The organism is Paraburkholderia sp. RL18-085-BIA-A (assembly GCF_046027075.1).
GTDB lineage: Bacteria > Pseudomonadota > Gammaproteobacteria > Burkholderiales > Burkholderiaceae > Paraburkholderia.
The window spans coordinates 56,160-97,690 of record NZ_JARESU010000030.1 but is presented as its reverse complement, the minus strand read 5'-3'; the positions used below and the strand labels follow the sequence as shown (position 1 = coordinate 97,690).

At 63.8% G+C, this 41,531-nt stretch carries 44 protein-coding genes and 2 pseudogenes (1 of these 46 only partly in view); 27 read left to right on the top strand and 19 right to left on the bottom strand.

The features are described from left to right. Positions 1-53: 53 nt before the first annotated feature. On the bottom strand, positions 54-1,034 hold the full coding sequence (gene egtD / locus P0D89_RS21640) for an L-histidine N(alpha)-methyltransferase (RefSeq protein WP_408358655.1): 981 nt from the start codon (positions 1,032-1,034) through the stop codon (positions 54-56). A gap of 53 nt (positions 1,035-1,087) precedes the next feature. On the opposite strand from egtD, the gene P0D89_RS21635 reads away from it, so the two are divergent. Next, positions 1,088-1,333, top strand: a complete 246-nt coding sequence (locus tag P0D89_RS21635) for a hypothetical protein (protein ID WP_408358654.1) — start codon at positions 1,088-1,090, stop codon at positions 1,331-1,333. A 262-nt stretch (positions 1,334-1,595) separates the two neighbouring features. After that, positions 1,596-2,492 carry an EamA family transporter RarD gene (gene rarD, locus P0D89_RS21630; protein WP_408358653.1) on the top strand — a complete coding sequence of 299 codons (897 nt, stop codon included), beginning with the start codon at positions 1,596-1,598 and terminating at the stop codon, positions 2,490-2,492. A 14-nt stretch (positions 2,493-2,506) separates the two neighbouring features. Here the strand turns inward: rarD and P0D89_RS21625 are convergent, their stop codons facing one another. After that, entirely contained in the window at positions 2,507-3,046 is a 540-nt protein-coding gene (locus P0D89_RS21625) for an Mpo1 family 2-hydroxy fatty acid dioxygenase (protein WP_408358652.1), read from the bottom strand. 91 nt (positions 3,047-3,137) lie between these two features. Between P0D89_RS21625 and P0D89_RS21620 the strand changes: the two genes are divergently transcribed. Further along, positions 3,138-3,863, top strand: a complete 726-nt coding sequence (locus P0D89_RS21620; protein WP_408358651.1) for a Crp/Fnr family transcriptional regulator — start codon at positions 3,138-3,140, stop codon at positions 3,861-3,863. 56 nt (positions 3,864-3,919) lie between these two features. Here P0D89_RS21620 and P0D89_RS21615 read toward each other — a convergent pair whose 3' ends face one another. From P0D89_RS21615 to P0D89_RS21585, 7 genes are all read right to left on the bottom strand, one after another. Next, on the bottom strand, positions 3,920-4,804 hold the full coding sequence (locus tag P0D89_RS21615; protein ID WP_408358650.1) for a 4-hydroxy-tetrahydrodipicolinate synthase family protein: 885 nt from the start codon (positions 4,802-4,804) through the stop codon (positions 3,920-3,922). 2 nt (positions 4,805-4,806) lie between these two features. Next, complete coding sequence (locus tag P0D89_RS21610) at positions 4,807-5,160, bottom strand: hypothetical protein (protein WP_408358649.1); 354 nt, start codon at positions 5,158-5,160, stop codon at positions 4,807-4,809. A 253-nt stretch (positions 5,161-5,413) separates the two neighbouring features. Then, positions 5,414-7,273, bottom strand: coding sequence for a dihydroxy-acid dehydratase (gene ilvD, locus P0D89_RS21605; protein ID WP_408358648.1), 1,860 nt, complete (start codon positions 7,271-7,273; stop codon positions 5,414-5,416). A 311-nt stretch (positions 7,274-7,584) separates the two neighbouring features. Next, positions 7,585-7,962, bottom strand: coding sequence for a hypothetical protein (locus P0D89_RS21600; protein WP_408358647.1), 378 nt, complete (start codon positions 7,960-7,962; stop codon positions 7,585-7,587). Between the two features lie 290 nt (positions 7,963-8,252). Beyond that, on the bottom strand, positions 8,253-8,513 hold the full coding sequence (locus tag P0D89_RS21595) for a hypothetical protein (RefSeq protein WP_408358646.1): 261 nt from the start codon (positions 8,511-8,513) through the stop codon (positions 8,253-8,255). Continuing rightward, entirely contained in the window at positions 8,506-9,255 is a 750-nt protein-coding gene (locus tag P0D89_RS21590) for a DNA/RNA non-specific endonuclease (protein WP_408358645.1), read from the bottom strand. The genes P0D89_RS21595 and P0D89_RS21590 overlap by 8 nt, the downstream gene beginning before the upstream one ends. Before the next feature lie 373 nt (positions 9,256-9,628). After that, the gene (locus tag P0D89_RS21585) at positions 9,629-9,988 is read right to left on the bottom strand and encodes a DUF3564 domain-containing protein (RefSeq protein ID WP_408358644.1); all 360 of its coding nucleotides are present in this window, start codon (positions 9,986-9,988) and stop codon (positions 9,629-9,631) included. Between the two features lie 163 nt (positions 9,989-10,151). Here P0D89_RS21585 and P0D89_RS21580 point away from each other — a divergent pair, with 163 nt between their 5' ends. Next, positions 10,152-10,826, top strand: coding sequence for a DUF4410 domain-containing protein (locus P0D89_RS21580; RefSeq protein ID WP_408358643.1), 675 nt, complete (start codon positions 10,152-10,154; stop codon positions 10,824-10,826). 104 nt (positions 10,827-10,930) lie between these two features. Here the strand turns inward: P0D89_RS21580 and P0D89_RS21575 are convergent, their stop codons facing one another. Together P0D89_RS21575 and P0D89_RS21570 are read right to left on the bottom strand one after the other, a co-directional pair. Continuing rightward, positions 10,931-12,619 carry an acid phosphatase gene (locus P0D89_RS21575; RefSeq protein ID WP_408358642.1) on the bottom strand — a complete coding sequence of 563 codons (1,689 nt, stop codon included), beginning with the start codon at positions 12,617-12,619 and terminating at the stop codon, positions 10,931-10,933. 101 nt (positions 12,620-12,720) lie between these two features. Further along, positions 12,721-13,008, bottom strand: a complete 288-nt coding sequence (locus P0D89_RS21570) for a hypothetical protein (protein WP_408358641.1) — start codon at positions 13,006-13,008, stop codon at positions 12,721-12,723. A gap of 343 nt (positions 13,009-13,351) precedes the next feature. On the opposite strand from P0D89_RS21570, the gene P0D89_RS21565 reads away from it, so the two are divergent. After that, positions 13,352-14,332, top strand: coding sequence for an IclR family transcriptional regulator (locus P0D89_RS21565; RefSeq protein WP_408358640.1), 981 nt, complete (start codon positions 13,352-13,354; stop codon positions 14,330-14,332). 109 nt (positions 14,333-14,441) lie between these two features. Here the strand turns inward: P0D89_RS21565 and P0D89_RS21560 are convergent, their stop codons facing one another. Continuing rightward, entirely contained in the window at positions 14,442-15,515 is a 1,074-nt protein-coding gene (locus P0D89_RS21560; protein WP_408358639.1) for a porin, read from the bottom strand. Positions 15,516-15,954: 439 nt separating this feature from the next. On the opposite strand from P0D89_RS21560, the gene P0D89_RS21555 reads away from it, so the two are divergent. From P0D89_RS21555 to P0D89_RS21490, 14 genes are read left to right on the top strand one after another with little or no spacing between them, the layout of a single operon-like run. Further along, positions 15,955-16,269, top strand: a complete 315-nt coding sequence (locus P0D89_RS21555; protein WP_408358638.1) for a non-heme iron oxygenase ferredoxin subunit — start codon at positions 15,955-15,957, stop codon at positions 16,267-16,269. A gap of 1 nt (position 16,270) precedes the next feature. Continuing rightward, on the top strand, positions 16,271-16,582 hold the full coding sequence (locus tag P0D89_RS21550; RefSeq protein ID WP_408358637.1) for a recombinase-like helix-turn-helix domain-containing protein: 312 nt from the start codon (positions 16,271-16,273) through the stop codon (positions 16,580-16,582). Between the two features lie 49 nt (positions 16,583-16,631). Further along, positions 16,632-17,717 (top strand): aromatic ring-hydroxylating dioxygenase subunit alpha, encoded by a 1,086-nt coding sequence (locus tag P0D89_RS21545; protein ID WP_408358636.1) that lies wholly within the window; start codon positions 16,632-16,634, stop codon positions 17,715-17,717. Next, complete coding sequence (locus P0D89_RS21540; RefSeq protein WP_408358635.1) at positions 17,710-18,477, top strand: SDR family oxidoreductase; 768 nt, start codon at positions 17,710-17,712, stop codon at positions 18,475-18,477. The genes P0D89_RS21545 and P0D89_RS21540 overlap by 8 nt, the downstream gene beginning before the upstream one ends. 26 nt (positions 18,478-18,503) lie before the next feature. After that, the gene (locus P0D89_RS21535) at positions 18,504-19,031 is read left to right on the top strand and encodes a cupin domain-containing protein (RefSeq protein WP_408358634.1); all 528 of its coding nucleotides are present in this window, start codon (positions 18,504-18,506) and stop codon (positions 19,029-19,031) included. Between the two features lie 46 nt (positions 19,032-19,077). Beyond that, positions 19,078-19,968, top strand: coding sequence for an alpha/beta fold hydrolase (locus tag P0D89_RS21530; protein WP_408358633.1), 891 nt, complete (start codon positions 19,078-19,080; stop codon positions 19,966-19,968). Continuing rightward, on the top strand, positions 19,969-20,853 hold the full coding sequence (locus P0D89_RS21525) for an IclR family transcriptional regulator (RefSeq protein ID WP_408358632.1): 885 nt from the start codon (positions 19,969-19,971) through the stop codon (positions 20,851-20,853). After that, the gene (locus P0D89_RS21520; RefSeq protein ID WP_408358631.1) at positions 20,853-21,662 is read left to right on the top strand and encodes an SDR family oxidoreductase; all 810 of its coding nucleotides are present in this window, start codon (positions 20,853-20,855) and stop codon (positions 21,660-21,662) included. Before P0D89_RS21525 ends, P0D89_RS21520 begins: the two co-directional genes overlap by 1 nt. After that, positions 21,655-23,313, top strand: a complete 1,659-nt coding sequence (locus tag P0D89_RS21515; RefSeq protein WP_408358630.1) for a thiamine pyrophosphate-binding protein — start codon at positions 21,655-21,657, stop codon at positions 23,311-23,313. Before P0D89_RS21520 ends, P0D89_RS21515 begins: the two co-directional genes overlap by 8 nt. Continuing rightward, positions 23,306-24,136, top strand: a complete 831-nt coding sequence (locus tag P0D89_RS21510; RefSeq protein ID WP_408358629.1) for an aspartate dehydrogenase — start codon at positions 23,306-23,308, stop codon at positions 24,134-24,136. Before P0D89_RS21515 ends, P0D89_RS21510 begins: the two co-directional genes overlap by 8 nt. A 32-nt stretch (positions 24,137-24,168) precedes the next feature. Continuing rightward, the gene (locus tag P0D89_RS21505; RefSeq protein ID WP_408358711.1) at positions 24,169-25,689 is read left to right on the top strand and encodes an aldehyde dehydrogenase; all 1,521 of its coding nucleotides are present in this window, start codon (positions 24,169-24,171) and stop codon (positions 25,687-25,689) included. 26 nt (positions 25,690-25,715) lie between these two features. After that, complete coding sequence (locus P0D89_RS21500) at positions 25,716-26,681, top strand: VOC family protein (RefSeq protein WP_408358628.1); 966 nt, start codon at positions 25,716-25,718, stop codon at positions 26,679-26,681. Beyond that, the gene (locus tag P0D89_RS21495) at positions 26,674-27,939 is read left to right on the top strand and encodes an NAD(P)/FAD-dependent oxidoreductase (protein WP_408358627.1); all 1,266 of its coding nucleotides are present in this window, start codon (positions 26,674-26,676) and stop codon (positions 27,937-27,939) included. The genes P0D89_RS21500 and P0D89_RS21495 overlap by 8 nt, the downstream gene beginning before the upstream one ends. A 25-nt stretch (positions 27,940-27,964) precedes the next feature. Then, the gene (locus P0D89_RS21490) at positions 27,965-29,368 is read left to right on the top strand and encodes an MFS transporter (protein WP_408358626.1); all 1,404 of its coding nucleotides are present in this window, start codon (positions 27,965-27,967) and stop codon (positions 29,366-29,368) included. 111 nt (positions 29,369-29,479) lie between these two features. On the opposite strand, the gene P0D89_RS21485 is transcribed toward P0D89_RS21490, so the two are convergent. The 4 genes and pseudogenes from P0D89_RS21485 to P0D89_RS21470 all read right to left on the bottom strand — a co-directional run. Then, on the bottom strand, positions 29,480-29,941 hold the full coding sequence (locus P0D89_RS21485; protein ID WP_408377171.1) for a GNAT family N-acetyltransferase: 462 nt from the start codon (positions 29,939-29,941) through the stop codon (positions 29,480-29,482). A 255-nt stretch (positions 29,942-30,196) separates the two neighbouring features. Continuing rightward, positions 30,197-30,400 carry a DUF3562 domain-containing protein gene (locus P0D89_RS21480; protein WP_408358624.1) on the bottom strand — a complete coding sequence of 68 codons (204 nt, stop codon included), beginning with the start codon at positions 30,398-30,400 and terminating at the stop codon, positions 30,197-30,199. Positions 30,401-30,574: 174 nt separating this feature from the next. Next, positions 30,575-31,642, bottom strand: a complete 1,068-nt coding sequence (locus tag P0D89_RS21475) for a DMT family transporter (protein ID WP_408358623.1) — start codon at positions 31,640-31,642, stop codon at positions 30,575-30,577. A gap of 81 nt (positions 31,643-31,723) precedes the next feature. Further along, positions 31,724-32,100: pseudogene (locus tag P0D89_RS21470) on the bottom strand (LysR substrate-binding domain-containing protein); the annotation flags it as partial. On the opposite strand from P0D89_RS21470, the pseudogene P0D89_RS21465 reads away from it, so the two are divergent. The 7 genes and pseudogenes from P0D89_RS21465 to P0D89_RS21435 form a co-directional block, all read left to right on the top strand. Next, positions 32,096-32,313, top strand: a pseudogene (locus P0D89_RS21465) (SAM-dependent methyltransferase); the annotation flags it as partial. The pseudogenes P0D89_RS21470 and P0D89_RS21465 overlap by 5 nt on opposite strands. A gap of 261 nt (positions 32,314-32,574) precedes the next feature. Further along, positions 32,575-33,381 (top strand): class I SAM-dependent methyltransferase, encoded by an 807-nt coding sequence (locus P0D89_RS21460; RefSeq protein ID WP_408358622.1) that lies wholly within the window; start codon positions 32,575-32,577, stop codon positions 33,379-33,381. Between the two features lie 246 nt (positions 33,382-33,627). Next, entirely contained in the window at positions 33,628-34,227 is a 600-nt protein-coding gene (locus P0D89_RS21455; protein ID WP_408358621.1) for a cytochrome b, read from the top strand. Positions 34,228-34,285: 58 nt separating this feature from the next. Further along, complete coding sequence (locus P0D89_RS21450) at positions 34,286-35,737, top strand: glycosyltransferase family 2 protein (RefSeq protein WP_408358620.1); 1,452 nt, start codon at positions 34,286-34,288, stop codon at positions 35,735-35,737. 191 nt (positions 35,738-35,928) lie between these two features. Next, positions 35,929-37,188, top strand: a complete 1,260-nt coding sequence (locus P0D89_RS21445; RefSeq protein ID WP_408358619.1) for a Rieske 2Fe-2S domain-containing protein — start codon at positions 35,929-35,931, stop codon at positions 37,186-37,188. A gap of 171 nt (positions 37,189-37,359) precedes the next feature. After that, positions 37,360-38,373 carry an alpha/beta hydrolase gene (locus P0D89_RS21440; protein WP_408358618.1) on the top strand — a complete coding sequence of 338 codons (1,014 nt, stop codon included), beginning with the start codon at positions 37,360-37,362 and terminating at the stop codon, positions 38,371-38,373. Between the two features lie 363 nt (positions 38,374-38,736). Then, the gene (locus tag P0D89_RS21435) at positions 38,737-39,153 is read left to right on the top strand and encodes a rubredoxin (RefSeq protein ID WP_408358709.1); all 417 of its coding nucleotides are present in this window, start codon (positions 38,737-38,739) and stop codon (positions 39,151-39,153) included. A 66-nt stretch (positions 39,154-39,219) separates the two neighbouring features. Here P0D89_RS21435 and P0D89_RS21430 read toward each other — a convergent pair whose 3' ends face one another. Beyond that, positions 39,220-40,074 (bottom strand): oxidoreductase, encoded by an 855-nt coding sequence (locus tag P0D89_RS21430; RefSeq protein ID WP_408358617.1) that lies wholly within the window; start codon positions 40,072-40,074, stop codon positions 39,220-39,222. Positions 40,075-40,310: 236 nt separating this feature from the next. Next, entirely contained in the window at positions 40,311-40,451 is a 141-nt protein-coding gene (locus P0D89_RS21425) for a hypothetical protein (RefSeq protein ID WP_408377169.1), read from the bottom strand. A gap of 205 nt (positions 40,452-40,656) precedes the next feature. On the opposite strand from P0D89_RS21425, the gene P0D89_RS21420 reads away from it, so the two are divergent. Then, the gene (locus P0D89_RS21420; protein ID WP_408358616.1) at positions 40,657-41,112 is read left to right on the top strand and encodes a hypothetical protein; all 456 of its coding nucleotides are present in this window, start codon (positions 40,657-40,659) and stop codon (positions 41,110-41,112) included. A 75-nt stretch (positions 41,113-41,187) separates the two neighbouring features. Here the strand turns inward: P0D89_RS21420 and P0D89_RS21415 are convergent, their stop codons facing one another. Then, on the bottom strand, positions 41,188-41,531 hold the 3' portion of the coding sequence (locus P0D89_RS21415; RefSeq protein ID WP_408358615.1) for a LysR substrate-binding domain-containing protein. The gene runs 577 nt beyond the window's last position; only the last 344 of its 921 coding nucleotides appear in the window; its start codon lies beyond the right edge, outside the window — the gene reads right to left on this strand; it ends in the stop codon at positions 41,188-41,190.

Here is a 41,531-nt window from a genome sequence, read left to right as displayed (position 1 = left end):
TACGATGGCGCGCCGCCTTTGTCGTTGGTGCGCGTGATGGGCCTATTGCGGGCCTATTGCGCCAGCAGCAGGCTCTCCGCAAAGCCCCATTCTTCTTCGATCCACTGATGGCTGCAGACGAAGCCCGCGCCGCCAGCGACCGCCGGCATTTCCTCCGCGCGATATTTGTGGCTGCTCTCGGTCCAGATCGTTTCGCCTTGCTTGAGCGATACCGTCAACTGCGCCGCGCCGATGTGCGCCGTGACATCGCGCCTCGCTCGCAGATGCATTTCGATACTGCGCGCGTCCGGGTTGAAGCGCGCGACGTGCTCGAACGCGTCGAGCGGAAAATCGCCGTCCAGTTCGCGATTGATGCGCGCGAGCAGATTCAGGTTGAACGAGGCAGTCACGCCGATCGAATCGTCGTAGGCGGCCACCAGCACCGGCGTCGGCTTGATGAGGTCGGTGCCGAGCAGCAGCGCGTCGCCGGGCGCGAGCATGTTGCGGATATCGCGCAGAAAGCGCGTCGCCGCGAGTCTGCCGAAATTGCCGATCGTACTGCCAAGGAACAGTACGAGTAACCGTTCATCCGCCGAGCGCTGCTTGCTCACTTCGGCGAGACCGGCCAGATAATCGCGCTCATAACCGACGATCGAAATCCTCTCGATGTCGCCCAACTCGCGCCTGCACAATTGCAATGCGCTGCGCGAAATTTCAATCGGGCAGTAAGAAGTGGGGCGTTTTTTACACAGTGCTTCAAGAATGCGCCGCGTTTTACGGCCGCTGCCGCTGCCGAGTTCGGCGACGGTCACGTCATGCGGAAGGTGCTCGACGATGTCCGCCGCATGCTTCGCGAGCAGGCGTTCCTCCGCGCGCGTCACGCCGTATTCGGGCAGTACGGTAATCACTTCAAAGAGGGCGGAGCCCACTTCGTCGTACAGATACTTCGACGGCAACTCTTTCTGCGGTGTGTGGACGAGTCCGGCACGCACATCGGCGGCGAAGGCGGAGCGAAGATCGGGTGACGCGTCGTGCGAGAGGGCTGGCTGGGTCATGCTGGCTCCAGTAGTCACATTCGGATGAGCGGGATTGCTTGGCGGGCGGCGGCATGCGCGGTGAAACGCTGGTGATGCATGCCGTGGGAGAGAAGGCTGGCTGGTCCGTTGGACTACCTGTGCCGGCCCGGCTCGGTGCTGCTGCGAAAGCTGTTGCGGACTACGTTGCAAACAGCGTGCAAGACTTCTTTAGCAAGATTCGCGCTTGCGTCGCCAGAAGCGACGCTATCGAGGCGTTGTCGATTGAAACAGCGAAGACAGCGCGGGCTCGACTGGCGCGCGTGAAAGTTATGTTCTAGTGCATCGGCGCGCGATGCGCACGGACAAATTGTAGCGAGGCGACGGAAAGTCCGCAGACGCCCGCAACGGACAACCCGTCTAGAATGCTGGCTTGCCGTGCCGTTTGAAAATGAAAACGCAGCGCTTGTCTGATTCGCACTGCCCGCTTGTGAGATCACTTCCAATGACAATAATCAACGCCGCGCGAGCCAATGCTGCGCTGCAAACCACGGTGCCGATGCTCGCGTTGAACGCCGGAACATCTCTGCAACAGGCCGCGCAATGAACCAGTACGACCCCAGGCGCGGGATTGCGTTGTCCATCGGCGCGTCGGCGATGTTTGCTTTACTGTCCGCCTACGCAACGTTGCTCGCGCCGTTGAGCGGGCTCGATATCTTTGCGTGGCGCATCGTATGGACCGTGCCGGGCGCGCTGCTGCTCGTCACGTTGCGCAAGCGCCTGCCGATTCTGCGCCGGCTTGTTTACCGGATGGTGACCGAGCCGAAGCTCGGCGTGGCGATGATCGCGAGCGCGGCTTTGCTCGGCGTGCAACTGTGGGTGTTTCTCTGGGCGCCGCTGCATGGCCGGATGCTCGAAGTGTCGCTCGGCTATTTCCTGCTGCCGCTGGCGATGGTGCTGGTGGGCCGCTTCTACTATCACGAACGCCTCGACGGATTGCAGTGGCTCGCGGTGGTTTGCGCGGCGGCGGGCGTCGGCCACGAACTGTGGATGACCGGTGCGTTTTCGTGGCCGACGTTGCTCGTCGCACTCGGCTATCCACCGTACTTCGCGTTGCGCCGCAAGATCAATGAAGATTCGCTCGCGATGTTCACGATGGAAATGGCGCTACTGTTGCCAGTGGCATTCGTGTTCATCCTCATCGGCGGGTCGCTGGCGATGATCGCCGGCCGCGTCGACATGTGGTGCTTGCTGTTGCCGGGCCTCGGCGCATTGAGCACGATTGCGCTGGCGTCGTATCTGAAGGCGAGCCGTTTGTTGCCGGTCGCGCTGTTCGGCATTCTCGGTTATGTCGAACCGGTGTTGCTCGTGCTGGTGTCGATCACATTGCTCGGCGAAACACTGAGCGCCGCGCAATTGGCGACTTATATCCCGATCTGGATTGCGGTCGCGTTGACGGCCTTGCATAGCGTTCGCCTGGTTCGGCTGGCGCCGAACTGAGTGGCGCCCGGCAATCAGCGATGCGCCGTCGCACGGTCCGCGTTGATACGCGTCGGCCCGACCTGCGCGTCGATCGCTTCGCGCAGATCGGGCCGCCACCCGACGCCGAACAACGCTTCCGCGAGCACGAACAGCGGTCCGATCAAGAGGCCGATCACGTCGTCGACGAAGGCCGGTTTGCGGTGCTCGTACGCCACGTGACCGATGAACTGGAACCCCCAGCCGATCACGAACAGACCGATGCCGGTGGCGAGCCAGGCAATCGTGGATTGGGCGGCGAGCCACTCGCCGAACGCGACGCACGCTGCCGACACGCACGCCATCATCACGCCGAGCGGCACATCGAGCACGAGGTAGTAGACAGTTGCCACGGTGAACAACAGCCACGCCGCCGACAACGTCAACGGCAGTGCGCCCAGCGTGAAAGCGGGACGGCTCAGCAACACGGCCAGCGCGAGCACGATCAGCGGAATGCCGATGAAGTGCGTGGCGATATTGCGCCGGTCGCGATGGTAAGCCGCGTATTGCGTCAGTTGTTGCGTCAGCGTTCTCATGGATGCCGTTCCTCCGTCGAAGTCAGCATAATCGCGGGCAGCGGAATTTCAAACCATCGGGTAGCCGACATTCGCGTACGGATGCGGTCCTATGACTGTGAGATTTTCATCGAATGAGCTTGCCGCGCGGCTTGAACGCAGTGCGTGGTTCCGCTCGGCGCCGGGCGCGCTGCAAGTGCAGTTGGTTGAAGCGGGGCGCGTCGAGCGTCTTGCCGCCGGGCAACGGCTCTTTTCGCGCGGCGATGCCGACGACGGCCTTTATTGCGTGCTCGACGGTCTGATGAGAATCGGCGCGGCCAGTTCGGCGGGCAAGGAGGCGCTGCTCGCCGTCATCGAACCGGTGAACTGGTTCGGCGAGATCGCGCTGTTCGACAACCGTCCGCGAACCCACGACGCGTATGCCGAGCGCGATGCCGAGCTGTTTCACGTGCCGCGCGCCGCGCTGGCCGCATTGCTCGAACGCATGCCGGCGTGGTGGCATGTGTTCGGTTTGCTCCTCACGCAGAAGCTGCGCCTTGCGTTCGATGCCATCGAGGAAGCCGCGCTGCTGCCTGCCGCGCAGCGCGTCGCGCGCCGGTTGTTGCTGATGGCGGGCGGCTACGGCGAACTCGGCACATTTCGGCGCGTCCTCAAAGTGCCGCAGGAAGATCTGGCGATGATGCTCGCGTTGTCCAGGCAGACGATCAACCAGGTGTTGAAGCAGTTCGAAACGCAAGGTGCGTTGAAGCTGGGCTACGCCGAGATCGAAATTGCCGATGTGCGCAAGCTCGGCGCGCTGGCGGATCTGGAGATTGGGCCGCTGCCGTCGCCAGACTGAGGGGCTTTCTCAAGATCACGCTTCGCGGCGCAAACCTGCTGCCGAACGGCAACGCGCTAAGTCATCGTGCTGGCGAATTCGGCGCGCAAATCCTGCAACCTGTCGCGCGCGATGCTCAGCCGCCCGACGAGTTGCGCCGACGCGCGCGTAATCGGCATGCGCGTTTCGTCGCTGAGCGAATGATCGAAAGCCAGCATCGCCTTGATCGCGGACGGATTCGGCGCGGCAAACAGCAGGCGCAATACCGGCAAGAGGCTCGCGAACAGATGCCGCGCATCCATGTCGTGGCCGCTCAGGACCGACTCCCTCAACGTGATCAGCAGATCCGCGCACACATGTGCGCTCGCCAGAATGCCGCCTGTGCCGCCGTGCTCCAGACACGCGTCGAAGGCTTCGTCGGTGCCGCATAGCAGGTTGATCGGCAGGCCGCTCAGCCGCGCGAAGTGCGCCTTCACGCACTCCTTGATCGCGACGATGTTCTCGCATTCGACAAGCCGCGCGACTGTGTCCGGCTCGATCGTCACGCCGGTTCGATGCGGCACGTTGTATAGAACGATAGGGCGCTCGGTGGCATGCGCGGCCTGCTCGAAATGCCATTGCACACCGGCCTGATCGGGACACACGTACGACGGCGCCGAGACCAGATAGCCCGCGCAGTCCCAGCGTTCATAGCGTTGCATCTCGTGCAGTACGTCGTGCGTATTCGATCCGCCGACACCGATCAGCATCGGCAGGCGCGAGCCGATCACCTCGCTCAATGCGTGCAGAACGCTGATGCGCTCGGCTTGCGAGAGCAACGCGGCTTCGCCCGTCGTGCTCAGCGCGACGAAACCGCTGATCTCCGTATGCAGGTAGTAATCCGCGAGGCCCTGCAATGCGTCGATATCGACTTCGCCATTGCGCAGCGGTGTGACGATTGGCAACCAGATACCCGAGAACATGATCAGCGCGCCTTCGCGACGCTGGCGCGGCGCTTCAACGGTCCGATCATCGCGGCGGGGACGGTCGAGATCAGCGTATGCAGCGTGAAGTCGAGGTCCTCGGACGCAATGTCGAGTTGCACGGAAACCGCTTTCCGCGACGCGTGCGTACTGACGACATACACGCCAAGCGGCGAGTGAAGCAGTGCGCGTAATTGCGTACCGGCGTGATCGTGCAACGGGTGGGGCAGCGTGACCTGCAGCAGCGCGCGTGCGGACGGAAAGGGAATGACGTTGTTGTGTTGGACCGGCGACGGCTTAGACGACTGCTTGAGCGATTGCGTGGCGAAGTCGTCGATTGATTGCGTGAGTGCCATGTGATGTGGCGTTCGTTGACGCCATGGTTGATCAGGACAGTTGCAGATTAGACTTCCGCTCGTAAACGCCGCGCAAAAATTGATGCGTTCGCTGAAAAAATCACGCGGGCGCAATGTGCATGTATCTGCTTGAACGCTGGCTCGTGCGCTTCGCGAAGAAAGTCGCCAGCAAAGTCGCAAGGAACGCGCGCATAAAAAAGCCGCTCCGAGGAGCGGCTTTGGAGAGCGGACGGGCCCGCGGCCCGCCTCAGCATCAATCGTCCAGCAGCGACAGGTCGCGCACCGCGCCCTTGTCAGCCGACATGACCAGCTTCGCATACGCCTTGAGAGCAGCGGACACCTTGCGCGGACGCTGCTTGGCGGGCTTCCATCCCTTGGCGTTCTGCTCCTCGCGGCGGCGCGCGAGTTCCTCATCGGACAGCAGCACGTCGATCGTGCGGTTCGGAATGTCGATGCGGATCTTGTCGCCGTCGCGCACGAGGCCGATGGCGCCGCCGGCTGCCGCCTCAGGCGAGCAGTGGCCGATGGACAGGCCCGAGGTGCCGCCGGAGAAGCGTCCATCCGTCAGCAGCGCGCACGCTTTGCCGAGACCCTTTGACTTGATGTAGCTCGTGGGGTAGAGCATTTCCTGCATACCGGGGCCGCCCTTCGGGCCTTCGTAGCGAACGATCACGATGTCGCCGGCCTTGACCTTGTCCGCGAGGATGTTCTCGACCGCTTCGTCCTGCGATTCGGTGACGTGAGCCGTGCCCTCGAACACGAGGATGCTTTCGTCCACGCCGGCGGTCTTCACGACGCAGCCGTCGAGCGCGATGTTGCCGGTCAGCACGGCGAGGCCGCCTTCTTTGGAGAACGCATGTTCGTAGGAGCGGATGCAGCCCTCGGCGCGATCCAGGTCCAGGCTAGGCCAGCGCGCGTTCTGGCTGAACGCCACCTGCGTGGGAACGCCGCCGGGGCCGGCCATATAGAAGGTCTTGACGGCTTCGTCCTGGGTGCGGGTGATGTCCCACTGATCCAGCGCGTCCTTCAGCGTGGCGGCGTGCACGGTGGGCACGTTCGTGTGCAGCTTGCCGGCGCGATCCAGCTCGCCGAGGATCGCCATGATGCCGCCCGCGCGGTGCACGTCTTCGATGTGATACTTGTTGGTGTTGGGCGCCACCTTGCACAGCTGCGGCACGATGCGCGAGAGGCGATCGATGTCGGTCATCGTGAAGTCGATTTCCGCTTCGCGCGCGATTGCCAGCAGGTGCAGAATCGTGTTGGTCGAGCCGCCCATCGCGATGTCCAGCGTCATCGCGTTTTCGAACGCCTTGAAACCCACCGCGCGCGGCAGGATCGACGCCTGCTCCTGCTCGTAGTACTGGCGGGCCAGTTCGACGATGCGGCGGCCAGCGCGCTTGAAGAGCTGCTCGCGGTCCGCGTGCGTGGCCACCACCGTGCCGTTGCCGGGCAGCGAGAGGCCCAGTGCCTCGGTGAGGCAGTTCATCGAGTTGGCCGTGAACATGCCCGAGCACGAGCCGCATGTCGGGCAGGCGGAGCGCTCCACTTCGGCGACGTCGGCGTCGGAATAGGCTGAGTCGGCGGCAATCACCATGGCGTCCACCAGGTCGAGCTTCTTGAACTCGAGCGTCTTGGTGGCGGGATTGGCGAGACGCGTCTTGCCGGCTTCCATCGGGCCGCCGGACACGAAGATCACGGGGATGTTGAGCCGCATCGCGGCCATCAGCATGCCGGGGGTGATCTTGTCGCAGTTGGAGATGCACACCATCGCGTCGGCGCAGTGCGCATTGACCATGTATTCCACCGAGTCCGCGATGATGTCGCGGCTCGGCAGCGAATACAGCATGCCGTCGTGGCCCATCGCGATGCCGTCATCGACCGCGATGGTGTTGAATTCCTTGGCGACGCCGCCGGCAGCCTCGATCTCGCGTGCGACGAGCTGACCCAGATCCTTCAGGTGCACATGGCCGGGCACGAACTGGGTGAACGAATTGACCACCGCAATGATCGGCTTGGAAAAGTCTTCGTCTTTCATGCCGGTGGCGCGCCACAGCGAGCGCGCCCCCGCCATGTTGCGGCCGGCGGTGGAGGTTTTGGAACGGTATGCGGGCATTGTGGTTGGTAATGAAATATCGCAGAAAGGAAGCGGGCCACGGGAATAAAGGCCCTTCGAGCGCCCGTGCGAACAACCTTTTGAGCCGCGCTCTGGGCAAGCCGGGGATTATCCCATACCCCTCGGGCCCGTGCTGCGGACGGGCTCCGCGCAGCGCTGTCAGCCATGCATTCATTCAGAAGCGCCACTTTCTCCCCAGTTGGACGAAGAACGAAAAAAGGCGAGTCATGCGACTCGCCTCCCTGAACGGCACGGTTCGGCTTCGATTATCTAACCATGCGTGGCCGCTGCATGCCGAAACCGATCACGTGTTATTGCGTCTTTGTCGTGTCGGTTTGTGCGCCGTCGGCTTTTGCCGGGGCATTGCTGGCCTCTTTCGCGCTCTCCGTTTTAGCCTTCGTGGTGCCTGTTTCGGATGCGGTCTTCTTCACGGCTTTGTGTGCTTTGGCGGTGTGCGCGGCGGACGTCTTTTTCACATGCGCCTTCGTCGTCTTGGCCGGAGTCTTCGTGGCGGCTGCGCCTTCGTCCGTCGCGCCGGTTTGCACGGCGGTGCTCGCCTTCAGATTCGCTTGCCCTTCGCTCTGCATTTGCGCGGGCTGTGCGGGTTGCGCCGCGGACGGTGCGGCCGTTTGAGCAAATGCGGTCGACACGAGCAAAGCGGAAGCGAGAGCGGCGAAAAGCGTCTTCATGGTGTGACTCCTGGTTGAACCGGTGGATTCTTGTGTCGCGACTGAATTTTTTCAGCGCTGCCGGTTTAACGTGGATCGGAGGACAGGAGTTGACGCTGCTCTGGTGACAAAACGTAACTGCCGAAACATATCGATGTACTGAATCAACGTGACGCGTCGAGGTATGCGCGAGGGGAGTGCGTTCGCGTTGAAATGAAGCGATGTGCGCGGGTGGTGAAGGTGAGACAGAAGATGAAAAGCGAAGGCGAGAAGCTCTCCCGCCTTCGCATCACATGCGTTTGACTAGAGCATCACTGAAACGGATTCTGCACGACGCCGGGTTTCGCATCCGGCTCGTCTTTCACCTTCGCGGGCAGATTCGATTGCGCCTGCAAGCTGGCGACGATCGCATCCACCGCCTCTTTCAGCGCAAGCGCCGCCTTCAGTCCGCGCTGATCCTGCGTCAGTTCCAATGTGCCGTTCAACACCACACGCGTGGTGCCGTTGCTCACCGTGAGCGCGTCGCCCTGAATGTTGAGCACGTCGTCATCGTTCGAATAGGGTTTAAACACCTTTCAGTCCTCCCGGTCGCTGGTCCTTGAGGTTTTCCGGAATGCCCGGAAAACGGATGCCTGATGCTGCTTCGAGTTCGTGAATCGTCCTGATGTCGTAACGATTGGTCGAGACATTGTCCACCACCACTGCGAACGCCAACTGCCGCGACGGCACGTAGACGGCCTTGAACAACTGCGTCGGCACGAACACACGCGTCGGCCCGATGGTCTGCAACTGCTGGCCGTTGAAGATCGGCCCGGTGACCACGTAGGTGTCGTCGTAGGACAGCGCGATCTTGCGCACCGACGTTTCGATGCGCGACCACAGCCGTTGGTTGTTGTCGCGATTCTGCGGCACGATGTTGGCGAGCGAGAACGATTGTGCCATCGCCTGCTGATTCCAGCGGTTGCCCGCCGGACTCATATGGCCGCGATCGAAGCCGCTGCGCTTGTAGTCCGCGAGTGTTGCGCCTTCGCCTTCGGGCAGGCGCGGGTCTTCGAAAAACTTGTTGGTGCGCACCATGTCTTTGGCGGCTTCGATATGGTCGCGCGTCAGATGTTCGGCGGACCATAGCGGCCCGTGCGTGATGCCCGAATGCAGAACCGCGAAATCGCTATAGCAAAGCATGCGCGCTTTCGGCGCCATCTTCTGATTGCTCAGAACGGGCCATTGCGCATTGGGGGTGAACTGGGTACACGAGGGCGCCGCGCTCGCGTGCGCGGCAACGGCGAATAACAGGCAGGCAAGCCACTTCTTCATGTGTCGGTCGTTCGAAGGATGGGGGCGCAAGTATAGCGTCGCGAGCCTGTATCGAGCGACCTGAAATGCAGGGCGGATACAAGGAAGAAAGCAAAGCAGGCGAATGACCCGTCGCAATGAAAACGACACGGGCGTGCGGCGAAGGCAAGCACGCAAAAAGAAAGCGCGCAAAAAAACGGGCCGCTTTGCAGCGACCCTAATGCGTGGACTTTTGACTCTACTCACGCATGCTTAAGATTGGCTTAAATGCGTGCAATGCAGAATCAAAATGTGCGGCGTACCGCACGAACGAATTTGCTCACTCGAGCGAACGCGTTCTCGCGGATGGAATTTTCGACCGATTAAAAACCGGCTGCGGAAATAAAGCTGAAACCTAATTACCGAATACGCTGTTTTCGGCGCGTACCGTTTGACGGTCGACGGCTTGCAGGCGCCAGAAGCCGTTAGCCTGCGCATGCGTCGGCAGGGCGGTCCAGGCGGCCGCGCCTTGTGCCGCGCTCACGCGTTGTTTGCGGTCGACGTGCAAGCCGCGCAGCGTGCACAGCGGCGCATCCGCGCTGGGCGCGCAGAGCGTGGTCACGCCGTCCTCGTCGTGCAATTCGCCCCACGGGGGCAGATCGATCCCTTGATGTGCCTCTCTCGACCACCGGTGCTGCTCGGTGTCGAGCCACAGCACAGCGTAATCGTGGCTAACGGTGGGATCGGAACCGTTGATCAGGATGGTCAGTCGCATAGCAGTCCCGTACAAATTGCGAAGTCAATGCTTTATCAGTCTATGCCGCAACGCGCTTTATGCAAGACAAAAGCTGACGGCTATCCTGCGTGAAAAAGGCGCACATCCGACTCGCCCGCCTGTACGATAGCCGTCGTCACTTCGACGTTCGCGGAGGTGTGCGATGTTGCGTCGGTTCCTGCTCTTCACGGTGTTGGCGATCTGCCTGAGCGCGACGGCGCCGTTAGGTTTCGCGGCGGATAGCGTGCCGTTCGCCGCACCGGCGCCGGTCGTCTATGTAGCCGATTTCGATCTGGACGTGGCCAACGTGACGCCGGACAGCGGCCCGGGGCAACACGTGCGTCGGTTGCGCGGTTTGCTGCCGAGCGGACCTGGACCGATGGGGCAGGACAAGAATCCGCAGGAGCATGCGCAGCACATCGTGAACGAGATGGCGGACGCGCTGACGGAAGACTTGAGGAAAGGCGGCGTCGACGCGCGCCGTATCACGCCGGGGCAGCCATTGCCGGTCGTCGGTTGGCAAGTGCGCGGCGTGTTTCTGAGCGTCGACGAGGGCAATCGCCTGCGGCGCGCGATCGTCGGCCTTGGCGCCGGTCAGAACGACATTCAGGTGGCGGTGTCGTGCGACAACCTGAGCGCCGCCGATTTGCCGCCGCTCTACCAGACGATCGAAGAAGCCGGCGGCAAGACCATGCCGGGCGCGGCGATCAAGCTGAATCCTTATGTGATCGCGGCGAAGTTCGTGATGGCGGGCGGCGACGAGAAGAAGACGATCAACAAGACCGCGCAGGACATCTCGGATGCGGTGATCGCCAAGCTGCATGCCGCAGCGCAGTAGGCCGCGGTGTCGCGAACGGCGCTTGCGAGGGCGTCACAGCCGGCGGACCGATCCATCGGGATACACCGGCCGCCAGCGCGCACCAACCTAGCCGATCTGAACGCTCAGGCGAGATCCAGCGGTGCCGTCAAATCCCCTGGCGGCGCGAGGCCATTGCTCGCAAACGCGCGATCCCGCGCGACCACGCCGTCGAGCGGCGCCAATCCATGCACGCGGCTGATGAAGCGAAGAATCGAGTTGGTGTCGTACACCGTGTGATCGACATACCCCTTCTTCGCTAGCGGCGAAATCACCAGCGCCGGAATTCGCGACCCCGGACCCCAGCGATCGCCCTTGGGCGGCGCAACTGGATCCCACCAGCCGCCGTTTTCATCGACCGTGACGATCACGACGGTATTCGCCCACTGCGGGCCGCGCTGAATATGCTCGACCAGGGTGGCAATGTGACGGTCGCCCGATTCGACGTCTGCGTAACCCGCGTGCATGTTCAGATCGCCTTGCGGCTTGTAGAACGTGACGGCGGGCAACCTGCCCGCATCGATATCCGCGATCAGACGGTTCGACGACGCGTCGTTGCCGAGCCCCGCATCGCGCAGATGCCTGCGCCGCGCGGCCGTGCCCGGCGCGTAGTTCGCGAAGTAGTTGAACGGCTGGTGGTGATACTGGAAGTCGGGCACCGCGCCGGTGTCCTGATGCTCCAGCGCGTATTGCCACGCGCCGCTGTACCACGCCCAGTCGACACCCTTGTCGGTCAGCCGGTCGCCGATCGTCGCGTAATGCTGCGGCGTCAGCACGCGCGGATTGGACAGATCGGCGAAGGCCGGATCACCGCCCTCGGCCGGGCGCACGTTGCTCGGCTGATAGGGCGGCGCCATCGTGTTGACCGCGTAGCCGTCGGCGGTGAACAGGCCGTCGTTGACGAATTTCGGCGGACCGTCGAGCGCGGACGCAGGCGAATCCGCCGCCTGCTTCAGGCGGGTGCCGGCCGGATCGTCGCCTTCCACCACTGAAACCAGCTTCTTCACCGGACTGTTGTGGACGTCCGGATAGAACGGCGCCTGCGCGGAGATCAGAAAGATGTGGTTCAGCCACGAGCCGCCGAAAGCCGCCATGAAGAAGTTGTCGCACAGCGTGTACTGCTGCGCGAGATTCCACAGACGCAGCGAATCGGCGGAGTTGCGGTAATGGCCCATCACGAGGCCGCCGGAATCGCCCCACGCCGCGAACTGGTTGTTGCGTCCGGCGTTGATCTGCATCTGGTTCTGATAGAAGCGATGCACCAGGTCGCGCGTGATCACGCCGGTCGGCAGCGGCGCGCCGTGCGCGTCGGCGATCCGGAAAGGGCGGTTGTGCAGATGGTCGAGATCGTTCTGGCCGATCATGTAGCGCCGGCCGTCGACTTCCTGCGCTTGCGGCACGAGCCCGCCCCAGATGGCCGGCAAGCGCGGTAGCGGCGTCTTGCCGTCGCGGTCGAGTTGCAGGTAGCGCTCGGCGCTCACGGCGTCGAGCGGATGCTGGACGCCCGGGAAGTTGCCGTACAGATTCGCGAAGCTGCGATTCTCGGCGTAGATCACCACGATGTGTTTGACCTGATCGTGCAGCGCGGCGTCGAGCCGCAAGTCGGCGGCGCTGCGCGGCGGCGCGTTGCTCGCCGCGCTCTGTTCGGTCTTGCAGCCGGTCAACGCGAGGCCGAGGCCGACCGCCGCGAGACCGGTCAGGACACGGCGGCGTTCGGGATCGTCGGGAGCGTTGTGGTCGTCGTTGGGCGGGAGGCTGGAATCGTGGTCGGTCATCGGCAGGTTCCGAAGTTTGCGTAGCGGGCGCGTGAGTGCGGCACGGAGGTGGCGCGCCCGTCACCGGTTGCGGATTCGAAGAGGCCGGCGGGCCTCGCGGGTTAAGGCAGCCGACGCTTCACGCGCCAACTGTTGTGCGTTGCGTCGACGGCGAGCAGTAGCCAGTGCCGCGCATCCACGGGATGACGCTTTTGTGTCGCATAACCGTCGACGGTCAATTCGAGTTCGTCATGCGCGCGCAGATTGCAGGTGGCACGCGCACCGGAGCCGTCCGCGAATTCGACGACCGCGGCGGCTCCGCGGGCCGGCTCGGGCAGATGCGCGATGCGTACCGCGCAGCCCGGATAAAGATGCGAGTCGGCAACCTTGATCTGAATGGAATCGGACATGGCGTGGCCTCCATACGCTTGGGCGCAGCGAGAACGCGGCCGAGACGCTGGGGCCGCGCAAATGGACCGGATCAAAGCATAGCACCGCGCGTCCTGGTGGCAGCGCAGCAAAAGTGAGGTTGGCCGCGCATTGCGCGCGGCGCGCCGCAACGCGAGCGATTACGACTCCTGTTTCGATTGGGTGTGCGCCGGTTTCGGGAGTCTCACTGCTGCATATGAGGCGCGCATTTTTTGTCGGTCGGCGCGTCCTTGCAGGCACCGGGCGGCGCGATGAGTGAGCGCCGTACGCTTCGCGCTATCATGCTGATCTGACCATGACGAACAGCAGAAAACGGCAGCCAAGATGGCAAAAGAAGAGCAGACAGGAGCGGGACGCAAGCCCACGAGGCCGCGCGGGGCGGGCGTTTCAGCTTCACGCGACGAAACGGCGTCGCCCGGGGCGGACAGCGCCCAAGCCACCGCTTCCACCGATTCCACCGACGAAGAGAGCGTCGGCGGATCGACTTATCTGGTGCCGGGCCTCGAACGCGGCCTGCGCATCCTCGCTGAATTCAGCGCGCGCGAGCCGGTGCTCGGCGCGCCCGAATTGTCGAAGCGGATCGGCATTCCGCGCACCACCACCTTCCGCCTGTTGCAGACGCTCGAAGCGCTCGGCTTTCTCGAACGCGTCAACGGCGACCGCTATTTCCGCCTGAGCGTCGCGGTGCTGCGGCTTGGCTTCGAATACCTGAGTTCGCTCGAACTGACCGATGTCGGCACGCCGATTCTCGAACGCCTGCGCGACGTCACCGGCCTGAGCACGCATCTGCTAATCCGCGATCAGCGCGACGTGGTGTTCGTCGCCAAAGCGCAAACCCGCGAACCGATGTTCAGTTCCGTGAAGGTGCACGTCGGCACGCGTTTGCCCGCCCACGCAACGGTGCATGGCCAGGTGCTGATGGGCGATTTGAGCTTCGAGGAATTGCGCCAGTTGTATCCCGAGCCGCAACTCGAACGGTTCACTGAACGCACGCCAACCACCGTCGAAGAATTGTATGGAAGAGTGCGCGAAAGCGCGGCGCTCGGCTATGCGCTGAGCGAGGCGTCGTTCGAGCGTGGTATTTCGGTAGTGAGCGCGCCGGTGCGCGAGCAAAGCGGCAAGATCGCGGCCGCGTTGACCGTGACAATTCCGCGTTCGGATATCGGCGAAGCCGAGGAACGCGAGCCGCTCATCATCGCCGTTTGCCAGGCAGCGCTTGAACTGTCCGAGCGACTCAGCTACCGGCCGCGGCCGGATGATGCGACCGCCGCCCAGGCGCGTCGCAAGCCGGTCGCAGCAAGCTGATCCGGCCTTTGGCGTAAGTGTTGTTGCATTACGTTGTTTCGCGAGTCCGGCTGCGTGCGCAGCCGGGCTCGTTTGCCTTATACCGTCATCAGCTGAAAGCCTCCGAAGCTCAGAACGAGTGATGGATGCCAGTCAGCACGATCGTCTGATTCCGGCCACTCGACACACCCGCGGTAAAGAACGCAGCGTTCGTGTCCGAACCCGCGCGCTGATACAGCGCATTCACATACAACTGCGTCGACTTCGACAGCGCATAGATATCGCCGATCATGAACTGAGTCCAGCGATGTCCTGCCAGCGTCGTGGTCGCGGCGCCGCCGGCCACCGTGTTGAACGGCGTGAACTGATAATTCGCGCCCGCGTCGTAGCTCTGGAACGTGTCCGAGTGTCCCGCCGACTCCAGCTTCACGCGGGTGTACAGCGCGTGCACCAGCAGCTTGCCAAACTGGTACGACGCGCCCGCGCCCATGTTCTGCACCTTGTCCGCGACATAAGTCGCGGCGGGCACGCCCTGGAACGTGGTGATGCCGGTGGTGACGATCGACGGCGTGCGGTCGTGCTCGTCCGAATACGCCGCGCCGGCCTTGAACGGGCCATTCGCATAACTAAGGGCAAAGCTCAGCGTTCTGCCGGTCGCGAAGTTGGTCGTGTTGCCCAGGCCCATCATCGCGCCGAACGAGAAGCCGCCAAAACTCGCGGAACGGAATTTCGCCGAGTTGTCGAACGGCACCACGCTGGTGTCGGCCAGCGAGTCGATGTTGCCCGGGTGGAACGCATACCAGCTGGCGGCCTGATATGCGGTGCTCAACGGACCCAGCACGTCGAAGCTGAACGGCGTCTGATGGCCGAACGTGAGCGTGCCGATCTTGTCCGAACCAAGGCCGACGAACGCCTGACGATTGAACAGCACGCCTGGTTTAGCGAACGCTCCGGTGTTCGTATAAAAGCCGTTCTCAAGCTGGAAAACCGCCTTCAGGCCGCCGCCCAGATCTTCCACGCCCTTCAGGCCCCAGCGGTCGGGCTGCATGTTGCCCTGCTCCTGAATCCACCTGGAACTGCCGCCGACGTTGCTGATATACGCGACACCGGCATCCAGGCTGCCGTAGAGCGTCACACTGCTCTGCGCCCAGGCGCCCGTCGTTGCGCAGATTGCCGTCAAGCCGGCCGCAATGATGTGCTTCACCGTTGGTTCTCCTGATCACACGACAATCGGCGCGGGCCGAATTCGTCGTCGCTGATCCTTGCTATGGGGTTTGAATGCAGCTTGGGTCAAGGCACCGAAGCTGTTCTATTTATGTTCCACCTATGGTCGTCTGTATCGCCTATGGAAAAGTATAGTGAGTCTGAAAGTAGTCAAAATAAATTTTCGGGCCCCGTACAAACCCGCAGAGCCCTGCTCGAATTGGTCGTGGATTTTTCGGTAAATCCAGTGCTGACAAGGCTTCACGCCATACCCCCCACGCCCGCCGGATCACGCAGTGATGTGTTGCAGAAGCCACAGTCGGTGTTTTCCCCTACCACCTCAGATTTTTATTTTTTCTCGCTGAGGCCGCTCCTATAATTATCCATACACGAACTGTTGTTCCTTACATGGAACAAAGAGCTTCAGGAGAAGGCGAGAAATGACTGATCAATGGCGCTGCGCCGGCCATGCCGGCGACCTGTCCGAAGACGCGCCGCTCGAGTTCAAACTCGACGGCGCCGAAATCGGCATCTACAAGGTGGGCGATGCGCTGTACGCGCTGGAAAACGTCTGCCCCCACGCATACGCGTTGCTGACGCAAGGCTTCATCGACGGCGACACCGTCGAGTGCCCATTGCACGAGGCCGTGTTCCATATCCCGACGGGCAAATGCCTGAAAGAGCCCGGCGGCCGCGACCTGAAGATGTATTCCGTACGTCTTGCAGGCGAAGAAATCCAGATCAAGGTGGCATGACATGCGAGAGGTAGCCGTGAACTTCAATCCCTTCCTGAAGCCGTGGCTCGCGCCGCAGCCGAACAACGTCGCCGGCAAGGGCGTGATCGAGAAGCCGGGTGAGACCAGCAACTTCATCTGGCAAACGCGCAAGGCCGAGCCGACCCAATACGAAAACGACTTCGGCGACGCGCTCGAACAGGTTTTCGAAGCCGGCGCGACCGAGTTGCAGGACGTGGTCGACGGTTTGAACCGCGTCGGCTTCCGCACCCCGGAAGGCAATGCGTGGGACGCCGAGCGTCTCGCCACCGAATTCCGTCTGCTCGCCGAATAAGCGCGCTTTCCCGAACACGTTTCATCGCATCCGCATCCGGAGTCTCTTCATGACGTCCCCCACTACAACTCAAGGCGCAGCCGATCCGATCCAGTCGTACCTGAACAAAGGCCTGTGCAACTACTGGTATCCCGTCGCGCCGAGCTGGCAAGTCGGCGACGCGCCGGTCGGCATCACGCGCCTGGGCGACCAGATCGTGCTGTGGCGCGACAAGGAAGGCAAAGTCCGCGCGCTCGAAGACCGCTGTCCGCATCGCGGCGCGCGTCTGTCGCTCGGCTGGAACCTCGGCGGCAGCGTCGCGTGCTGGTATCACGGCATTGAAGTCGACGGCAGCGGCACCGTGCAGCGCGTGCCCGCCGTATCGGCATGCCCGTTGGAAGGCCAGAAGTGCGTGAAGTCGTATCCGGTCGAAGAACACGCCGGCGCGATCTTTCTGTGGTTCGGCGACGACGCGCATCAGGAACCCACGCCGCTCACGCTGCCGGAAGAACTGGTCGGCGAGGAGTACGCGAGTTTCCTGTGCATGTCGCACTGGAAGTGCAATTACCAGTACGCGATCGACAACGTGATGGACCCGATGCACGGCGCGTATCTGCACGCGACGTCGCACTCGATGGCCGAAGGCGACAAGCAGGCCGACATGCGCGTGCGTAAGACCGAAACCGGTCTGATGTTCGAAAAGGTCGGCCAGCGCGACGTGAACTTCGACTGGGTGGAACTCGGCGAAACCGGCTGCCTGTGGATGCGCCTCGCGATTCCGTACCAGAAGAAGTTCGGCCCGGGCGGCAGCTTCGGGATCATCGGCTTTGCCGTGCCGGTCGACGAAGACAATTGCCAGGTCTACTTCTGGCGTACCCGCAAGGTGCAAGGCTGGCAGCGCGACGCATGGCGCTTCCTGTATCGCAACCGTCTGGAAGGTCTGCATTGGGCCGTGCTCGAACAGGATCGCTACGTGCTCGAAAGCATGGCGCCGAACGCGCGCGAGCACGAATTCCTCTATCAGCACGACGTCGGTATGACGCGTGTGCGCCGCATGCTGCGCCAGCGCGCGCAACAGCATTTCGCCGATCTCGACGCGCATCGCGCGCAATCGGCGGCAGCCGCGACGCAAGCAGCAGGCCACAGCCATGCATAACCACGCACACGCAGCGCTCAACGGTCGGCGTGTCCTCGTGACGGGCGGCGCGCGCGGTCTCGGCGCGGCGTTTGTCCGGGCGCTGGTGCAAGCCGGCGCGCAAGTGGTGTTCGGCGACGTGCTGCATGACGAAGGCGCGGTGCTCGCGGCATCGCTGCGCGAGCATGGCCACGCGGCGACCTACCTGCCGCTCGATCTCGCCAATCCCGTCAGCATCGAACAGTTCGCGCAGCAAGGCGCCGCGCAACTCGGCGGCATAGATGCGCTGATCAACAACGCGGCGATCACCAACTCCGGCGGCAAGTTCGCCGACGAGCTGTCGGTCGATACGTGGGACGCCGTGATGAACGTCAACGTTCGCGGCACCTGGCTGATGAGCACCGCCGCGCTGCCGTATCTGCGCGAGTCGGGCCGCGGCGCCATCGTCAACATCGCGTCGGACACGGCGATGTGGGGTGCGCCGAAGCTGCTTGCGTATGTCGCGAGCAAGGGCGCGGTGATCTCGATGACGCGCTCGCTGGCGCGCGAATTCGGAGCCCATCAGGTGACCGTCAACGCGATCGCGCCGGGTCTGACCGAAGTCGAGGCGACCGCCTACGTGCCCGCCGAGCGTCATCAGTATTACCTGCAAGGCCGCGCGCTGACGCGCGCGCAAGTGCCCGACGACGTCACCGGGCCGGTGCTGTTCCTGTTGTCCGATGCCGCGCGCTTCGTGACCGGCCAATTGCTGCCGGTGAACGGCGGCTTCGTGATGAATTGATCTTGTCGAATCGAAAGGAGAAAGAGATGGCGGACGCCGATATCGAACGTAAATCGTGGGACCAACCCGCGGACGCGAGCTTCGCGCAATGGCTGGACGGCCGCGTCGCGCGTCTGGAAACGCGTCGCTATGACTGGGACGCGCTGAAGTTCCAGGCCGACTACGACCCGAAGTACCGCCGCGCGCAAATGCGCTACGTCGGCACGGGCGGAACGGGCGTCGCGAAGGACTCGAACACGGTGCCCGCAGGCGGCTTCACGTTTTCGACGATGGTGATCCCGGCCGGCAACATCGGCCCGAGCCATATTCATATGGATGTCGAAGAAATTTTCTTCGTGCTGCGCGGCAAGATGAAAGTGGTCTGCGAGAAAGACGGTCAGACGTGGGAAGCCGTGCTCGGTGAACGCGACTTGATCTCGGTGCCGCCGGGCGTGTACCGCACGGAAGTGAACATCGGCGAAGAAGACGCGCTGATGTGCGTGATGCTCGGTTCGCCAAAGCCGATTACGCCGACGTATCCGCCGGATTCGCCGCTCGCCAGGCTCAAGCGCTAAATCGCTCAAGCGCCGTTCCAGCTTCAAAACACTCGCGAAGGAAATCATGTCTGCAGTCCCGTCCGCTACCGCCGATCAGCCCACCACGTTCGAAGCACGCCTTGCGCGCTTTCCGGCGCAGCAGGTCGCATTGGCATCGCAGCGCGTGCTGAGCTATCGCGAAGCCGGCAGCGCCGACAGCGACGCGCTGCCGCTCGTGCTGCTGCACGGTATCGGTTCGGGCGCAGCATCGTGGGTGCAGCAGTTCGACGTGCTCGGCGCGAGCCGCCGCGTGCTGGCGTGGGATGCGCCCGGTTATGGCGCGTCCACGCCGGTCGCGGCGGGCTCGCCCGTAGCAGGCGATTACGCAACCGTATTGAAGGACTGGCTCGACGCGCTCGGCATCGAACGCTGCGTGCTGGTCGGGCACTCGCTCGGCGCGATCATCGCCGGCGCGTTTGCGACCGCCTATCAGCGCCGCGTGGCCGGTCTGCTGCTGCTGTCGCCTGCGGGCGGCTACGGTGCGGCATCGGCTGAGGTGCGCGAGACGAAACGCGACCAACGCCTCGCCATGCTGAAAGAACTCGGCGCGCAAGGTCTCGCCGAAAAGCGCAGCGCCAATATGCTGTCCGCCCACGCAAGCGACGAAGCCCGCGTATGGGTACGCTGGAACATGTCGCGCGTGATCCAGCACGGCTACGCGCAAGCGACGCATCTGCTTGCGAACGCCGATCTCGCCGCCGACCTCGCGCGCTATACAGGCCGCGTGAACGTCGTGGTCGGCGCCGACGACACCATTACCCCGCCCGCCGCCTGCGAGCGTCTCGCGCAGGCCGCGCGCACTCCATTGCAGGTCGTGCCGCACGCGGGCCACGCCGGCTATATCGAAGCACCCGCCGCGTACACCGCGATCATCGACACGTTCCGCCGCGCGAGCGGCGGACAACGGAGCCAATGAATGACGCCCGACATCACCAACGCCGAGCGCGACGCGGACGACGACCGCACCGACACCAGCAGCGATTCCGGCTACCGGGTGCCGGGTCTGGAACGCGGTCTCAGGATTCTGACCGAGTTCTCGCCGCGCGAGCCGGTTCTCGGTGCCCCGGAATTATCCCGGCGCCTGAAGATTCCCCGCACGACGGTGTTCCGTCTGCTGCAAACGCTCGAATCGCTCGGCTTTCTGGAGCGTGCCGACAAGGACCGCAACTATCGCCTCGGCGTCGCGGTGCTGCGGCTCGGTTTCGAATATCTGAGCTCGCTCGAATTGACCGACCTCGGTCTGCCGATCATCGAAGCGCTGCGCAACGACACCGGTCTGACGAGCCACATCGTGATTCGCGACGGACGCGACGTGGTGTTCGTCGCCAAGGCGCAAAGCCATGCGCCGATTTTCAGTTCAGTGAAGGTCAACGTCGGCACCCGTCTGCCCGCTCATGCGACGACGCACGGCCAGGTGCTGATGGGCGACATGACGCTCGACGATCTGAAGAAGCTCTATCCCGAGCCGGAACTCGAACGCTTCACGAAGCAGACGCCCGCCACCGTCGAAGACCTGTACGAACGGATTCGCGACGACGCGCGGCGCGGTTTCGCAATCAGCGAGTCGTCGTTCGAGCGCGGCATTTCAGTGGTCAGCGCGCCGGTGCGCAACGACGCGGGCCGCATCGTCGCCGTCATCACGACGACGATTCCGCGTCACGAGATTGACGCATCGCTGCTCGACAGTGGCTTGATCGACAAGGTCCGCCGCGCGGCCGACGAACTCTCGCAGCGGCTCAACTATCGGCCGAAAAGTGGCCCGAACGCGGGCAGCAAATTCATGAAGGCATTGGGGCTCTGATGATTCAAATCGACTTGACCGGGCAGGTAGCAGTGGTGACGGGTGGTTCGTCCGGCATCGGCCTTGCGACCGCCGAACTGTTTTTGCGGGCCGGCGCCTCGGTCGCGATCTGCGGCCGTAACACCGAGCGACTCGCGCAAGCGCAAGCCGCGCTGAACGCGCAGTTTCCCGACGCGCAACTGCTGGCGCAAAGCTGCGACGTGCTCGACACCGACGACGTCAATGCGTTTGCGAAGGCGGTGCAGGAGCGCTTCGGCCGCACCGACATGCTGGTGAACAACGCGGGCCAAGGTCGTGTATCGACCTTCGCCGACACCACCGATGACGCATGGCGCGAAGAACTCGACCTCAAGTACTTCAGCGTGATCCGCCCGACCCGCGCGTTTCTGCCGATGCTGCGCGACGCGGCCGGCGCCGGCAACAACGCGGCGGTGGTTTGCGTGAACTCGCTGCTCGCGCTGCAACCCGAGCCGCACATGGTGGCGACGTCGTCGGCGCGCGCCGGCGTGCTGAGCCTCATCAAGTCGCTCGCGGTCGAACTTGCACCGCAGCGCATCCGTGTCAATTCGATCCTGATCGGTATCGTCGAATCGGGTCAGTGGCGCCGCCGTTTCGCGACCCAGGCGAAGCCGGGCCAGAGCTGGGAAGACTGGACCGCCGAACTGGCGCGCACGAAAAACATTCCGCTAGGCCGCTTCGGTCGCCCCGAAGAAGCCGCTCAAGCACTCTTTTACCTGGCTACGACGCTGTCGTCCTATACGACGGGCAGTCACATCGATGTTTCTGGAGGCGTTGCACGACATGTCTAACAAAACCACCGTTGGCGAACTGATCGCCGCTTTCCTCGAGCAATGCGGCGTTCAAACCGCGTTCGGCGTGATCTCCATTCACAACATGCCGATCCTCGACGCGATCCACAACCGCGGCAAGATTCGCTACGTCGGCGCGCGCGGTGAAGCCGGCGCGGTGAACATGGCCGACGGCCTCGCGCGCGTCTCCGGCGGTCTCGGCGTGGCGTTCACCAGCACGGGCACCGCGGCGGGCAACGCGGCGGGAGCGATGGTCGAAGCGCTGACCGCGGGCACCGCGCTGCTGCACGTCACCGGCCAGATCGAAACCGAATACCTGGACCAGGACCTCGCGTACATCCACGAAGCGCCGGATCAGTTGTCGATGCTGTCGTCGATCTCGAAGGCCGCGTATCGCGTGCGCTCGGTCGAAACTGCGCTGTCGACGATCCGCGAAGCCGTGCGCGTCGCGCGAACCGCGCCGAGCGGCCCGGTCAGCGTCGAGATTCCGATCGACATTCAGGCGGCCGAAGTCGAATGGCCGGCAGACCTCGCCGCGCCGCACGTCACGACGCTCACGCATTGCAGCCAGCGCGTCGCCCAACTCGCGGAGCAACTGGTCAACGCGAAGCGCCCGCTGCTGTGGCTGGGCGGCGGCACGCGTCATGCGGCCAAGGCGGTCGAGCGCCTCGTGGCGCTGGGCTTCGGCGTCGTGACCAGCGTGCAGGGCCGCGGCGTGCTGCCGGAAGATCATCCGGCGACGCTCGGCGCGTTCAACGTGCATGCGGCAGTCGAGAGCTTCTACAAGACCTGCGATGCGCTGGTGGTGGTCGGTTCGCGTCTGCGTGGCAATGAAACGCTGAAGTACAAGCTCGCGCTGCCGCAACCGCTGTATCGCATCGACGCCGACGCGCTCGCCGACAACCGCGGCTACCGCAACGAGATGTTCATTCACGGCGATGCATCGGCCGTTCTCGAAGAACTGGCGACGCTGCTCGAAGGCCGCCTGAAGGTCGATCCGAAGTTCGCGCAGGATCTGGCCGCCGCGCGCGAAAGCGCGGCCGGCGACGTGGGCAAGGGCCTTGGCCCATACAAGCGCCTTGTCGACGCGTTGCAAGCGGCAGTGGGCCGCGACTACAACTGGGTGCGCGACGTCACGATCTCGAACAGCACGTGGGGCAACCGCTTGCTGAAGATCTTCTCACCGCGCTCGGGCGTGCATGCGCTCGGCGGCGGCATCGGCCAGGGCATGCAGATGGCGATCGGCGCGGCGCTCGCGGGCAATGCCGCGAAGACCGTGTGCCTGGTCGGCGACGGCGGCCTGATGGTCAATGTCGGCGAACTCGCGACGGCCGTGCAGGAAAACGCCAACGTGATGATCGTGCTGATGAACGACCAGTGCTACGGCGTGATCCGCAACATTCAGGACGCGCACTACGGCGGCCGCCGCTGCTACGTCGATCTGCATCAGCCGGACTTCGCGCAGTTCTGCGAGAGCCTGAAGCTCACGCACTACCGCATCAAATCGCTCGACCACGCCGACGCGATCATTCGCGAAGGCATCGCGAAGAGCGGTCCGGTGCTGGTCGAAGTGGACATGCTGTCGGTCGGCGCGTTCGCGACTGCGTTCGCGGGCCCGCCGATCAAGGAACAGGAGCCGGAACATGCATGAGGCCGGCTACGCGGGGCATCACGCACCCGTCGACGTCGCGATGATCGGCTTCGGCGCGATCGGCCAGGCGGTGTACCGCTCAGTCGCCGCCGATCCGACGGTGCGCGTGTCGCACGTGATCGTGCCGGCGCGGCATATGGCGTCGGTGCGTGAAGTGGTGGGCGCGTCGGTGGATGTAGTGACCTCGGTCTCCGCGTTGAGCAGCCAGCCGCATTTCGCGCTGGAATGCGCGGGCCACAGCGCGCTGGTCGATCACGTGGTGCCGCTGCTGAAAGCCGGCACGGATTGCGCGGTGGCGTCGATCGGTGCGTTGTCCGATGTGATGCTGCTCGACGCGTTGTCCGCCGCCGCCGACGAGGGCGACGCGACGCTGACACTGCTGTCCGGCGCGATCGGCGGAGTGGACGCGCTCGCCGCGGCCAAGCTCGGCGGTCTCGACGAAGTGCTGTACACGGGCCGCAAGCCGCCGACCGGCTGGCTCGGCACGCCGGCTGAACAGATCTGCGATCTGCATGCGCTGAACGAAGAGCGGGTGATCTTCGAAGGCAGCGCACGCGAAGCGGCGCGGCTCTATCCGAAGAACGCGAATGTTGCCGCGACGATTGCGCTGGCCGGTCTCGGTCTGGACCACACCACGGTGCGCCTGATCGCCGACCCGAACGTGACGCGCAACGTCCACCGGATCGTCGCGCGCGGCGCATTCGGCGAGATGTCGCTGGAAATGTGCGGCAAGCCGCTGCCGGACAACCCCAAGACGTCCGCATTGACCGCGTATAGCGCGATTCGCGCGCTGCGCAATCGCGCGGCCCGTTGCGTGATTTAAGACTTTAGCTGAAGCAAACCGGAATGACCGACATGACTCACTTCGATACCAGCCTCGTGCCCACCGGCGATATTTTCATCGGCGGCGAATGGCGGCAAGGACGTGGCAACCCGTACAAAAGCCTGTATCCGGCGGATCAGTCGGTCAACATGGAAATCTCGACGGCCAATGCCGACGACGCCCGCGAAGCCGTGGAAGCCGCGGACCTCGCATGGCGCCGCGCGGACTGGTCGGGTCTGAAGCCGCATCAACGCGCGCTGATCCTGTACCGCATCGCCGATCTGATGATGGCGCGCCACGAAGCGCTCGCGCAATTGCAGCGCCGCGACAACGGCAAGCCGATCGGCGAAACGCGCGTGCTGGTGGCGAGCGCCGCGAACACGTTCCGCTATTTCGCGGCCTGCCTCGAAACGCTCGACGAAGAAGTCACGCCGTCGCGCGGCGACTATCTGACCATGAGCGTGTACGAGCCGATCGGCGTGATTGCGGCGATCACGCCGTGGAATTCGCCGATCGCTTCCGACGCGCAGAAGCTCGCACCGGCACTCGCGGGCGGCAACGCCGTGGTGTTAAAGCCTGCTGAAGTCACGCCGCTGGTTTCGCTGGCGCTCGCGCGCATCTGCGAAGAAGCCGGTGTGCCGAAGGGCGTCATCAGCGTGTTGCCCGGCAAGGGCTCGGTGATCGGCGACGTGCTGGTGCGTCATCCGCTCGTGAAGAAAGTGTCGTTCACCGGCGGCACCGAAGTGGGCCGCGGCATCGCGCGCATCGCGGCGGACAAGCTGATGCCGGTATCGCTCGAACTCGGCGGCAAGTCGCCGACTATCGTGTTCGACGACGCCGATCTCGATCACGCGGTCAACGGCGTGCTGTACGGCATTTTCAGTTCGTCGGGCGAGGCGTGCATCGCGGGTTCGCGTCTGTTCGTGCAGCGCTCGATTTACGACGTGTTCATGAAGCGTCTGACCGAAGGCGCGCGCAAGCTGCGTGTCGGCGATCCGTCGCGCGAGCAAACGCAGATGGGTCCGCTGATCACGGCGGCGCATCGCGAAACTGTCGAGCGCTATGTCGCGCTGGGTCTCGAAGAGGGCGGGCGCCTGCTGTGCGGCGGCGAGCGTCCGGTCGGCGATGGCCGCGAAGCCGGCACCTACTTCCAGCCGACGATTCTCGAAGGCCTGACCAACGACGCGCGCATCTGCCAGGAAGAAATCTTCGGGCCGGTGCTGGTGGCCATGCCGTTCGACGACGAAGCGGCGCTGCTGAAAGAAGCGAACAATAGTGTGTTCGGCCTCGCCGCCGGCATCTGGACGCGCGACTACAAGCGTGCTTACCGGATCGCCCGTGCGCTCGAAGCCGGCACCATCTGGATCAACACCTACAAGCTGTTCTCGATCTCGACGCCGTTCAGCGGCTGGAAAGAGAGCGGCATGGGACGCGAGAAAGGGCGCCTCGGCATCCGCGAATACATGCAACAGAAGAGCCTCTACTGGGGCTTGAACGACGCGCCGCTGGCGTGGGCTAACGCGCCCCTGGCTGACGCGCCCCGGGCTAACTGATACGCAAGATACGCAAGAGGCACCGTATGACGATTCTCGGCATTGAACAGATTATTTACGGCGTGACGGATCTCGCCACCTGCCGTCGCTTTTTCGCGGACTGGGGCTTGAAAGAGATCGCGCACGACGAGACGCACACGCGCTTCGAAACGCTGAACGGCTGCACGATTCTCGCCGTCGACGCGAACGACCCGTCGCTGCCGCCCGCGTTCGAAGAAGGCCCGACGCTGCGCGAAGTGACATGGGGCGTCGCGACGAAAGCCGAACTCGACGAACTGCGCGGCCGCTTCGCCGGTCAGCCGGGCCATTTCGAAACCGACGACGCGCTCGGCTGCATCGATCCGAACGGTATGGCGATTCGTGTCGAAGTGACCCGCAAGCGTGCGCTCGACGTGCACGGTTCGCCGTCGAATGTGTGGGGCCAGACGTTGCGTGTCGATCAGCCGTCGCCGATCTATGAACACGCCGAGCCGGTCGAAGTGGGGCACGTGGTGTTCTTCACGAACAAACTTGTTGAACAGGAAAAGTTCTACCAGGAACTGCTCGGCTTCGAAATGTCCGACCGTTATCCGGGCCGTGGCGCGTTCATGCGCCGCGCACCGCACGGCGGCCATCACGACATCTTCCTGCTGGCCTTGCCCAACGGCAAGCGCGGCCTGAATCACGTCGCGTTCACCGTGCGCGACATTCACGAAGTGTTCGGCGGCGGCATGCATATCAGCCGTTGCGGCTGGGATACGCAACTCGGGCCGGGACGTCATCCGGTGTCGTCGGCGTACTTCTGGTACTTCCAGAATCCGGCCGGCGGCCTGATCGAGTACTACGCCGATGAAGACCAGCTCACACCCGAATGGCAGCCGCGCGATTTCGAGCCGGGTCCGACCGTGTTCGCCGAATGGGCGATCGACGGAGGGATCGACGGCAATACGCGGCGCCAGAAAAACGCGAAGGCGCCGGAAGGCAAATTCATGACGGAGCGCAAAAATGACTGATGTTGCTACTGCAAAGGCGCAAGCCGCGCATGCCGGACTCGAAGCGCCGCGCACGATCGTCGTGATCGGTGGCGGCCAGGCGGCCGGCTGGGTCGTGAAGACGCTGCGCAAGGAAGGCTTCGCCGGCCGTCTCGTGATGATCGCCGACGAAGTCCACTTGCCCTACGAGCGTCCGCCGCTGTCGAAGGCCGTGCTGGCCGGCGAAGCGGATATCGACACCGTGCGCCTCGTGAAGCCCGAGGATTTCGACGCCCTGAACGTCGAAGCGTGGCAACCGGAATGCGCGAGTTCGATTGATCGCGAGCAACGCATCGTGCGCACGCAGTCGGGTCGCGAGGTGCAATACGACCGGCTGGTGATCGCCACCGGCGGCGCGGCGCGCCGTTTGCCGGACGCGCTCGTGAAGACCTCGCACATCGCCTACCTGCGCACGCTGGATGAAGCCGTCGTGCTCGGCGAACGGCTGCGCGCGAGCAAGCGCGTGCTGGTGGTGGGCGGCGGCTGGATTGGTCTGGAAGTGGCGGCTACCGCGCGCAAGCTCGGGATCGACGCGACCGTGGTGGAAGGCGCGCCGCGTTTGTGCGCACGCTCGTTGCCGCCGATGGTGTCCACCTTCCTGCTCGAACTGCATCGTGCGAACGGGGTGGACGTGCGCCTGAACGCTTCGCTCGTCAGGCTCGAAGATCATCCGCATGACGCCAGCCGGATGCGCGCAACGTTCGCGGACGGATCGACGCTCGACGCCGATTTCGCGGTCGCCGGCATCGGCCTTACGCCGCACACGGCGCTCGCTGAAGCGGCCGGTGTAAAGGTGGACGACGGCATCGTGGTCGATCATTTCGGCGCCACCGCCGACCCGCGCATCTTCGCGTGCGGCGACGTCGCCAATCATCCGAGCGCGTGGCTCAAGCGCCGCGTGCGGCTCGAATCATGGGCCAACGCGCAGAACCAGGCGATCAGTACGGCGAAGGCCTTGCTCGGCACGTTCGAACCGTACGCGGACATTCCATGGTTCTGGTCCGATCAGTACGACGTCAACCTGCAGATCCTCGGCGACATTCCGGGCAATGCGCAACTGGCCGTACGCGGCAACCTGCCCGGCAAGCGCGCCACGCTGTTCCATCTGGAAGACGGCGTGATTCGCGGCGTGATCGCCATCAACACTCCGCGCGAACTGAAACTCTCGCGCAAGTGGATGAATCAAGGCCGGACCATCGACCTTGCCACCTTGACGGACGCCTCGACGGCGCTTGCCTAACCATATCTACGGACGGCACCACGGCATGAGAACCATCGACAACACCATGGGGGACCGCAGCAGCGCCGGTGTCTCAGGCCCCGTGACCCGGGGCTCGATCATCGCGCGTCTCGAGCGCTTGCCGAAGAACGCGATGCAGGTGCGCGCGCGCATACTGATCGGTCTCGCGACGTTCTTCGACGGCTTCGACGTGATCGCGATCGCGGCCACGCTGCCGATCCTGATCGCGAAGTGGCAACTGACGCCGTGGGAGATCGGCTTTCTGATCGGCTCCGGTTCGGTCGGACAACTGATCGGCGCATTCGTGTTTCCGTGGTACGCGGAGCGCAAGGGCCGCGTGAAGGCGATTGCGTTGAGCTCGGGGATCATCGGCATCACCAGTATTGCGTGCGGTTTTGCACCGACGTTCGCCGCGTTCGTCGTGCTGCGCGTGATTCAGGGTCTGGGTCTCGGCGGTGAATTGCCGGTGGCCGCGACTTACATCAACGAGATCAGCCGTGCGCATGGCCGTGGACGTTTCGTGATCCTATATGAAATCGTCTTCCCGGTCGGCCTGCTTGCGTCGAATGCGCTGGGTGCGTGGATCGTGCCGCGCTTCGGTTGGCAAGCGATGTACTTCATCGGCGGCATGCCGTTGATCCTGTTCTTCGTGCTGCGCCGTCTGGTGCCGGAGTCGCCGCGCTGGCTCGCCGAGCGCGAACGGATGGCCGATGCCGATGCCGCCGTGCACCGGTTCGAACGGGCCGCGAAAGGTCCGCTGCCGCCAGTGGTCAATTCGGCCGAATTCGACGCGATGGCGAATCGTCATCCGAAACGCCGCATGGCGGACCTGTTCGGGCCGGCGTATCTGAAGCGCACGCTGGCCGTGGCGATGCTGTGGATCACCTGCGGTTTCATCCAGTACGGTCTGTCGACCTGGTTGCCGACGATCTATCGCACGATTTATCACGCGCCGCTGCAACTCGCGCTGAATCTGGCGGTGGCGGCTTCGGTGCTCGGCGTGCTGGGGTCGTTGACCTGCGCGTTGCTGGTCGACAAGGTGGGACGCAAGCCGATCATCAACGTGTCGTTCGTGGCGTGCGCGCTTTCGCTGGTGATGGCGGGGGTGTTCCACGGGTCATCGGTGTATGTGGTGGCGATGTGTTGCGCGCTGGCGCTCGGCTTCCTCGCTTGTGGGTTCATTACCGCTTATGTGTATACGCCGGAGCTATATCCGACCAGCATCCGCGCGATGGGCTGCGGCGTCGGCGGTGCGTGGCTCAAGGTGGCGGCGATCTTCGCACCGGCCATTGTGTCGAAGACGATGATCGGCGGCAATCTGGAAGTGGCGTTTTATATTCTTGCGGCCGTGCCGTTTCTGGCGGCGATTGCGGTGCATTTTCTTGGCATCGAGACCAAGGGGAAAGTGCTGGAGCAACTGGAAGCTTGAGCGTGTGATGGGTTTGGTGGGCGGGTGATGTTGAGCGCCGCGATAGTAGAGGGACGAAGGGCGCACCGGGTGGTGCGCCTTTTGTTTTTGGGGCTTGGAATCGTGCGCCGCTCACAACGCCTTGCGATACACCACAAACCCCGACTTATCCGCAACCTTGTCATAAAGCTTCATCGCCGTCTGATTCGTCTCGTGCGTCTGCCAATAGACGCGTTGCGCGCCATCGTCTTTCGCGCGCGCATAAACCGCTTCGATCAGCGCTCGCCCAACGCCCTTGCCGCGCTCCGTTTCGAGCGTATAGAGATCCTGCAAATAACAGATCGGCCCGGCCATCGTCGTGTGACGGTGATACAGGAAGTGCACGATACCGACCAAATGGCCGTCGCGTTCAGCGACCATCGCGTGCATCGGTTCGTAGCCGTCGAAAAAACGTCCCCACGTGATCTCCGTAATGTCGCGCGGGAGTGCCGTCTCGCCCGAGCGGCCGTAGAACGCGTTGTAGGCGTCCCATAGCGGTAGCCATGCGTCGAAGTCGTCACGGGTAACGGCGCGGATCTGAAGCGAGTCGGACATGAGCGAGGTTCCTTGTTGAATGAGCGGCGATCGAATGAGTGAGGCTGACGTGCCAAACTTTAACCGATCGGTCCGCGCCATTTTCACCGGACCCACGTTATGAACCTGTACACGAAACTCGCTGAGTCACGCCGTGGTGAGGTCTCGTGAAAAAAGGATAGATACGCGTTCGCAAGACTCCGAAAGCAAGCCAATCAGCCAGCCAGCAGAAGAGAAGCATCATCAGAAACGCGGTGGTCTCCGCGCGCCACCGTGTCAGTGTTTGCGGTTCGAGCTATCACGAAGCTGATTGCGCACCTTCTTCGCGGCGAACAGCGGCACGTAATCGAATACGCGTGCGTCGTGCCGATAATCGGCCAAAGTGTCCGCATACATCCGCGAAACCGTTTCGGTCGGCGTGTCGGTTTCTTCAGCAATGCTTCTCACCACTTCGTTGATATCGGGCTCGGGCTGCGACATGGATTTCTCCGGATAGGCCGGCAGGTTGGACGGATGAAATACGCATAACAGGTGTCAATTAGAGGATGCGAAGCGCGAGCATGCCAATTGAATCCGCCTATCGCGCGATGTGTTCCACAGAGATTTTTTTCTTGCGCTGCGCCGAACGCCCACGTGGTGCGACAGTGCACCAAGTCAATGCGTATGTCGGTGGTGAATGTCTGGAAAATGCGCATGGGCATGCGTGATTGGTGCATGGCAATGCGCATGCGTGTGCGGCTCTTTACCATCCCATGCGAAATCGTGCTCGTGCTGATGATGCGCGTCGTGCCGATGACGATGCGTGTGCTCCAGCGGCTCGTGCGTGTGCGCATGCTCGTGACGTTCGCGGATGTGCAGCCACACGCCGAGCGCCATCAACGTGGCGGCGACCCAGAACAGCAGCGGCGGCCACTGCGGCCACAGCAGCCATGACAGCGTCACGCCGAAGAGCGGCGCGACCGAGAAATAGGCGCCGGTGCGAGCGGTGCCGAGATTGCGCAGCGCGACGACAAACAGCACGAGACTGACCCCGTAGCCCGCGAACCCCGTGAGCATCGCGAGCGCGACGCTCGACAGGTGCGGCCATTGCGCGCCGAGAGCAAGCGCGAGCGCCACGTTCACCGAACCGGCGACCACTCCTTTGATACACGCAATGAACATCGCGTCGTGTGCCGACACCTTGCGGGTGAGGTTGTTGTCGACGGCCCAGCATGCGCACGCGCCGGCCAGCAGCAGCGTGCCGGGCGGCAGTCCGGCCGCTCCCGGCTGCCAGGACAACGCCACGCCACCCGCAACGATCGCGGCCATGCCGAGGAACACCTGTACGTCGACGTTCTCGCGAAACACGATCCACGCGATCAGCGCAGTGAATACGCCTTCCAGATTCAGCAGCAGAGAGCCGGTGGCGGCCGGCGTCGTCTGTAGACCCAGCATCAACAGCGCGGGCCCGGCGACGCCGCCCGCCGCGATCGCGCCCGCCAGCCACGGCGCCTCGCGCAACGGAAAGCGGTTGTGGCCGGTTTGCGCTTCGGCGGCGGCGCGTTGTTTGAACCGCCGCGCCAGAATCAGGACGGCAAGGCCACTGCCGCTGCCGAGATAGAACAGTCCGGCGAGAAGGAACGGCGACAAAGTTCCGAGCAGCGCTTTGGCGAGTGGCGTGGTGGCGCCGAACAGTGCAGCGGCGAGCAAAGCGGTAAACGCTGCGCTATGGCGAGAAGGCATGAGCGGACCCTTCATGAGAACAGAGGCGATGCGCACACGATAGCGCTATCGGAAAAGCCATGCCGAGGCGGATGCCGAAGCTTACGTTTCGCGGAACAACCATTCGGTCAGACAATCCACGAACGCGCGCAGCTTGGGCGACAGTTGACGGCTCGACGGCCACAGCAGCGAAAACTGTCCCGCGTGCGCGAGATGCTCGTCGAGCACGCTGCGCAGCCTGCCCGCGCGCAGCGCGTCGCGTCGCTCGCGGGCCAGAAAGTCCTGGCATGTAGCCGATGCCCAGACCGAGTTCCGTCGCTTCCCGCAGCGCTTCCATGTTGTTGCAGGTCAGCGCGCTCTGAAAGCGCGCGGGCGGCGGTGTCGGGCGAGTCACGAAACGCCCAGGGCTGCAACTTGCCCGAAGTCGGAAAGCGAAAACCCAAGCACGCATGCTGCGCAAGATTGTCAGGCGCGAGCGGCATGCATTACGAGCGAACCGCGAATCACTGGCGCGCCGCGCTCGACGCGCGCGCGGGCGCGTGATGCCGGTGCTCGTCGAGACTTACAGCGCGCGTGATGCAGCAGTGTGGTTGCAGCGGCGGCGCATGTTCTACCTAGCAATGGCGGAGTTGTTCGGCTGTGCGAATGGAAATGAGTGGGGCGTCGCGCACCATCGGTTCGTGAAGCGTTGAAGGGTGGGTCGCAGGCTTTGGCCTGTGGCGGTTGAAGATGCACGACTGTCTTTCATTCGGGATTCGATTTCGCTTTCATGCCCGACTCTCCGGGCGAATTGCCGGATCGTCGGAAACTGCGCCGCCCTACGCGCATCAAATCTTCGTGTAACCCGACCTACGACGCCAGGATCGAAACGCCGCGCCCCAGCAGCGATAATCGCGTTCTGTCCGATGCCCTTGCCGCCACTGACCGACCCACCCACTCGCCCGGAACCGCCGATGACCGCTCCCATCCCCTTCGTCCCCGACCGCTTCAAGAACAACGCCGTGCATTACCTCGCGGGCCGCGCCGCGTATTCGCCGCAACTGATCCGGCGTGTCGCGCAGTCATGCGAGCTACGCGGCACGCATCGGCTGCTCGATCTCGGCTGCGGGCCGGGGCAGTTGTCGCTGGCCTTTTCGTCGTGGGTCGGCTCGGGACTCGCGCTCGACCCGGAGGCCGAAATGCTGCGCGTCGCGGCCGGCCTCGGCGCGGGGATCGCGCCGAATATCGAGTATCGCGAAGGTAGCTCGTATGATTTGTCGCCGGCGCTCGGGAGCTTCCGGCTGGCTGTCATCGGCCGCGCGTTTCACTGGATGGACCGGCCCGACACGCTCGCACGGCTCGATGCGCTGATCGAACCGGAGGGCGCGGTGGCCCTGTTCTCGACCGCGCAAGTCACCGACGCGCCGATTGCATGGCTCGCGCCTTATCACGCGCTGCTCGAGGAATATGCGCAGAGCGACCCGGCGCGCATGCAGCGCAAGTCGGATGACTGGGAAAGCCACGACGCGGTCCTCGCGAAGTCGCCGTTCGCGGCGCTCGAACGCGTGTCGATCGTCGAGACGCGGCGCGTGTCGGTGGAGTCGTTGAGCGCGCGGCCGCTGTCGATGTCGAGCCTGTCACGCGAGCGTCTCGGCGTTCGGCTCGATGAGCTGCTCACGCGCATCAGGCAACTGCTGGATGCTCATGCAACCGATTGTTGGGTCGACGAGCGGATCGAATCGACGGCGTTGATCGCACGGCGTCCTGCGGCGCGCGGCTAAAGAGCGGCTGCGTTTGCGCACCGCGTGCGGGCTGGATCGGCAAGCATGGCTGAAACGGCGAGAACGCCCAGAAGCCCAGAAGCCCTGCGCCGCCCGAAACAATCTGAAATGCACCATTAAGCGCCTAACGGAATAAAACGGCACACTACGGCGTTAAATCGATAACGGCGGCGCATCCAAACCTGCTTTGGCGGGGACGGATTTTCAAACAGCTTTCGCAGCCCCCGCACTCGTGGACAAACAACCATGCACACTCACGCCGATTCCCTGACCGATTCGACCGGCATGCCGCTGCCGGCGCGCTACACCCGTACGGCGATGACGCTGCACTGGCTGATCGCGCTGCTGATGATCGGCAACGTCGTGCTCGGTCTGAGCGCGGACTCGTTGCCCGACGACTGGGCGCGTCCGGTGATCGACACGCACAAGTCGATCGGCATCACAGTGCTCGGTCTCGCGCTGCTGCGCCTCTTGTGGCGCGTGTCGCACAAGCCGCCGCCGTTGCCGCGCGAGTTTCCGTCGTGGGAAAAAATTGGCGCGCATGCCGCGCACTTTCTGCTGTATTTGCTGATGATCGCATTGCCGCTCTCCGGCTGGCTGCATGACTCCGCCTGGAAAGACGCGGCGACTCACCCGATGCGTCTGTTCAACCTGGTGCCGTGGCCGCGCATCGGCTACGTGATGAACCTCGATCCCGCGCTCAAGGAAAGCTTGCACGACCGCTTCGGCGCGTTGCATACGTGGCTCGGCTACGCGCTCTATGCGTTGCTGGCGATGCATATCGGCGGCGCGCTCAAGCACGAGTGGATCGATCGCAAATCGGTTCTGAAGCGCATGGTGCCGTGAGCTCATCCACGCGGCTTTCCCTTTCTCTACAACATCATCGACGAACCCGGCAGGCACTTTGAAGACAACCCTGGAACAGGCGCTTGCCCTTGCATCGCCGCGCATCGTGCCGCGTCCCACGACGCTGTCGAGCACGCTGATTCATTTCAGCGTCGTCGCGCTGTGGCTGCTGCTGTTCGCGCGCGCGTTCTTTCTGCATGGCGCGTTGGCGTGGTCCACCGGCATTGCGTATGTCGTCTACGACACGCTGCTGCTCGCGTTCGTCACGTGGAAATCGCTGCCGCTGATGCGCCGCACGCCACCGCTCGAAGCCGACTACGAACAGCGCCGCTTGCCGAGCATGGGCGTGATCGTCGCGTCGCATAACGAAGCGACGGTATTGCCGGTGACGCTCGCCGCGCTGCTGCGTCAGACGCACGGCCCGGCGCAGATCGTGATCGCCGACGACGGCTCCACCGACGCCACCCGCGAGCTGCTCACTGAGCGCTTCGGTCTCACGGCCGCCGCTGACGGCGTGCTGAGCGCGCCGAGCGCCTTGCATCCGAACCTGTTCTGGCTGCGCGTGCCGCACGGCGGCAAGGCGCGCGCGCTGAACGCCGCGATCAGCGTGATGACCACCGACACCGTGATGACCGTCGACGCCGACACGCTGCTCGACGACGACGCGACCTACGCGATGCGCGCCGCGTTCGCGAGCGAGCCGAAGCTGGTCGCGGCGGCCGGCATTCTGGTGCCGGTGTGCGGCAAGTCGGCGGCGGGCCGCGTGTTCCAGTGGTTTCAGACCTATGAGTACATGCGCAACTTCATCGCCCGCTTTGCGTGGATGCGCGCGGACAGCCTGCTGCTGATTTCGGGTGCGTTCGCGTCGTTCAGACGCGAGGCGCTGCTCGACGTGGGCGGCTTCGATCCGCAATGTCTGGTGGAAGATTACGAACTGATTCACCGGCTGCGCCGTTATTCGGTCGATCGAGGCCTCGGCTGGGACGTGAGGGTGGTCGGCGACGCGCATGCGCACACCGACGCGCCGGACAACCTCGGCAGTTTCCTGCGGCAGCGCCGCCGCTGGTTTGCGGGCTTTCTGCAAACGCAGTACTGGAACCGCGACATGACCGGCAATCCGCGCTACGGCACGCTGGGCATGCTGATGCTGCCGGTCAAGGCGATCGACACGATGCAGCCGATCTACGGCTTGACCGCGTTCGCGCTGCTGCTCGGTTTTCTGTTCGGCGGGCATGGAGCGATTGTCGTGTCGATCTTCAGCGTGATCGGCCTGAAAACGGCGATTGATCTCGCGTTCTATTTGTGGAGCATTCATCTGTATCGCCGCTGGACTGGCAAGCGCAGCGGCAACAGCCTGGGCATGGCGATGCTCGCGGCGATTGCCGAGCCGTTCACGTTTCAGCTCGTGCGGCATCTCGGCGCGACGCTCGGCTGGCTGCATTTTTTGCGTGGTGGACGCTCGTGGGGCGTGCAGCGCCGCTCGGGGCTGGTGGCGCACGACAAGAACTGAGCGCACGGCGCTTGTCGCGGCATTCCGGTTCGCGGGCCGGCGCGGTCACGTCAGTGCAATGCATCGAGGACAGACTAGGGTATGCCGCCGTCCGACCCAACGACGGCTGCTTCGAGTAGACTGGCTACGATGCCGGCCTCGACATTGCAGGGCGGCGACCTTCTATCCGCTCGTGCACGGAGGCTTCACACATGCATGCTGTTCCACCGCTCGAACAAGAAACCGACGATGCAACCGCCGCTGCGTCGCCTGCTCACGCGGCGCCGCAGAATGCTGCTCATCCCGCACATGCCACCTCCGCCACGCCCGCGCATGCGCGCGCGCCGGGCCACGCCGCCAACGACGCGCCGGTACGCGATCTGCGCCGCGTCGGCATTCATCCTGACCACTGGTATCCGCTCGCGTGGTCGCGTGAGGTCAAGCGTGGCAAGACGCACGGCGTGACTTTCGCCGGCGACCCGATCGTGCTCGCGCGCACGGAGTCCGGCAAGGTGTTCGCGCTGGAGGACCGCTGCGCGCACCGCCAGGTGCCGTTGCATCAAGGGGTCGTGGACGGCGAATCGATTCGTTGCGGGTACCACGGCTGGACCTACGACTGCTCCGGCCAGTGCATCGACGTGCCGTATCTGGGCCGCGACCGCTTGCCCAATGGCGTGCGTTCCTATCCGTGTCAGGAAGTCGAAGGGCTGATTTTCGTGTTTCCGGGCAATGCCGAACTGGCCGAGCAACGGCCGCTGCCCAAGCTCGGTTCCGTCGCGGACGAGAAGTACAAGACGCGCCGTTTCGGCCGTCCGGTGAATTGCCACTATTCGTTCATGCACGAAAACCTGATGGACATGAACCATCAGTTTCTGCATCGCAAGCAGATGGGGCAGATGCGTGCGCGTTCGTTGGGGCGGCGGCGCGGCGAAGGCTGGGTCGAAGTCGACTACACGTTTGCGCGTATGGCCGGCCAGCAGCCGATCGGCGAAGCAATCGTGTTCGGCCAGAACCGCAAGACCGGCGACAACAACGACAAGGACGTGATGACGATCCGCACTGAGTATCCGTATCAGACGCTGCAGATCCGCACGTCCGAACAGACGCTGGTGATGGACCTGTGGATCGTTTATGTGCCGCTCGATCGCCAGCAGCGCACCAACCGCACGTTCGGCCTGCTGTCGATTCGCAAGCCCGGCATTCCTGGCGTGCTGAATCTCGCGTGGCCGCTGCTCGTGTGGTTCACCGAGCGCATCTTCAAGGAAGATCGCGAAATCGTCGAAGCCGAACAGCGCGCGCACGACTCCCAGGGCGCCGACTGGAATCACGAGGTGTTTCCGGTCATCAACGAATTGCGCGCGTTGCTGCGCGAGGGCGGCGCGCCCGATCAGGTGGTCGGCGCCGGCACCGGCGACACGGCGGTGATCCGCTTCTGGGATTCGCGTCACGGCAACCCGCTGGCGAATACCTGAGATTCGAGTTTTCCCGGCGCCGCGGGGGATCGTACAATCATCGGCGACGATGAGCGGCGAGCCGGGCGGCAGCGGCATCGCAATCCCCACAGCGCGCACAACGCGCAGAAAGCGCGGACTCATCGAGCGGGAAACCCGCAAACATAATTAATCGCCTGAGAGGCCCATTCGATGAGTACCGAACTGCATGTGGTCATGCCGGTTGTCGTGTTCCTTGTGGGTTTCGCCAGCATTGTCGCCGTCGTCGCCGCGATCATTGCCTTGGCGCTCGTGAAGGGCGGCCCGAAAGCGCCACCGCCGCTCGCCTCGATCAACGAGCCGTTCACGTCCGTCGACACCGCCGATCTACCCCCGCTCGAACGCTTCGCCGCCCGCGATCACGCGATGCTCGCCTATCGGCGTTATGCGAGTCGTCTCGCGCGGGCGCGCGGCAGCGTGGTGCTGATTCATGGCGCGTCGGCGAGCAGTGTCAGCATGCATACCTTGGCGAACTCGCTCTCCGCAGCCGGCTACCACGTCTGTGTGCCCGACATGCGCGGCCACGGCGAATCCGGCGCGAAAGGCGCGATCGCCTACATCGGGCAACTCGAGGACGATTTGAGCGACTTTCTCGACGCGGTGCAGCCCGCAGGGCCGCGCACGTTGGTGGGCTTTTCGGCTGGCGGCGGATTTGCGCTGCGTTTCGCGGGCGATGCACGGCAACTGGCGTTCGATCGCTATGTGCTGCTCGCGCCGTTCATTCACCACAACGCGCCGACCACGCCGCCCGTGCTGAGCGGGTGGGCCAGCGTTGGAGTACCGCGGACCGCCGCGCTGGTGCTTCTCAACCAGCTGCGCATCACCGCCTTCAACCATCTGCCGACAGTAGCCTACGCACTGTCATCCGAAGCGGCAGCCATGCTCACACCGCAATATTCGTTCAACCTGATGCAGAATTTTCGTCCGCACGATAACTACCGCGCCGATATCCGCGCAACCCGTCAGCCGCTCGAAGTGCTGGTCGGCGCGAATGACGAAGCGTTTCGCGCCGAAGCATTCGCCGGCGTGTTCATCGAGGCGGGGCGCGTGGTGCCGGTGACGATCGTGCCGAACGTCGGTCATATCGGCCTCACGCTTGAGCCGGCGGCCCTGGCCGCGATCGTCGCGGCGGTTGCCGAGCATGCCGGCGAGGCGGTGTACTCGTAGGCGAGATTTCCCGCTGCTGGGGAATTAATCCATCTCCGCACGGTACGCAATGCGGCGCGCGCGAGCGGCGATAATGTCGGCCGATGCACGCGGGTTTGCGCCAATTGGCATGCGCCGCGCTCACACCCGTGTACTATTTCGCTTTTTCCGATCTTCAAGAAACGCTCGTGTCTACCCAACAAGTCTCCACCGCATCACGTAAATCGCTCACTTTGCTGCAATTGCTCGGCCTCATCGGCGCCGCGGGACTCATCGCCGCCATTCTGCTGAATCATCTGGTCTAGTCGCGCTGCGACGCCGCCGCACCTCGCGTGCGGCTCTATGCCGGCACCGGTTGCCGGCTTCATTGATATTCCGATTGCCATGTACAAGAAGGGCGTAGCCGTAGAACTCCAGTTTTCCCCCGAGCGACTCAACGACGGCGCGGGCGATCCGTACTGGATCGACCTGACGCAGGACGAAGCGCAACGCTTGCTGGAAAGCCTGCAGGCGCGACTTGGCGCGGGCGGCGGAGGCACGGCCGCGCCGCTGGTCATGAGCCTCGACGAGACGCCGGCGCCGCAATCCGCGAGCGCGGCCGATCCGGCGCGCGGCACGGCCGCCTCGGCGGACGACTTCAAGCAGTGGGTCTGCGTGATCTGCGGCTGGGTTTATGACGAAGCGGCCGGTCTGCCGGATGAAGGCATCGCGCCGGGCACGCGCTGGGCGGACGTGCCGGCGGACTGGCGTTGCCCGCTGTGCGACGTGGGCAAGGAAGACTTCGCGCTGGTCGAGTTTTAAACCTCCCCGAACGACACGCTCCAACGACGGCCCGGCGCGATGCCGGGCAATCGAAGTCCGCCGTTCTCAGGCTGTCCCTTCCGGAAAATCTGCGCCTTCCGTCGTGGCTTTCCACGTATCGAAGTCACCGCGCATGGAGTCGAGCTTCTTGTACGCGAGGTCGAGCGCGATCTTGCCGAGCAATAGACGCAGCGGCGGCTGGTCCGACAGGGCGGCGTCGATAATCGCCTGCGCGGCGCGCACCGGATCGCCCGTCTGTTTGCCGCTGCGTGCCTCGGTCTGCTTGCGGCGCTCGCCGGCCGTGCCCGCGTAGTCGTCGATCACGGTGGCCGACTGCTTGATCGACGGCCCCGCCCAGTTGGTGCGGAACGGGCCCGGCTCGACGATCAGCACGCCGATGCCGAGCGGCTTCACCTCCAGCGCCAGCGATTCCGATAAGCCTTCCACCGCGTATTTGGTCGCGTGGTAGTAGCCAGTCGCCGCGAAACTCGCAATGCCGCCAATCGACGACACGTTGACGATCAGTCCGTTGCGCTGCGCGCGCATGATCGGCAGCACCGCCTTCGTGATGTCGATCAGACCGAACACGTTGGTCTCGAACATCGCGCGGATTTCGTCGTCCTCGCCTTCCTCGATCGCGGCCAGATAACCGTAACCTGCGTTATTGACGAGCGCGTCGATGCGGCCGAAACGCTGCTTCGCCTGCGCGACCACCGCTTCGACCTGCGCGGCGTTGGTCACGTCGAGCGGCAGAACCAGGGCGCGGTCGCCGTGAGGTTCGGCGATGTCTTTCACTTTCGATGCGTCGCGCGCGGTGACGACCGCACGCCAGCCGCGCTCCAGCACCTGCTTCGCCAGTTCGCGGCCGAAGCCAGTGGAACAGCCCGTGATCAGCCAGACGGGATTGTCTCGATTCATCATTTGCGAAACTCCTGTTGATGGTCTACGACATGTGAAGACTGCAATACGACGCGAACCCGCGGTGTGCTCGTTCGCGTCAGCAATCGGTTTGCTCGTGGTGTTCAGCGTGAAGCGTGCCCGGCCCTTTTCTCGGATCGTATCCGCGACGGTGCGCGCGAGCGCGCGTGATTCGGGCAGCGGGCCTGTTGCGGTGATTGCCGTAAGCACCGCGAATGCCGCAATTACCGGTATTTCCGCTATTTCCGCTGCGGACCGGCGTGGCTTTTCAATTGTAGCCGCAGCGCGGCGACTTCGCTTCGCAGCGCCTTGGCGAAGGCACCGGCAAGCGGAGAGTTCGGACGATGCTCGGGATGAATCACGCTCACGCTGAACGGCATGCAGACGCACATTCGATCGGATCGGGCAGCGCAACGACGGTGCGTCCTCTGAGCTCGCGCGTCGCGTGATCTGCTAGCGCCTGACAATTCGCTTCGATGCGGCAATGAATCCATCTTCTCGCCCAGAACCCCACGCGCGCGAGTCCACGAGCCCGCTTGCGTCAGGCGGCTATAATCGCGCTCGATCGTGGCCAGGAAGGTACTCATGAAAAAGATCGCTGCATTTGCGCTCGTCGCGCTTGCACTCACTGCTTGCTCATCGCCCGAAAAGCAGGCGCTGCAAGCCCAGGGGTTCATCCACAACGAAGCCAGTCTTGCCGCCGCCCAACGCAACGCGACGGTCGATTGCCAACCGGAGAACTGCGACGCCGCCTGGGCGCTGACGAAACGCTATATCGAGCAGCATTCCGAGACGTCCGTGACGCGCGCGGACGCGGTCGCAATCGAAACCGACGTACCCTACAGTTCGGGCAATGCCGCCTTCTCGGCGACGCGCGCCGCAAAAGGCGCGGGCGCGACGCTCACCCTCTTTGCGCAGTGCCGGGGCATGTATGGGCCGGACAACGAGAAGGGTTCGGACTATGACGAGTGCGCCGAGAAGATCCTCAAGACGCAGAACGGATATGTGGCGTTTCTGAGGTCGCATGCGTCCGCTCAGTAAGCGCGTTGAGTGATCCCGCCGCGGCGATGACCCGGCGGATCGCGCTCGAAGCCATGGACTGATCTCACGCCGAACTCACCGCGCCCGCACCGTGCGCGTGTACGACGCGATCATCGTCGCGAGCTCCTGGGCGGCGGGCGTGAGTGGAATCGCCGCACGCTGCAGCAGGCAGACGTTTTGTTCGACCGCTCGCTCGCGCACGGGGATCGACGTGAGCGTGCTGGCAAACGGCCCGCGTTTGGCCACGACCGACGACTCCAGTGACAGGCAGTCCGTCGCGGCGACCAGATGCAGCGTCTCGTACAAGCCTTCCACCGTCGCGATGATTTTCGGCGGCGGCAAGCCATGGCTTTCGAGCAGATGACTCAAGCGATTCACGTGCGGTTCTTCGGTGAGATTCGGCGAGCGCGTCGCCACCC

What these genes read in the sequence shown, in the direction of transcription:
- P0D89_RS21615 (WP_408358650.1), bottom strand. Translation starts at nt 4,804, where the DNA reads ATGTTCTCGGGTATCTGGTTGCCAATCGTCACACCGCTGCGCAATGGC.
- P0D89_RS21535 (WP_408358634.1), top strand. Translation starts at nt 18,504, where the DNA reads ATGGCGGACGCCGATATCGAACGTAAATCGTGGGACCAACCCGCGGAC.
- P0D89_RS21525 (WP_408358632.1), top strand. Translation starts at nt 19,969, where the DNA reads ATGACGCCCGACATCACCAACGCCGAGCGCGACGCGGACGACGACCGC.
- P0D89_RS21550 (WP_408358637.1), top strand. Translation starts at nt 16,271, where the DNA reads ATGCGAGAGGTAGCCGTGAACTTCAATCCCTTCCTGAAGCCGTGGCTC.
- rarD (WP_408358653.1), top strand. Translation starts at nt 1,596, where the DNA reads ATGAACCAGTACGACCCCAGGCGCGGGATTGCGTTGTCCATCGGCGCG.
- P0D89_RS21600 (WP_408358647.1), bottom strand. Translation starts at nt 7,962, where the DNA reads ATGAAGACGCTTTTCGCCGCTCTCGCTTCCGCTTTGCTCGTGTCGACC.
- P0D89_RS21585 (WP_408358644.1), bottom strand. Translation starts at nt 9,988, where the DNA reads ATGCGACTGACCATCCTGATCAACGGTTCCGATCCCACCGTTAGCCAC.
- P0D89_RS21460 (WP_408358622.1), top strand. Translation starts at nt 32,575, where the DNA reads ATGACCGCTCCCATCCCCTTCGTCCCCGACCGCTTCAAGAACAACGCC.
- P0D89_RS21555 (WP_408358638.1), top strand. Translation starts at nt 15,955, where the DNA reads ATGACTGATCAATGGCGCTGCGCCGGCCATGCCGGCGACCTGTCCGAA.
- P0D89_RS21430 (WP_408358617.1), bottom strand. Translation starts at nt 40,074, where the DNA reads ATGATGAATCGAGACAATCCCGTCTGGCTGATCACGGGCTGTTCCACT.
- P0D89_RS21570 (WP_408358641.1), bottom strand. Translation starts at nt 13,008, where the DNA reads ATGTCCGATTCCATTCAGATCAAGGTTGCCGACTCGCATCTTTATCCG.
- P0D89_RS21455 (WP_408358621.1), top strand. Translation starts at nt 33,628, where the DNA reads ATGCACACTCACGCCGATTCCCTGACCGATTCGACCGGCATGCCGCTG.
- P0D89_RS21490 (WP_408358626.1), top strand. Translation starts at nt 27,965, where the DNA reads ATGAGAACCATCGACAACACCATGGGGGACCGCAGCAGCGCCGGTGTC.
- P0D89_RS21425 (WP_408377169.1), bottom strand. Translation starts at nt 40,451, where the DNA reads ATGCCGTTCAGCGTGAGCGTGATTCATCCCGAGCATCGTCCGAACTCT.
- P0D89_RS21480 (WP_408358624.1), bottom strand. Translation starts at nt 30,400, where the DNA reads ATGTCGCAGCCCGAGCCCGATATCAACGAAGTGGTGAGAAGCATTGCT.
- P0D89_RS21520 (WP_408358631.1), top strand. Translation starts at nt 20,853, where the DNA reads ATGATTCAAATCGACTTGACCGGGCAGGTAGCAGTGGTGACGGGTGGT.
- P0D89_RS21620 (WP_408358651.1), top strand. Translation starts at nt 3,138, where the DNA reads ATGACTGTGAGATTTTCATCGAATGAGCTTGCCGCGCGGCTTGAACGC.
- P0D89_RS21505 (WP_408358711.1), top strand. Translation starts at nt 24,169, where the DNA reads ATGACTCACTTCGATACCAGCCTCGTGCCCACCGGCGATATTTTCATC.
- P0D89_RS21475 (WP_408358623.1), bottom strand. Translation starts at nt 31,642, where the DNA reads ATGCCTTCTCGCCATAGCGCAGCGTTTACCGCTTTGCTCGCCGCTGCA.
- P0D89_RS21610 (WP_408358649.1), bottom strand. Translation starts at nt 5,160, where the DNA reads ATGGCACTCACGCAATCAATCGACGACTTCGCCACGCAATCGCTCAAG.
- P0D89_RS21545 (WP_408358636.1), top strand. Translation starts at nt 16,632, where the DNA reads ATGACGTCCCCCACTACAACTCAAGGCGCAGCCGATCCGATCCAGTCG.
- P0D89_RS21420 (WP_408358616.1), top strand. Translation starts at nt 40,657, where the DNA reads ATGAAAAAGATCGCTGCATTTGCGCTCGTCGCGCTTGCACTCACTGCT.
- P0D89_RS21500 (WP_408358628.1), top strand. Translation starts at nt 25,716, where the DNA reads ATGACGATTCTCGGCATTGAACAGATTATTTACGGCGTGACGGATCTC.
- egtD (WP_408358655.1), bottom strand. Translation starts at nt 1,034, where the DNA reads ATGACCCAGCCAGCCCTCTCGCACGACGCGTCACCCGATCTTCGCTCC.
- P0D89_RS21510 (WP_408358629.1), top strand. Translation starts at nt 23,306, where the DNA reads ATGCATGAGGCCGGCTACGCGGGGCATCACGCACCCGTCGACGTCGCG.
- P0D89_RS21495 (WP_408358627.1), top strand. Translation starts at nt 26,674, where the DNA reads ATGACTGATGTTGCTACTGCAAAGGCGCAAGCCGCGCATGCCGGACTC.
- P0D89_RS21575 (WP_408358642.1), bottom strand. Translation starts at nt 12,619, where the DNA reads ATGACCGACCACGATTCCAGCCTCCCGCCCAACGACGACCACAACGCT.
- P0D89_RS21540 (WP_408358635.1), top strand. Translation starts at nt 17,710, where the DNA reads ATGCATAACCACGCACACGCAGCGCTCAACGGTCGGCGTGTCCTCGTG.
- P0D89_RS21625 (WP_408358652.1), bottom strand. Translation starts at nt 3,046, where the DNA reads ATGAGAACGCTGACGCAACAACTGACGCAATACGCGGCTTACCATCGC.
- ilvD (WP_408358648.1), bottom strand. Translation starts at nt 7,273, where the DNA reads ATGCCCGCATACCGTTCCAAAACCTCCACCGCCGGCCGCAACATGGCG.
- P0D89_RS21635 (WP_408358654.1), top strand. Translation starts at nt 1,088, where the DNA reads ATGCGCGGTGAAACGCTGGTGATGCATGCCGTGGGAGAGAAGGCTGGC.
- P0D89_RS21590 (WP_408358645.1), bottom strand. Translation starts at nt 9,255, where the DNA reads ATGAAGAAGTGGCTTGCCTGCCTGTTATTCGCCGTTGCCGCGCACGCG.
- P0D89_RS21565 (WP_408358640.1), top strand. Translation starts at nt 13,352, where the DNA reads ATGGCAAAAGAAGAGCAGACAGGAGCGGGACGCAAGCCCACGAGGCCG.
- P0D89_RS21435 (WP_408358709.1), top strand. Translation starts at nt 38,737, where the DNA reads ATGTACAAGAAGGGCGTAGCCGTAGAACTCCAGTTTTCCCCCGAGCGA.
- P0D89_RS21445 (WP_408358619.1), top strand. Translation starts at nt 35,929, where the DNA reads ATGCATGCTGTTCCACCGCTCGAACAAGAAACCGACGATGCAACCGCC.
- P0D89_RS21440 (WP_408358618.1), top strand. Translation starts at nt 37,360, where the DNA reads ATGAGTACCGAACTGCATGTGGTCATGCCGGTTGTCGTGTTCCTTGTG.
- P0D89_RS21530 (WP_408358633.1), top strand. Translation starts at nt 19,078, where the DNA reads ATGTCTGCAGTCCCGTCCGCTACCGCCGATCAGCCCACCACGTTCGAA.
- P0D89_RS21485 (WP_408377171.1), bottom strand. Translation starts at nt 29,941, where the DNA reads ATGTCCGACTCGCTTCAGATCCGCGCCGTTACCCGTGACGACTTCGAC.
- P0D89_RS21580 (WP_408358643.1), top strand. Translation starts at nt 10,152, where the DNA reads ATGTTGCGTCGGTTCCTGCTCTTCACGGTGTTGGCGATCTGCCTGAGC.
- P0D89_RS21515 (WP_408358630.1), top strand. Translation starts at nt 21,655, where the DNA reads ATGTCTAACAAAACCACCGTTGGCGAACTGATCGCCGCTTTCCTCGAG.